The sequence below is a fragment of the Aquimarina sp. Aq107 genome (assembly GCF_943733665.1).
Lineage (GTDB): Bacteria > Bacteroidota > Bacteroidia > Flavobacteriales > Flavobacteriaceae > Aquimarina.
Map to the genome: position 1 here is coordinate 1,913,871 of NZ_OX030782.1, position 57,671 is coordinate 1,971,541.

The 57,671-nt window shown below is 31.3% G+C and carries 61 protein-coding genes (2 of these 61 cut by a window edge); 23 read left to right on the top strand and 38 right to left on the bottom strand.

All coding sequences use genetic code 11. The features are described from left to right. Positions 1–712, bottom strand: partial view of a bifunctional aspartate kinase/homoserine dehydrogenase I gene (gene thrA / locus NMK29_RS07935; RefSeq protein ID WP_108804397.1) — the 5' end (the start) only. It extends 1,733 nt beyond the left edge of the window; 712 of the gene's 2,445 nt are visible here — the first part of the coding sequence; the start codon lies at positions 710–712; its stop codon lies beyond the left edge, outside the window. Between the two features lie 404 nt (positions 713–1,116). Here thrA and NMK29_RS07940 point away from each other — a divergent pair, with 404 nt between their 5' ends. Together NMK29_RS07940 and NMK29_RS07945 are read left to right on the top strand one after the other, a co-directional pair. Beyond that, positions 1,117–2,652, top strand: coding sequence for an NAD(P)H-hydrate dehydratase (locus tag NMK29_RS07940; protein ID WP_108804396.1), 1,536 nt, complete (start codon positions 1,117–1,119; stop codon positions 2,650–2,652). Between the two features lie 116 nt (positions 2,653–2,768). Then, positions 2,769–3,638 carry an anti-sigma factor gene (locus tag NMK29_RS07945; protein WP_159092289.1) on the top strand — a complete coding sequence of 290 codons (870 nt, stop codon included), beginning with the start codon at positions 2,769–2,771 and terminating at the stop codon, positions 3,636–3,638. A gap of 59 nt (positions 3,639–3,697) precedes the next feature. Here NMK29_RS07945 and NMK29_RS07950 read toward each other — a convergent pair whose 3' ends face one another. The 5 genes from NMK29_RS07950 to NMK29_RS07970 all read right to left on the bottom strand — a co-directional run bounded on the left by NMK29_RS07950 (position 3,698) and on the right by NMK29_RS07970 (position 7,869). Further along, positions 3,698–4,645, bottom strand: coding sequence for a leucine-rich repeat domain-containing protein (locus NMK29_RS07950; protein ID WP_159092288.1), 948 nt, complete (start codon positions 4,643–4,645; stop codon positions 3,698–3,700). Beyond that, positions 4,638–5,594, bottom strand: coding sequence for a hypothetical protein (locus tag NMK29_RS07955; protein ID WP_108804393.1), 957 nt, complete (start codon positions 5,592–5,594; stop codon positions 4,638–4,640). Before NMK29_RS07955 ends, NMK29_RS07950 begins: the two co-directional genes overlap by 8 nt. 1 nt (position 5,595) lies before the next feature. Further along, on the bottom strand, positions 5,596–6,492 hold the full coding sequence (xerD, locus tag NMK29_RS07960; protein ID WP_108804392.1) for a site-specific tyrosine recombinase XerD: 897 nt from the start codon (positions 6,490–6,492) through the stop codon (positions 5,596–5,598). 71 nt (positions 6,493–6,563) lie between these two features. Continuing rightward, positions 6,564–7,097, bottom strand: a complete 534-nt coding sequence (locus NMK29_RS07965; RefSeq protein ID WP_027391302.1) for a hypothetical protein — start codon at positions 7,095–7,097, stop codon at positions 6,564–6,566. Positions 7,098–7,287: 190 nt separating this feature from the next. Beyond that, on the bottom strand, positions 7,288–7,869 hold the full coding sequence (locus NMK29_RS07970; RefSeq protein WP_108804391.1) for an outer membrane beta-barrel protein: 582 nt from the start codon (positions 7,867–7,869) through the stop codon (positions 7,288–7,290). A 265-nt stretch (positions 7,870–8,134) separates the two neighbouring features. Here NMK29_RS07970 and NMK29_RS07975 point away from each other — a divergent pair, with 265 nt between their 5' ends. From NMK29_RS07975 to NMK29_RS07990, 4 genes are all read left to right on the top strand, one after another. After that, positions 8,135–8,767 carry a porin family protein gene (locus tag NMK29_RS07975; protein ID WP_108804390.1) on the top strand — a complete coding sequence of 211 codons (633 nt, stop codon included), beginning with the start codon at positions 8,135–8,137 and terminating at the stop codon, positions 8,765–8,767. Positions 8,768–8,769: 2 nt separating this feature from the next. Then, entirely contained in the window at positions 8,770–9,183 is a 414-nt protein-coding gene (aroQ, locus tag NMK29_RS07980; protein ID WP_027391304.1) for a type II 3-dehydroquinate dehydratase, read from the top strand. Position 9,184: 1 nt separating this feature from the next. After that, entirely contained in the window at positions 9,185–9,907 is a 723-nt protein-coding gene (locus tag NMK29_RS07985; protein WP_108804389.1) for a diphthine--ammonia ligase, read from the top strand. Positions 9,908–10,042: 135 nt separating this feature from the next. After that, positions 10,043–10,996: a M23 family metallopeptidase gene (locus NMK29_RS07990; protein WP_159092287.1), complete on the top strand. Its 954-nt coding sequence runs from the start codon at positions 10,043–10,045 to the stop codon at positions 10,994–10,996. 81 nt (positions 10,997–11,077) lie between these two features. Here the strand turns inward: NMK29_RS07990 and lpdA are convergent, their stop codons facing one another. The 5 genes from lpdA to NMK29_RS08015 form a co-directional block, all read right to left on the bottom strand. Then, entirely contained in the window at positions 11,078–12,469 is a 1,392-nt protein-coding gene (gene lpdA, locus NMK29_RS07995; protein WP_108804387.1) for a dihydrolipoyl dehydrogenase, read from the bottom strand. Between the two features lie 191 nt (positions 12,470–12,660). Continuing rightward, complete coding sequence (locus tag NMK29_RS08000; RefSeq protein WP_108804386.1) at positions 12,661–13,143, bottom strand: hypothetical protein; 483 nt, start codon at positions 13,141–13,143, stop codon at positions 12,661–12,663. Positions 13,144–13,219: 76 nt separating this feature from the next. Next, the gene (gene msrB / locus NMK29_RS08005) at positions 13,220–13,615 is read right to left on the bottom strand and encodes a peptide-methionine (R)-S-oxide reductase MsrB (protein WP_108804385.1); all 396 of its coding nucleotides are present in this window, start codon (positions 13,613–13,615) and stop codon (positions 13,220–13,222) included. A gap of 4 nt (positions 13,616–13,619) precedes the next feature. Continuing rightward, on the bottom strand, positions 13,620–14,105 hold the full coding sequence (msrB, locus tag NMK29_RS08010; protein ID WP_108804384.1) for a peptide-methionine (R)-S-oxide reductase MsrB: 486 nt from the start codon (positions 14,103–14,105) through the stop codon (positions 13,620–13,622). Positions 14,106–14,169: 64 nt separating this feature from the next. Further along, positions 14,170–15,042, bottom strand: coding sequence for an alpha/beta hydrolase (locus NMK29_RS08015; protein WP_108804383.1), 873 nt, complete (start codon positions 15,040–15,042; stop codon positions 14,170–14,172). A 176-nt stretch (positions 15,043–15,218) separates the two neighbouring features. On the opposite strand from NMK29_RS08015, the gene NMK29_RS08020 reads away from it, so the two are divergent. Beyond that, complete coding sequence (locus tag NMK29_RS08020) at positions 15,219–16,733, top strand: DEAD/DEAH box helicase (protein WP_108804382.1); 1,515 nt, start codon at positions 15,219–15,221, stop codon at positions 16,731–16,733. A gap of 6 nt (positions 16,734–16,739) precedes the next feature. On the opposite strand, the gene NMK29_RS08025 is transcribed toward NMK29_RS08020, so the two are convergent. From NMK29_RS08025 to NMK29_RS08050, 6 genes are all read right to left on the bottom strand, one after another. Beyond that, positions 16,740–17,801, bottom strand: a complete 1,062-nt coding sequence (locus NMK29_RS08025; protein WP_199915053.1) for an NADP-dependent oxidoreductase — start codon at positions 17,799–17,801, stop codon at positions 16,740–16,742. 13 nt (positions 17,802–17,814) lie between these two features. Next, on the bottom strand, positions 17,815–18,507 hold the full coding sequence (locus NMK29_RS08030; RefSeq protein ID WP_108804380.1) for an aspartate/glutamate racemase family protein: 693 nt from the start codon (positions 18,505–18,507) through the stop codon (positions 17,815–17,817). A 13-nt stretch (positions 18,508–18,520) separates the two neighbouring features. Then, on the bottom strand, positions 18,521–19,306 hold the full coding sequence (locus NMK29_RS08035) for a PhzF family phenazine biosynthesis protein (protein WP_108804379.1): 786 nt from the start codon (positions 19,304–19,306) through the stop codon (positions 18,521–18,523). Between the two features lie 86 nt (positions 19,307–19,392). Continuing rightward, positions 19,393–19,989, bottom strand: a complete 597-nt coding sequence (locus NMK29_RS08040; RefSeq protein WP_108804378.1) for a short chain dehydrogenase — start codon at positions 19,987–19,989, stop codon at positions 19,393–19,395. Between the two features lie 41 nt (positions 19,990–20,030). Next, complete coding sequence (locus NMK29_RS08045; protein ID WP_108804377.1) at positions 20,031–20,342, bottom strand: helix-turn-helix transcriptional regulator; 312 nt, start codon at positions 20,340–20,342, stop codon at positions 20,031–20,033. Positions 20,343–20,418: 76 nt separating this feature from the next. Next, entirely contained in the window at positions 20,419–21,453 is a 1,035-nt protein-coding gene (locus tag NMK29_RS08050; protein WP_108804376.1) for a rod shape-determining protein, read from the bottom strand. A 342-nt stretch (positions 21,454–21,795) separates the two neighbouring features. On the opposite strand from NMK29_RS08050, the gene porQ reads away from it, so the two are divergent. Beyond that, a complete protein-coding gene (gene porQ / locus NMK29_RS08055) occupies positions 21,796–22,812 on the top strand; it encodes a type IX secretion system protein PorQ (RefSeq protein WP_027391317.1) in 1,017 nt (338 codons plus the stop codon). Beyond that, positions 22,812–23,513 carry a (d)CMP kinase gene (gene cmk, locus NMK29_RS08060; RefSeq protein ID WP_108804375.1) on the top strand — a complete coding sequence of 234 codons (702 nt, stop codon included), beginning with the start codon at positions 22,812–22,814 and terminating at the stop codon, positions 23,511–23,513. Before porQ ends, cmk begins: the two co-directional genes overlap by 1 nt. 37 nt (positions 23,514–23,550) lie before the next feature. On the opposite strand, the gene NMK29_RS08065 is transcribed toward cmk, so the two are convergent. Both NMK29_RS08065 and NMK29_RS08070 read right to left on the bottom strand, forming a co-directional pair. Next, positions 23,551–23,868: a hypothetical protein gene (locus tag NMK29_RS08065; RefSeq protein WP_108804374.1), complete on the bottom strand. Its 318-nt coding sequence runs from the start codon at positions 23,866–23,868 to the stop codon at positions 23,551–23,553. Between the two features lie 151 nt (positions 23,869–24,019). Continuing rightward, positions 24,020–24,397: a LysM peptidoglycan-binding domain-containing protein gene (locus NMK29_RS08070; protein WP_027391321.1), complete on the bottom strand. Its 378-nt coding sequence runs from the start codon at positions 24,395–24,397 to the stop codon at positions 24,020–24,022. 152 nt (positions 24,398–24,549) lie between these two features. Between NMK29_RS08070 and NMK29_RS08075 the strand changes: the two genes are divergently transcribed. The 4 genes from NMK29_RS08075 to NMK29_RS08090 all read left to right on the top strand — a co-directional run bounded on the left by NMK29_RS08075 (position 24,550) and on the right by NMK29_RS08090 (position 27,847). Continuing rightward, entirely contained in the window at positions 24,550–25,338 is a 789-nt protein-coding gene (locus NMK29_RS08075) for a tRNA pseudouridine(38-40) synthase TruA (protein ID WP_108804373.1), read from the top strand. Positions 25,339–25,342: 4 nt separating this feature from the next. Next, a complete protein-coding gene (locus NMK29_RS08080) occupies positions 25,343–25,990 on the top strand; it encodes an MOSC domain-containing protein (RefSeq protein ID WP_108804372.1) in 648 nt (215 codons plus the stop codon). Positions 25,991–25,996: 6 nt separating this feature from the next. Further along, a complete protein-coding gene (locus NMK29_RS08085; RefSeq protein WP_108804371.1) occupies positions 25,997–27,130 on the top strand; it encodes an NAD(P)/FAD-dependent oxidoreductase in 1,134 nt (377 codons plus the stop codon). Positions 27,131–27,202: 72 nt separating this feature from the next. After that, a complete protein-coding gene (locus tag NMK29_RS08090; protein ID WP_108804370.1) occupies positions 27,203–27,847 on the top strand; it encodes a hypothetical protein in 645 nt (214 codons plus the stop codon). On the opposite strand, the gene recQ is transcribed toward NMK29_RS08090, so the two are convergent. The 4 genes from recQ to epsC form a co-directional block, all read right to left on the bottom strand. After that, complete coding sequence (recQ, locus tag NMK29_RS08095) at positions 27,844–29,958, bottom strand: DNA helicase RecQ (RefSeq protein ID WP_108804369.1); 2,115 nt, start codon at positions 29,956–29,958, stop codon at positions 27,844–27,846. The two genes, NMK29_RS08090 and recQ, sit on opposite strands and share 4 nt — an antisense overlap. Positions 29,959–30,088: 130 nt before the next feature. Next, complete coding sequence (locus NMK29_RS08100; RefSeq protein WP_108804368.1) at positions 30,089–30,460, bottom strand: VOC family protein; 372 nt, start codon at positions 30,458–30,460, stop codon at positions 30,089–30,091. 93 nt (positions 30,461–30,553) lie between these two features. After that, complete coding sequence (gene cysM, locus NMK29_RS08105; RefSeq protein ID WP_108804367.1) at positions 30,554–31,438, bottom strand: cysteine synthase CysM; 885 nt, start codon at positions 31,436–31,438, stop codon at positions 30,554–30,556. Then, on the bottom strand, positions 31,438–32,229 hold the full coding sequence (gene epsC, locus NMK29_RS08110; protein WP_108804366.1) for a serine O-acetyltransferase EpsC: 792 nt from the start codon (positions 32,227–32,229) through the stop codon (positions 31,438–31,440). The genes cysM and epsC overlap by 1 nt, the downstream gene beginning before the upstream one ends. A gap of 293 nt (positions 32,230–32,522) precedes the next feature. Between epsC and NMK29_RS08115 the strand changes: the two genes are divergently transcribed. From NMK29_RS08115 to NMK29_RS08130, 4 genes are all read left to right on the top strand, one after another. Beyond that, positions 32,523–33,407 (top strand): dienelactone hydrolase family protein, encoded by an 885-nt coding sequence (locus tag NMK29_RS08115; protein WP_108804365.1) that lies wholly within the window; start codon positions 32,523–32,525, stop codon positions 33,405–33,407. 43 nt (positions 33,408–33,450) lie between these two features. Continuing rightward, a complete protein-coding gene (locus NMK29_RS08120) occupies positions 33,451–34,134 on the top strand; it encodes a DUF2461 domain-containing protein (protein WP_108804364.1) in 684 nt (227 codons plus the stop codon). Between the two features lie 75 nt (positions 34,135–34,209). Next, a complete protein-coding gene (locus NMK29_RS08125; protein WP_108804363.1) occupies positions 34,210–35,199 on the top strand; it encodes a type I glyceraldehyde-3-phosphate dehydrogenase in 990 nt (329 codons plus the stop codon). A gap of 140 nt (positions 35,200–35,339) precedes the next feature. Further along, a complete protein-coding gene (locus tag NMK29_RS08130; protein WP_108804362.1) occupies positions 35,340–37,568 on the top strand; it encodes a DUF5916 domain-containing protein in 2,229 nt (742 codons plus the stop codon). Positions 37,569–37,595: 27 nt separating this feature from the next. On the opposite strand, the gene NMK29_RS08135 is transcribed toward NMK29_RS08130, so the two are convergent. Both NMK29_RS08135 and NMK29_RS08140 read right to left on the bottom strand, forming a co-directional pair. Further along, positions 37,596–38,675 carry a sensor histidine kinase gene (locus NMK29_RS08135; RefSeq protein ID WP_108804361.1) on the bottom strand — a complete coding sequence of 360 codons (1,080 nt, stop codon included), beginning with the start codon at positions 38,673–38,675 and terminating at the stop codon, positions 37,596–37,598. Continuing rightward, positions 38,676–39,437, bottom strand: a complete 762-nt coding sequence (locus NMK29_RS08140; RefSeq protein WP_108804360.1) for a LytTR family DNA-binding domain-containing protein — start codon at positions 39,435–39,437, stop codon at positions 38,676–38,678. A gap of 225 nt (positions 39,438–39,662) precedes the next feature. On the opposite strand from NMK29_RS08140, the gene NMK29_RS08145 reads away from it, so the two are divergent. After that, positions 39,663–40,793: a T9SS type A sorting domain-containing protein gene (locus NMK29_RS08145; protein WP_108804359.1), complete on the top strand. Its 1,131-nt coding sequence runs from the start codon at positions 39,663–39,665 to the stop codon at positions 40,791–40,793. Positions 40,794–40,873: 80 nt separating this feature from the next. On the opposite strand, the gene NMK29_RS08150 is transcribed toward NMK29_RS08145, so the two are convergent. From NMK29_RS08150 to NMK29_RS08170, 5 genes are all read right to left on the bottom strand, one after another. After that, complete coding sequence (locus NMK29_RS08150; RefSeq protein ID WP_027391337.1) at positions 40,874–41,623, bottom strand: SDR family NAD(P)-dependent oxidoreductase; 750 nt, start codon at positions 41,621–41,623, stop codon at positions 40,874–40,876. 53 nt (positions 41,624–41,676) lie between these two features. Then, positions 41,677–42,258: a TetR/AcrR family transcriptional regulator gene (locus tag NMK29_RS08155; RefSeq protein WP_108804358.1), complete on the bottom strand. Its 582-nt coding sequence runs from the start codon at positions 42,256–42,258 to the stop codon at positions 41,677–41,679. A gap of 80 nt (positions 42,259–42,338) precedes the next feature. Beyond that, positions 42,339–42,866: a GNAT family N-acetyltransferase gene (locus NMK29_RS08160; RefSeq protein ID WP_108804357.1), complete on the bottom strand. Its 528-nt coding sequence runs from the start codon at positions 42,864–42,866 to the stop codon at positions 42,339–42,341. A gap of 11 nt (positions 42,867–42,877) precedes the next feature. Then, a complete protein-coding gene (locus tag NMK29_RS08165; RefSeq protein WP_108804356.1) occupies positions 42,878–43,627 on the bottom strand; it encodes a C40 family peptidase in 750 nt (249 codons plus the stop codon). A 66-nt stretch (positions 43,628–43,693) separates the two neighbouring features. Then, entirely contained in the window at positions 43,694–44,872 is a 1,179-nt protein-coding gene (locus tag NMK29_RS08170; protein WP_108804355.1) for an acetyl-CoA C-acyltransferase, read from the bottom strand. A 179-nt stretch (positions 44,873–45,051) separates the two neighbouring features. On the opposite strand from NMK29_RS08170, the gene NMK29_RS08175 reads away from it, so the two are divergent. The 3 genes from NMK29_RS08175 to NMK29_RS08185 all read left to right on the top strand — a co-directional run bounded on the left by NMK29_RS08175 (position 45,052) and on the right by NMK29_RS08185 (position 48,183). Next, entirely contained in the window at positions 45,052–47,097 is a 2,046-nt protein-coding gene (locus NMK29_RS08175; protein ID WP_108804354.1) for an HD family phosphohydrolase, read from the top strand. A 65-nt stretch (positions 47,098–47,162) separates the two neighbouring features. Beyond that, positions 47,163–47,744 (top strand): hypothetical protein, encoded by a 582-nt coding sequence (locus NMK29_RS08180; RefSeq protein ID WP_108804353.1) that lies wholly within the window; start codon positions 47,163–47,165, stop codon positions 47,742–47,744. Positions 47,745–47,943: 199 nt separating this feature from the next. After that, positions 47,944–48,183 (top strand): hypothetical protein, encoded by a 240-nt coding sequence (locus tag NMK29_RS08185; protein ID WP_027391344.1) that lies wholly within the window; start codon positions 47,944–47,946, stop codon positions 48,181–48,183. 65 nt (positions 48,184–48,248) lie between these two features. Here NMK29_RS08185 and NMK29_RS08190 read toward each other — a convergent pair whose 3' ends face one another. The 8 genes from NMK29_RS08190 to NMK29_RS08225 all read right to left on the bottom strand — a co-directional run bounded on the left by NMK29_RS08190 (position 48,249) and on the right by NMK29_RS08225 (position 56,074). Continuing rightward, a complete protein-coding gene (locus NMK29_RS08190) occupies positions 48,249–48,527 on the bottom strand; it encodes a DUF3817 domain-containing protein (protein ID WP_027391345.1) in 279 nt (92 codons plus the stop codon). Positions 48,528–48,589: 62 nt separating this feature from the next. Then, positions 48,590–49,828 carry a mechanosensitive ion channel family protein gene (locus NMK29_RS08195; RefSeq protein ID WP_108804352.1) on the bottom strand — a complete coding sequence of 413 codons (1,239 nt, stop codon included), beginning with the start codon at positions 49,826–49,828 and terminating at the stop codon, positions 48,590–48,592. A 62-nt stretch (positions 49,829–49,890) separates the two neighbouring features. Next, a complete protein-coding gene (locus NMK29_RS08200) occupies positions 49,891–50,508 on the bottom strand; it encodes a YqaA family protein (RefSeq protein WP_108804351.1) in 618 nt (205 codons plus the stop codon). Between the two features lie 234 nt (positions 50,509–50,742). Then, positions 50,743–51,105: a hypothetical protein gene (locus NMK29_RS08205; protein ID WP_027391348.1), complete on the bottom strand. Its 363-nt coding sequence runs from the start codon at positions 51,103–51,105 to the stop codon at positions 50,743–50,745. 368 nt (positions 51,106–51,473) lie between these two features. Next, positions 51,474–52,355, bottom strand: a complete 882-nt coding sequence (locus NMK29_RS08210; protein WP_108804350.1) for a GIN domain-containing protein — start codon at positions 52,353–52,355, stop codon at positions 51,474–51,476. An 11-nt stretch (positions 52,356–52,366) separates the two neighbouring features. Further along, positions 52,367–52,891, bottom strand: a complete 525-nt coding sequence (locus NMK29_RS08215; protein ID WP_108804349.1) for a DoxX family protein — start codon at positions 52,889–52,891, stop codon at positions 52,367–52,369. A gap of 135 nt (positions 52,892–53,026) precedes the next feature. Continuing rightward, positions 53,027–54,730 carry an alpha-amylase family glycosyl hydrolase gene (locus NMK29_RS08220; RefSeq protein ID WP_108804348.1) on the bottom strand — a complete coding sequence of 568 codons (1,704 nt, stop codon included), beginning with the start codon at positions 54,728–54,730 and terminating at the stop codon, positions 53,027–53,029. Positions 54,731–54,886: 156 nt separating this feature from the next. Next, positions 54,887–56,074: an AraC family transcriptional regulator gene (locus tag NMK29_RS08225; RefSeq protein WP_108804347.1), complete on the bottom strand. Its 1,188-nt coding sequence runs from the start codon at positions 56,072–56,074 to the stop codon at positions 54,887–54,889. 86 nt (positions 56,075–56,160) lie between these two features. Here NMK29_RS08225 and menA point away from each other — a divergent pair, with 86 nt between their 5' ends. Together menA and NMK29_RS08235 are read left to right on the top strand one after the other, a co-directional pair. Beyond that, positions 56,161–57,057 carry a 1,4-dihydroxy-2-naphthoate octaprenyltransferase gene (gene menA / locus NMK29_RS08230; protein WP_108804346.1) on the top strand — a complete coding sequence of 299 codons (897 nt, stop codon included), beginning with the start codon at positions 56,161–56,163 and terminating at the stop codon, positions 57,055–57,057. A 30-nt stretch (positions 57,058–57,087) separates the two neighbouring features. Next, on the top strand, positions 57,088–57,671 hold the 5' portion of the coding sequence (locus tag NMK29_RS08235) for a metal-dependent hydrolase (protein WP_108804345.1). 97 nt of this gene lie beyond the right edge of the window; 584 of the gene's 681 nt are visible here — the first part of the coding sequence; the start codon lies at positions 57,088–57,090; its stop codon lies off the right edge, out of view.

Here is a 57,671-nt window from a genome sequence, read left to right on the forward strand (position 1 = left end):
CTAATTTAGGGTTGGCAGTGTACATTCCACTTACATCTGTCCAAATTTGTAATTTGTCAGCTTGTATACCAGATGCTAAAATTGCTGCTGTAAAATCTGATCCGCCTCTTCCTAAAGTTGTAGGTTCTCCAGCTGATGTTCTTGCTACAAAACCTGGAAATAGACTGATCTGATGTTTGTTATCCTCGGCGTATCGTTTTATTCTAAAATTAGTTTCTTCATAATCAATAGTAACTTTCGAAGCTTCTGTTGTAATAATATAATCTCTAGAATCTTTTAAAACGATGTCTAATCCTTTTACTTTGGCAGCTTCAGAAATTATAAAAGAGGATAACATTTCTCCAAAACTAGCAATTACAGATTCGGTTTTAGGAGATAACTCACTTAGAAGATATACTCCTTCACAAAGGGATTCTAGTTTATTTAACTCTGATTTGACTTTGCTGATTATAGAGCTTTGCGAAACCACCGGGATTAATTCCTTGATAGCTTCGAGATGCCTACTTTCTATAATTGTTAGCGTATTTTTATATTTTTCGTTGTTAGAAGAAGCTTCTTTACCAGCCTGTATTAATAGATCTGTAATTCCGCCAAGGGCAGAAACAACCACATAAAGAGGTTTGTTTACAGACTGTTTTTCGATGATTTCTATTACTTTTTCTATAGTAGCTGCATTTGCAACTGAGGAACCTCCAAATTTTAGAACGTTCATAATATATTTTTTATAATGATGTATTTGATAAAGCTTTTCGTTCGTTTATTTACTTAAAATAAACTAACTACTTAATTTCTATGATATATAAATGATTAACCCCTAAGGGTAATAATAATAGTAGAAGTACGTGTAAATGAAGTGTAGGCGAAAGCCGCTGTTGTTCCTAACGCGAAAAGTAAAACCGAGATTGAAACCGTACTAAACATTAGTTTGATTTATATTTAAGTTCAAATGTATAATTTTTTACTTTTGAACAAAATAAAAACGTTAGTAATCATAAACTTTTATTGATACTTTAATTTAAGGCTATATTCGTTAAAGCATTCTTAAAAAAATCAAATCAAAAAGGATTATCAATGTTTATAACATGTATTAACAAATAATCACTAAAATTTAAACTTGTGAAGATATTTTCCGCTGATCAAATGCGTAAGGCAGACGAAGTAACTATTCAATCTCAAAAGATTACTTCTTTAGAGTTGATGGAAAGAGCTGCTACTCAAATATTCAATGTTTTACATCAACGATTGCAAGGAGCTCCGATTCCGATTCATGTATTTTGCGGTATTGGAAATAATGGAGGAGATGGTTTAGTGATTTCACGTTTGTTAGTGGAACATGGATATCACGTAAAGACATATATCGTAAATTTTAGTGATAAAAGATCTGATGGTTTCTTAGTAAATTATGATCGTTTAAAGGGAATAGGAGTAGAATGGCCTGTGCAACTAAAGTCCGATGAAGATTTTCCAGAGATCAAGCAACAGGATATGGTAATCGATGCAATTTTTGGGATAGGTTTAAATAGGCCGGTAGTACCTTGGGTTATTAATTTAATTAAGCATATTAATGCGTCCAGATGTTTTACGTTATCTATAGATGTACCTTCAGGTTTATATGCAGATAAAGGACCAGATGATCCAGAAGGTGTTATATATGCTTCTACAACCGTTACTTTTCAATTACCTAAGCTAATATTTTTCTTACCAGAAACTGGACAGTATTCTCAAGACATGGAGGTTATTGATATAGGCCTAAGTAGAGAGTTTATATCCCAAACTCCGGGCTTTGCAGAATTAATAGGTAAGAACGAAGTACTTTCTCTATACAGGCCTCGTCATAAATTTGCTCATAAAGGAGATTATGGACATTGTTTACTTATTGGAGGAAGTTATGGTAAAATAGGTAGTACAGTTTTAGCAACAGAAGCTGCTTTAAGAATAGGAGCGGGCCTTGCTACTGCATATATTCCAGAATGTGGATATGATATTTTACAGTCTACGGTTCCCGAAGCAATGGTTATTACGGATGAAGAAGATGATTATATCTCTAAAATAAAGTTTGATATTAAACCATCCGTTATTGGAGTAGGAGTTGGTTTAGGAACTAATGATAAAACGATTGAGGCATTTGGCGAATTCTTAAAAGAAAATAAAACTCAATTAGTGATTGATGCTGATGGGATTAATATATTAGCTCATAAAACAGATCTATTACAGTATATACCAGCAAAAACGGTATTAACTCCACATCCTGGAGAATTAAAACGTTTGATAGGGGATTGGAAAGATGATTTTGATAAGATTAGTAAAGTAAAAGAGTTTACTAAAAAGAATGATTGTATTATTGTAGTGAAAGGAGCAAATAGTTTGGTTATTTATCAAGATGATATTTATGTAAATACTTCTGGTAATCCAGGAATGGCTACTGCTGGTAGCGGAGATGTGTTAACTGGAATTATAACAGGTTTAATTTCTCAAGGATATGATTCGCTGCACGCAGCAGTATTTGGAGTTTATTTACACGGTAGTGCTGGAGATATAGCAATTCAACAAACTGGTTATCAGGGTTTACTAGCAAGAGATATTATTTCCCACATAGGAAAATCTTATATAGAATTATTCAAAAAACCACAACAAGCACCGCCAGAAGCATAAAATTCTTTAATTCACGTTGAAAAATAACGTTTAAAACGTACAATTTTATCAGCTTTTTGTAGTTAATTTGAATATTGATATCCATACTATCAAGAATTAAATTAAAAAAGCAAAAAATGATGAAAAACAAGATGATGGCGATGGCAGCAATCGCCTTAGGATTATTAGGTGTTTCCTGTTCTAGTGATGACGGACCACCTGTAGCTAATGTTGCTATAGAAACAATTGGATTAGAAAACTTAACAGGAGGTTCTACCTACCAAGGATGGTTGATAGTAGATGGTCAAGCAGTGCCAACAAGTAGATTTACAAACCCTGCGGGAACTATAAATCTTACAGTATTAGCTTCTGACTTAGCTGATGCTACCGAATTTGTTCTTACTGTAGAACCAGTAGGTGATACTGATAATGTTCCTTCGGATGCTAAAATTTTGACAGGAAGTTTTAATGGATCTAATACCGCGACACTTAATTTTGCACCAGTGGTTGCGGATTTATCTAGTACAGCGGGACAGTTTTTTCTAGCTACTCCAACTGATGACGTAGCTGATAATGATGAATTTGGTGTTTGGTTTATGGATGGAACATCTGCAGGATTAACATTGCCTACTTTAGCGAGTGGTTGGAAATATGAAGGTTGGGTAGATTTTGGTAATGTAACTGTTTCAACTGGAACATTTTCTGATGTAGAAGGAAGAGATGACGCTAATTTCTTTAGTGGTTCAGGAGGAATGATTCCAGATTTTCCTGGTGAAGACTTTCTTGTACTTCCAAGTCAAATCCCTTTAACTGGTGTAACATTTCCTGCTTCAATAACAAGTAGAAGAGTTTTTATTACTGTAGAGCCTTTTGGAGATAATGATCCAGCACCTTTCTACATTGAACCATTAAGTGGAACTGCGGGTATTACAACAGGTCCTGCAAATCCTGTTACAATGATTTCGGATACTTCTATGCCTTCAGGTAGAGCAACAAGACCTAATTAAATCTTATTTTAAGATATAACAAGAATACTAAAAAGACTCTCGTTTTTTCGAGAGTCTTTTTATTTATAATTCTTTTGTTTGAACGATAGTAAGAAGAATCCCTTGAAAGTTTCTTTAGCTTTTGTGATCTCTTCTTGAGATAATGGGTTGTTATCCAAAATTAATCCCGCTAATGGATATTTTTCAGTTTCATAGGTAGTAGGGATTGATACAATCTCATTATTATTAATGTGTACCATAAGTAAAGATTTCATACTGGAAAAAACACTTGGGAGCTCTTTAAATTTGTTAAACCCTGCATGTATTACCCACACATTTTTCATTTCTTTTAATTGATCAGGAAGCGTTTTTAAATCATTATGATCTATATAGAAAAATCGTATTTGATTAAGTTTACTAATGGTGTTTGGTAGCTTCTTTAGGTTATTATGATCTATCCATAAAGAATACAGATCAGGTAATTTTCCTAAATAAGAATAACTTTCTGCATCGTCTATTTCATTATATGATAAATTTAGATCTCTTAGTGTATTAATAGCTGTTATATTCTCAGGAATTTTAGTAAGCTGGTTATTTTTTAGGTTTAAAAACTCAATGGGTAATTCAGAAATTTGCTGTAGTATTTGCGAGAGATCAATGCCTGGATTATTTATTAATGAAATCTGCTTTAGTTTAGGGAATAGTTTAATGGATTCAGGAATAGTTTTAATGCCTAAGCTATCTAAAATTAAAACTTCGAGGTTTTTATGAACAGAAAGCAGACGAAGACTACTGTCAATATCTAAGTTCTTGTTATTACTTAGATTAATCATTCTAAGATCTTTTAATTTGGTAATTGAGTTAGGTAATTCTTTAAGTTTTTGATTGCTTAGGTCTAAACGATGGATTTTTGAGAACTTCTCTGAATCGATTTCTATATGAGTTTTACTATAAAATGTGGTGTAAGTATTACAGCTACTGCATAGCAATAGAAAACACAGGTGATATAAGAGTTGTTTTTTAATCATCTGTAGTCGTTTTATAAAATACATTTCCGCTTACTTCTATATAGATTTTATCTTTGGTTTCTACTAACCAAGGGAATCTAGGATTTAGCCCTAAACCATCATGCAGTATGTTTTGTATATATGCTCCTGCTTTTTGGCTATTAATTCCTAGTTTAGAATGTATCGAAAAATCATTTTCTTGATGCGTTACATATCCGTATAAGTTTCCATAAAAAAGCTCTTTAAATGGAGGTAGTGTAAACCATACGTTTTTACGCCCATCATCAGAGTTTATTTGATTTCTAGGTGATTGACTATAATCAGGTCTTGGTGTAAATAAATCAATACCAATCCCAAATTTTTGTATTGTTTGCGGATCAATGATTTTAGTAAAACCAATGTCCAAAGAACCTGTGACACCATAATCGGTCCCTGCTCCCTTAAATAGTCCAATACTAAAATCATTCTGAAAGGCGAAATGGATATTATGATTTGCATTACTAAATCGCATAAGAAATGCTCCACGTCTTAGCCCATATGATTTCAAAGATTTAGGAAGATAATCTTTACTAAAACCAAAGCCTAAACCATTAAAACCACCTTTTCCATTAGGGTTAAATATAAGGGTAGTGTTTAGGTTAGAAATAGATGATCCCAGTAAATTACTGTTTTTACCAATACCAGCTAATGCAAAAAATTCATAAGAATATGCGAGTCCAGAATCATTAACAGTGTGTCGTTTTAAGAATTGATAAGAAGCAAAAGATAATCCACTTTCCATAGAAATATCTCCATAGTTTAAAATTCCAAAACCATAAGCTCCTAGTTTTAACCATTGATTTTGACTGCCAATAGTAATTTCTGCCTTAAGCATGATACCCCCATCTGCACTGAAGCGTTGCGAATAGATTAAAGAGCAACTTAAAAATAGGATATAGGTAATGTGTTTTCTTAAGGTATTCAAAATCATACTATCTTCTTGGATGAAACGTATTAATTACCTCACTAAGATGGCTTCTGTCCATATGCATATATATTTCTGTAGTCGTAATACTTTCATGACCTAACATTAATTGAATAGCTCTAAGGTCTGCTCCGTTTTCTAATAAATGAGTAGCAAAAGAATGTCTGAAGGTATGTGGACTTATATTTTTATGAATTCCAGCTCTTTCAACAAGTCTTTTTACAATGGTAAAAATCATCGCTCGTGTAAGTTGTTTTCCTCTTCTGTTTAAAAACAAAGTATCTTCATGTCCATTCTGAATGTTTAGATGAGTTCTTATTTCATCCTTGTAAATATTGATGTATTTATGTGTTACATCTCCAATAGGAACAAATCTTTGTTTATCACCTTTACCAGTGATACTAATAAAACCTTCATCAAAGAAAAGATCCGAGAGTTTTATATTGATCAATTCGCTAACTCTTAATCCACAACCATAAAGTGTTTCGATAATGGCTCGATTACGCTCTCCTTCAGCTTTGCTTAAATCTACCTTAGAAATAATTAAATCTATTTCTTCTAATGATAAAGTATCGGGTAGTTTTCTTCCAATTTTAGGAGCTTCTATAAGTTCCATTGGATTTGTATCTCTATAATCTTCAAAAACTAAATAATTAAAAAAACTTTTTAATCCAGATATGATTCGGGCCTGTGATCTAGCATTTACTAGTTTTGCGGTTTCATATATAAATTGTTGTAGTATATCTTTTTTTATGGATAATGGAGTCTTTTGTATATCGTGTGCTTCTAGATATTTGATTAGTCTTTGAATATCAAGATTATAGTTAATGATGGAATTATCAGAAAGTCCTCTTTCTATTTTTAGATAATGTTCATAGTCTTTTATGGCGTGACTCCATTTCATTTTTCTAATATAAAAAGAAAAACCATCCTGATCTAATCAGGATGGTTTAATAAATTTTTAAAAGTTAGTTTTTATAAGTGAATAGCAAATCCAATATTAAGTTGGAATGCATCCGTATAGAAATCATCATTTAAACTTAAATTATATCTTACTCCAGGCTCAATGCTAACATTGTCTCCAATGAAAAAAGCATACCCACCTTGAATACCAAAGTAAGAAGGATCTTCATCGGCATCGCTACTGATACCACTGTAATCTATTTGTACAGGTATAGACCCTATAACGTAATATTTAGCACCAATTTTATAACTAAACCTATCAACTGCATCAGCATCAGAATTAGCTTTAATTGATCCATATCCTAATCCAGCTTTTAAGGCTAAATTGTCGATAATAAAATATCCACCTTCTAATCCAATATTAAAAATGGATCCTGCATCGTCAGAAAAAGTAGTGAATTGTATACCAGTGTTGGCTGTGTGAGCAGCGCCAAAATTAGTATTGGCTTCAATTAGCCATTTTCCTTTAGAAGTTTGCTCCCCATCCTGAGCATTGGCAAATGTTAAACTGCATACTGCAAGAGCAGTTAGAATTAATTTTTTCATGATCATTGTTTGTTTAAAGTTGAAACAAATGTATATCAGCTATTCATGAAAAAAATCACTGTTTTCAGGTAGATTTTAAATAAGATTATTCCTGAAAATAGGGGATGAAAAAAGAGTTATTTATTGTTAAAAAATAAACTCCATCATAATTTCACATATGATGGAGTTTAAAATTTATATATGTTCTATATTAAAACTTGTATACTAAACCTAAGTTGATATCATCTAGATCTAAACCTACACTTACTGCATTAGTAGAATCAGCACCATCAATATCTGGTTTTGCAGTTGCATATGCTAATGCTCCCCAGAAAGCTTCAAGTGCAAAGTTGTCACTTAAGAAATAGCTTACACCAGGACCTACATTAAGTCCAAACCCATTTATTTTAAGTTCACCAGTTCCTTGCTCTTGTTTCGAACTAGCATATTCAAAAGCTACTTCACCGAACACAGAAAATTTACTAGAAGGTGTAAAATAGTAACGTCCAAAGGCTCCCGCATTGAAAGAATTATTTTTTATGTCTTCAGTAAAAGGAGCTTCTTGTTTACTAGTAGTAAAACCTAGTCTAGCACCAACAGCTATATTTTCTGACACAAAGAAACCTACTCTCGGAGTAAATTCGAATGAGTTATTTTTAATGTCTCCTGTAGATGTAGAGTTATAACCAAAAGATCCAGAAACAAAAATATCTCCTTTAGCGAAACCTCCATCTTGTGCGTTGACAAAAGTTAGTGTGAATACTGCAATTGCAGTTAAAATCAATTTTTTCATAATGTTTGTTTATTTGTTAATACTCCCATTAGTTACATTGATGATGATTTTGTTACTCAATTTTTCTGTTTTTTTTTAATATTTTTTCCTTGTAAAATCTAATATTCTAGCGCTCAGTAATTAATAGATTGTTAAATTTTGAATATTAATTTACTTTCATCTTCTATAATAGGTTTTATCTAGTTATTGATTGTAGTTTTTTTAGTTACTTACATATGGTTATAAAAAATAAAGCTACTTTTGAGTATCAACTTATTATTAGATTATGAAAAGAAATGTTTTTATTCTCATTGTAATTATTTTTAGTTTCATTTCTGTAAATGCTCAGAAAATTTCTGATGAAGACCCATTATATGCTCGTGCAGGTTTTAAAGGAGGTGTAAATTATAGTAGTATTCTTGGTGATGCCGATGATACTAGTGGGAGAGTGAGGATACATCTTGGGGCATTGGTTGAATATCCCATTTCTAGTACATTTTATATTCAAGGAGAATTGTTATATTCGGCACAAGGATATAAGGCAGAAGTAGCTGGACAGGAACAGAAGATTAGCTTAAATTATATTTCATTACCTATTGTAACCAAATTCTACGTTACAGAAAAAATTAGTCTAGAAACAGGACCACAATTTTCAATTTTAACGACAGTAGGAAATGATGATGTAGCTGATAATGACCCGTTTTTTGATGCTTTCAATGATTTTGATTTTAGCTGGGCAGTGGGCGCAGGTTATAAGCTAGAGAGTGGTTTGTTTTTTCAACTTAGATATAATTTAGGATTAACAAACATCAATGATACTGGAGTTATAGATATTACCAATAGAAATTCAGTTGCACAATTATCCGTGGGATATTTGTTTAAAACTAAAGATAATCGAAGAATCATACGAGAACAATAAGAATGAAACTTTTACTATTAAACGGCCCTAATCTAAATCTTTTAGGCAAAAGAGAACCCGGTATATACGGAAGTCAGACTTTTGAAGATTTTTTTTCAGAATTACAAATGAGATTTAAAGATGTTGAATTAGGATATTTTCAATCCAATATTGAAGGAGAGTTAATTACTAAAATTCAAGAAGCAAATGATACTTTTGATGGTGTTATTCTAAATGCAGGAGCCTATACACATACTTCCATTGGTATTGGTGATGCAATTAAAGCAGTAGATGTTCCTGTTATTGAGGTACATATTTCCAACACTTTTAGCAGAGAGGAGTTTAGACATCAATCATATATTTCTCCAAATGCAAAAGGTGTTATTCTTGGTTTTGGTCTACAGAGTTATGCATTAGCGATCCAAAGTTTTCTATAAGATGTGTAAAGCGTATTTTAATTGGAGTAGTGGAAAGGATTCTTCACTGGCATTATATTATACGTTACAACAAAAAGAGTATAATATAACGAAATTAGTTACTACAATTAATGATGATTTTAAAAGAGTATCCATGCATGGATTGAGAGAGTCTCTTCTCGATGCCCAAGCAGTAAGCCTAAATTTGCCTTTGCATAAAATAAAACTTTCTGCGAATGTTTCTATGGCTTCATACAATGAGGTAATGAAAGATAATGTGATGAATTTAAAATCAGAAGGATATACACATTGTGTTTTTGGAGATATTTTTTTAGAGGATTTACGGATTTATAGAGAAGATCAACTAAGGAGTATTGGAATTCAAGGGGTTTTTCCACTTTGGAAAAAAAATACAAAAGAGCTATTATTAGAATTCATTAATCTAGGATTTAAAGCAATCACTGTTTGTGTAAATGCTAAATATCTTGATGATTCTTTTTGCGGAAGGATACTTGATGAATCATTTTTAAATGATTTACCAGAAAATGTGGATCCTTGTGGGGAAAATGGAGAGTTCCATACCTTTGTTTTTGATGGCCCAATTTTTAATAACCCAATACACTTTGAAATAGGAGAGAAGGTATTAAGAAATTATACTCCATCGGTTGATGATGATGATAATTGTTTTACTAACGAAGATGATAAAAGCTGGGATACTTCCTTCTGGTATTGTGATTTGATATGATTTTAGTCTAAGTAACTAAATATATTTTTCTGTTAATTTTTTTAAGTTGAAATGTTAAAATTCATTAATTTTGTTCAAAATAAACTGGTTAACCAATTTGTAATTGAATATTAAATGAAAGTAAAAAATACTATGATGTCGTATATACTCTTTATTGCGGCAATTTTGGGAATACAAGGACAATCCAAAGTTATCAATATAGAGTCAAGAAGAAATAACGACAAAAGTATAGATATCATTTATGAGAAATCAAAACCTGGTAGTTATACAGTCATGATTGAATTTACAAAACTTGAAAATGCTGATATCACTTCATATGGAGGTAGATCTTTTAATCAAAAATTTATAGGAACAGTTGATAGTAATAGGGGAATAGTACTAAAATTACGTCGACGAAATCCAGAAGAAGGAATAGCTTATGGGTATACCACAAGTTATATTAGAGGTAAATATAATCCTAAAGTAAAGAAAGATTTTGTTTATACATTACCCTTTAAAAAAGGAAGTAAGATAAAAGTTAAAGAAGCTAGTAATCTTTCTACGAAATATTTTGATTCTGAACTTCCTGATAATTGGAAATCCTTTGTTTTTAAAGCAAAAGATAGCGATACTATAGTTGCTGTACGAAAAGGGTTAGTAATTGAAGTAAAAGATCAATTTAAATTAGATACATTATCTCATTTTACTTCCAAGAAAAATCAAGTATTAATTGAACATAAAGATGGCACTATAGCAATTTATAAAGGTTTTTCAAAAAATGGGGTGTTTGTTAAAGTTGGACAAACGGTATATCCACAAACTACTTTAGGAGTTTTTGATGCAAAAGGAAATAGAAGTAATAATAATGTTTTACATTTTAATATTTCTTATCTATCCGATATTAAGATTGATAATCAGACTAAGAAAAAATTGAAAGACAAAAAAAGTAGAAGCACTTACTTAAATCCAAATTTCTTAACTGATGATGGTGTTATGAAATTAGGTGATAAAGAGATGTATACTGTTCAAGTTAATGAAGATGTAATGTTCTTTGAATTTACAAGAAGAGAAAAAAAGAAATATAAAAAAGGAGATCTTTTGATCAAATAAATAGTAAATAAGAATAATTAAAAAGCCTTATGAATTTGTATTCATAAGGCTTTTTAATTTAATAGTTATATCTCTTATTTATTATAAGTGTATCACTTCGTCATAAGCATCAGCAACTGCTTCCATAACAGCTTCACTCATCGTTGGATGCGGATGTATTGCTTTTAGTACTTCGTGTCCAGTAGTTTCTAGTTTTCTACCTAATACAGCTTCTGCGATCATATCAGTAACTCCGGCACCAATCATATGACACCCTAACCACTCACCGTATTTAGCATCAAAAATCACTTTCACAAAACCATCCTTAGTTCCAGCAGCACTTGCTTTACCAGAAGCAGAGAAAGGAAATTTACCTACTTTGATTTCGTATCCAGCTTCTTTTGCTTGATTTTCAGTCATTCCGACACTAGCGATTTCTGGAGAAGCATACGTACATCCTGGGATATTACCATAATCAATTGCTTCTACATGCATTCCTGCTATTTTTTCTACACAAGTAATACCTTCTGCAGAAGCTACGTGAGCTAGTGCAGGGCCAGGAACAACATCCCCAATTGCATAAATACCAGGAATATTTGTTTGATACCAGTCATTCACTACAATTTTATCTCTATCTGTAGCAACTCCTATTTCTTCTAAACCGATATTCTCAATATTGGTTTTGATACCAACAGCTGATAATACGATATCAGCTTCAAGAATTTCTTCTCCTTTTTTAGTTTTTACAGTAGCTTTTACTCCGTCGCCACTTGTGTCAACACTTTCTACAGAAGAATTTGTCATAACCTTAATGCCAGCTTTTTTAAAGCTTCTTCCAAATTGTTTTGATACTTCTTCGTCTTCTAATGGTACCAGATTTGGTAAATATTCTACAATGGTTACTTCTGTTCCCATTGCGTTATAAAAATGAGCAAATTCTACACCAATAGCTCCAGAACCAACTACGATCATTTTCTTTGGTTGAGATTCTAAGGTCATAGCTTCTCTATATCCAATTACTTTTTTACCGTCTTGTGGTAAATTAGGTAACTCTCTTGATCTTGCACCTGTAGCTACTATAATATGTTTTCCTTCATAATCAGATGCATTTCCATCTTTATCAGTAACGGTTACTTTATTGTTAGCTTTTAATTTACCAAAACCTTCAATAACATCAATTTTGTTCTTTTTCATTAGAAACTGAACACCTTTACTCATTCCATCAGCAACACCACGACTTCTTTTTACCACTGCATCAAAATCTTTATCGAATTTTTCAACTGTTAAGCCATAATCAGAAGCATGTTTTAGGTAATCAAATACCTGTGCACTTTTTAATAATGCTTTTGTTGGGATACATCCCCAATTTAAACATACACCTCCAAGGCTCTCTTTTTCAATAATAGCAGTTTTAAACCCTAATTGAGAAGCTCTAATAGCGGTAACATAACCACCAGGTCCACTTCCTAATACGATAATATCATATGCGCTCATAAATGTGAATTTTTTGAAGACACGAATTTACGGATAATTCGGTTAATCAAAAAGGGTTTTGCAGATTCCGTTTTCACAATTATACCCTAATAAAATTCATAAAAAAACACTATCATAATGATAGTGTTAATTTTTTTTCAATTTCCTTATCTTTTTAGAATAATAAGGAATAATATTTATTTCTTAATTACCTAGAATTCTAGGTTCAATGCTGATTGTACTTCATCTAGATTTGATAAATCAATATCTGTGTTTTCTGCAAAAGATGCAGGTACCACAACAACTCTAAATGTTTGATTATTCGTTAAGTCTGCTGGTACCAGTTCTGGTGCATTACTCTCTAATAATACATCTACATCACCAGAAGTGAAATTAAATCGATATAAAACAGTAATGTCGCCGCCATTACCATCATCTAAGAATATAGTGGCTGTTGGTAAAGGTTCCCAAACATCTAAATTGTTGTCTACAGCTTCTAATCTATACACTAGTACAACATCTGAATCAAAAATATTTTCATTAAAAAAGAAACGATGCCCGAAATCGTTAGCTTGATTAAAATTTGTGGTAAATTCAAAAGTTGTTCCAATGGTATCGAAATCTACGTCATCGTCATTTACGCAAGAAGTGAATACAAGTGTTGATAAAAATAAAAGTGCAAAAATCTTTTTCATAATGTGTAATTATTTGTTGTTTCTGATATGAGAATTATCTATCAATAAGTGTTCCAAAGTGTAAAATTGATAGTCTTTATGATTTATTGAAATCGATACTTACCGAATTTACACAATATCGCTGACCAGTTTCAGTTGGTCCATCATTAAAAATATGACCTAAATGACTCCCGCAGTTTGCGCATAAAATTTCCGTTCTAATCATTCCATGAGATGTATCTTTTATATATTCAACACTTCCTTCTATAGATTGATCAAAACTAGGCCATCCACATCCAGAATCAAATTTTGATGTACTTATAAATAAAGGAGTATGGCAGGCCATACACTTATAAGTTCCATTTTCAGAATGAATATTGTATTCTCCAGTAAAAGGACGTTCTGTACCTTTTTGTCTTAGTACCCTATATTGTTCGTCCGTGAGTTCTTTTTTCCATTCTTCTTCTGTCTTATGAAAAGGATATTTACTCATTTATTTATCTTTTTTTTGGTTCAAATACTAAAGCATCTCCATTAATGCAGTGTCTTTTTCCGGTTGTTTCTCTTGGTCCATCATTAAAAACGTGTCCTAAATGTCCACCACAAGTTGAGCATACTAGTTCAGTTCTTGCATATCCAAGTTTATAATCCGTATCTACATCTACATTTCCTTTTACAGCTCTATCAAAACTAGGCCAACCTGTCCCACTATCAAATTTATGTTCACTCTCATACAAAGGTGTTTTGCAGGCCGCGCAATAAAATGTTCCAGCAGCATATACCTTATTTAATGGGCTAGAGAAAGGTCTTTCTGTTCCAGCTTGTCTAAGAATATAATATTGATCGTTAGTTAAGATTTCTTTCCATTCTTTATTGGTCTTACTTACAGCATATTCTTTCTTTTCTTTTTTATTGTCTTTTTGAGCAGTACCTGTACAACTTATTGTTAAAATACTGATGCACAGTATTAGAATTTTTTTCATTTTATTCAAATTAAAGTTCTTGTATCTATATAGTCGTTTATAAGGTTAATCAATAACAAAAGATTTATGATTCTGAGATAAATGTCACAATTTCCTTTATTATCGATTTATCTCCAAGAATTTTCCTATGACCTAATTTTTCGGTTAATATTATTTTTCCATTTTTTAATTTACTTTCAATTTCAATTGCGGAGCTATAATGAACATCTACATCGTTTTTATCATGGACTAATAATGTTGGTGTTTCTATACCTTCGGCAGAAATTGCCCCAGAGTAGTTATCCAAGTTCTCACCATAATGTTGATCAAAATATTGTTTCATTAATTTGCCGGTTTTATCTCCTAATTGCAAATTTTTGGCAAAATCCTTAGTGATTTTCGTTATACTGTTTGCAGTTCCAATAATAACTAGTTTTTGTAACCCTAAACCAAATTTAGTTGCTCTTAATAAAGACATTCCTCCCAAAGAATGACCTATAGCAGCATGAAATGGTCCATGAGTTTTTTCTAATTGATAAATAGTTTCAATGAAGTGAATCATGTTGCTTCTTTTTCCAGGAGATTGTCCATGCGCAGGAGCATCAAAACTTACTGTGCTGTACCCAGTTTTTAGCAGTTGATCGGCTATCATTGAAAGCTGAGTTCCACTGCCAGACCACCCATGAACCAATAAAATCTTTTTGTCGGATTCTCCATAATTATAAACTATGATTTCTCTGTTTATTTTTTTTATTGACACATTTTCTTTAATGCTTTGAATGGCCATTGTTTCCTCTCTTTTAGGTCTTTTGTATTTAAAAGGAGTTAGAAATAACCGAGCAGCAAACCTTGATGCTAAAAAAGGAGAAATCCAGTTTAATATTTTTCCAGTATATAGAATGGGTTTAGGAATAAGTAAAGCTTGTACTGGTATTAGGTCTTTGTCAATCTTGGCCATGAACTAATTGTGGATTATATTTTAAAATTATAAAGAACAAAGCAAGTGGTAAGGAATATTATGAATAATTAACATTTTTGAAACTATTGTGAGACAAAACAAAATATATTTTATAAAATCTTTTATATAAGTATAGAAAGTGTTTAATTTTGTAGCTTATTTTTAATCGAGAGCAAATGCGGGTAAATCCCTCTGAAATAGAAAAAAAAGAACAAAAAGTTCTATATGATTATCAGGCCAGAGATATCGATAAGATTTTTGGGCGTTTGCAGGAATTTTCTGGAAATTATAATTTACTTTATCAATTACCGACCGGTGGAGGTAAAACGGTAATATTTTCTGAAATTGTTCGGAGATATATTGAAACTACTAAGAAAAAAGTAGTTGTGCTTACACACCGCATAGAACTGTGTGATCAGACATCTAATATGCTTACAGAATTTAATGTAAAGAATAAAATCATTAATAGTAATGTAAAAAAATTAGAAGATCAGCACGAATATATGTGTTTTGTAGCGATGGTTGAAACACTCAACAATCGTCTTAATGATGATCAACTGGAGATTGATAATGTGGGTATGGTTATTATTGATGAAGCGCATTATAATTCTTTTAGAAAGTTATTTCGCTTTTTTGATACTTGTTTTATTCTAGGTGTTACCGCTACTCCTTTAAGTTCTAATATGAAACTCCCAATGAAAGATAATTACAGGGAGTTAATAGTAGGGGATACTATCAATTCTCTAATAGGCAAAGGTTTTTTAGCTAAACCAGTTACTTATACTTATGATGTTGGTCTTGGTTCATTAAAAATAGGAATGAATGGTGATTATACGGTCAAATCTTCAGAGGATTTGTATACAAATGCCCTGATGCAAGATAAGTTGCTAAAAGCATATGAGGAACGAGCAAAAGGTCAAAAAACACTTATTTTTAATAACGGAATCAATACATCCATTCAGGTTCATGATGTTTTTAATAGAGCAGGATATCCGATACGACACTTAGATAACACCAATAGTAAGCAAGAAAGAGCAGATATTTTAAGATGGTTTAAATATACGGATGATGCAATCCTTACTTCAGTAAGTATTTTAACTACTGGTTTTGATGAACCTACGGTAAAAACTATTATTTTAAACCGTGCTACTAAGTCATTAACATTATATTTTCAAATGATAGGTAGAGGATCTAGAATATTGCCTAAAAAACCAGAATTCTCTATTATTGACATGGGTAATAATACTGCCCGTTTTGGTTTATGGAATGGAGAGATTGATTGGCAAACGATATTTAGGTCTCCTGATTTCTATTATGATAGCCTTGTTAGTGATGATGAAATAGAGCGTAATTTTAAGTACGTTATGCCAGAAGAAATAAGAAAAGAATTTAATAATTCTGTAGACATAGATTTTGATATTGAAGCTGAATATGCAAATACGAAAAAATATGGTCTACGTAGTAAGAGTGTTTTAGAAAAATCAATAGAACAACATGCTAAGATGTGTGCAGAAAATAGCGAAGATGTATTTGATGCCAGAATTCTTAGTAAATTGTTAGAACACGATATTGAATATCGCGTACGAAGATATTCTTACTGTATTAGTAAAAGCACAAAAAATTATAGAGATTGGTTGCAGGAGGATTATGGAAGGAAATTAAGGTCCAAAATCAATCAGATGTTTTTATAATAGTATTTAAATTTTTACAATCAGTTTTCCTTTATTTTTACCAAGAAATAGCATATTTAATGCTTCAGGTAGTTTTTCAAACCCTTGTATAATAGTTTCCTGATATTGTATTAAACCATTTTGTACCCAAGGTGTCATTTCTAGGAGTAATTCTTCCATTCTATTATTATAATCTCTTGCAAGCACTCCTGTAATAGTTGCTCTTTTGTATAATATTTTATGCAGAAATCTTGGGCCCATTTCTGGTGTATCTAATCCACCTGAGTATTGGGATATTTGTCCACAAATAACTATTCGAGCATTGATATTAATATGTTCAAAAACAGCATCGGTGATATAACCACCTACATTGTCATAGTATATATCTATTCCTTCAGGTGATACCCGCTTTAATTCTTGGGACATTTCTTTTGCTGATGAATGATTCTTGTAATTTATTACTTCGTCTACGCCAATCGTTTTTTTGAGAAATTTTGTTTTTTCATCAGATCCTGCGATACCGATAACTTTACAACCTTTTATTTTGGCAATTTGTACTACAATTTGTCCGACCGCTCCAGAAGCACCAGAGACAACAATAGTTTCGCCTTTCTTCGGTAAACCAGCTTCAAGAAGACCAAAATAAGCAATACGAGCAGGCATACCTAAAACACCTAAAGCTGTTGTAACAGAAACATCAATAGGATCTAATAAACGAAGACTACTAATTTCGGTAATAGCATATTCCTGCCAACCAGTATACGATAATACCCAATCTCCCTTTTTTAAAGAGGAACTATTATCATTAATGGCCACTATTTGAGCAACAACCGCTCCGCCTTGAACAGTATTTAATGGATATGGCTCTTCCCAGGTATTATGTTTAGATTGTTGGATCCGCATATATGGATCTATGCTAAAATATACAGACTTTAGTAAGGCTTTTCCTAGTTTTACATCTGAAATAGAGATTACATTTTCTTCTAATGTATAATGACGTTGATCAACCAGTTTTTCAGGTCTTTTGGTATAAACCCACTGTTTATTTCGAAATTCGTTCACTTTCTTAAAAGGTGATTTTTTTGACAATTTTTGTTGTTGATTAATTCTTTAATGCAATTTCTACAGCTCTTTCTGCATGAATCTTTGTAGTATTGAATATTGGAATATCTACGTCTTCTTGTTTTATTAATAAAGGTATTTCGGTGCAGCCAAGAATAACACCTTCTGCTCCTTTGTTTTCTAGATCTTTTATGATACGCTTATATACTTCTCTTGAATTACTTTGAATATTTCCAAGGACTAATTCCTCATAAATAACCTTATGTATAAGTTCTCTATCATCGACATCTGGAATTATAACATCAATTCCATATTTTTTATGAATTGTTCTATAAAAATCTCTTTCCATGGTGAACTTAGTACCTAAAAGTGCAAGTTTTTGCAATCCTTTGGATTTAATTTTTTTTCCTGTAGCATCCGCAATATGTAGAAAGGGAATCGTTATGTTTTTAACAATTTCTTCACTACACAAGTGCATTGTATTAGTACAAAGAATTATTAAATCTGCTCCGGCATTTTCTAGTTGTTTTGCAGATTTGATCATGTATTTAGTTAAGCCATTCCAGTCATCTTTTCTTTGTAATTTTTCAATTTCTGCAAAATCAACAGAAACCATAATAGATTTTGCAGAATGAAAACCGCCTAGTTCATCCTTTATTTTTTTGTTTATCAATTCATAATAAACCGCAGAGGATTCCCAACTCATACCTCCAATTAATCCAATAGTTTTCATAGTTTATCTGTTTTTATATTTTTATTTCACCAACTAAATAAGGAACTGAATATCCGCTAAGAAAAACACGATCTCCCTCTAATTTACAATCTAACTCACCACCTCTTTTTGATAATTGTTTGGCTAGTAGTTTTGTTTTACCTAGTTTTTCTGCCCAAAAAGGTACTAAAGCAGAATGTGCGGATCCAGTCACGGGATCTTCTAGAGGGATTTCAGGATTGGCATCGAATACTCTAGATACAAAATCCGAATTTTTACCTTCAGTAGTGATTATGGTACATAAATAGGGGAGTCCTTTCAGAAGCTCTAACTTGGGTTCTTCTGCTAATACTTCATCTTCAGAACCAACAGTGATAATTAGATCTCGTCCCGCAAAAGCTTTTAACGGTTTGGATTGGAAAGCTTCAAATACTTCTTTCGGAATATCAATAGGTTGTGGAGGTCGAGAAGGAAAATCTAATGTAATAGACCCGTTATCTTCTCTTTTAGCTTTTAGGATACCACTTTTAGAAGAAAATGCTACTTCACTAATTGCAGTGTCAATATAATTAAAAATGACATATGCAGAAGCTAAAGTTGCATGACCACATAAATCGATTTCTGCATAGGGCATAAACCATCTAATTTCATAGATATCCTCTTTTTTTACGAAATAACCCGTTTCTGCTAAATTATTTTCAACCGCAATGTTTAACAAAGTTTGGTCATCTAACCAATGAGGTAAATGACATATAGCCGCTGGATTTCCTCCGAACAGTTTTTGGGTAAAGGCATCAATCTGATATATTGGAATTTTCATGGATAGTAGTTTTTAATGGTTTGTGGAGATCTTATTATAACCGATATAATGTTTTTAATGAGTATGATGTTTATTTTTTTTTACGCTTAATATATTTTTAGAATTTGTCCACTATTAGTTGTATTCAAAGAGTATTCATATATTTTCACGACATCTTCAATTTCTACGGGAAAATAGCCTGCAAATTTCTTGTCTTTAGGAAAGTCACCTGATATAGCTCCTGGTGCTACTGTATTTAAACGAATGCCTCTGTTTAATTCTTTTGAAGCTGCATTAACAAAACTATGAATAGCACCATTTACTAAAGATAATGCTACCGCGTTAGGTTCGTAATGTTCTGCTAAAATACCTGTAGTTAGGGTGATTGAGCCGTGATCATTCATATAGTCTTTTGCTATGTGTACTAAGTTTACTTGTCCCATTAATTTACTTTTTATTCCGAGATAATAATCCTCTTCTTTAAGATCATATAGTGATTTCCAGGATGCTGTACCAGCTGCATTTATAACGGCATCTAGTTTAGGTAATTTTTCGAATAGTTGTCTGATTGATTCTTGATTGGTAATGTCAATGGGATAGGAGGGACTGTTTCTATGTGCACCATATACCTGGTGATGTTCTTGTAGGGATTCGTAGATAGATTTGCCGATTGTCCCTGTAGATCCTATTATTAATATCTTCATAATTATATATTTAATTTTATAAATATGTTGTTCTAAATTTTTTATAAATTATCTTTTATTTCATCAATGTATTGTTGTATAATTTTTTCATTTCTTTTGAAATAAGTCCATTTCCCATGTCTAGTTGGAGTTAATAAACCTGCTTTATTCATAATAGCCAAGTAGTGAGAAATAGTAGGTTGTGATAAACCTGATTTTTCTTTAATAAATTGACCACATACGCCAAAATCAAAATGACCGAGTTCTGAATGGGGAGGAAAATTAGATTCAGGATCTTTTAACCAATTCAAAATTTCTAATCTCGTTAAATTAGCTAATGCTTTATTTATTTCTAGTACTTGTTCCTTATTCACGAATCAAATATACATATTTAATTTTATAAATATGTTTTACTTTGTTAAATAATTATCATTTTACAAAGTAATCTATTTATATATTCCTAATTAATACATTAGTATATCGTTCTAGATTTTTTAATACAATATCACTTCCTTTTACAACTACTTCTAATGGATTATCTCCTTTGTATACTGGGAGTTCTGTAGTTCCCGAAAACCGTTTGTCTAGACCACGAAGCAAAGAACCACCACCTGTTAAAAATATACCTGTATTATAGATGTCAGCAGATATTTCTGGAGGTATATTAGATAAAGTATCTAGTATGTGATTTTCTATCTGTGTTATTGATTTGTCAAGACTTTTAGATATTTCTTTATATGTTATGTACGCTTGCTTAGGTTTACCAGTTAAGATATCTCTTCCTTGTATTGGTGTATTTTTAGGAGGTACTTCTAAAGTATCTACAGCAGATCCGATATTAATTTTTATACTTTCAGCAGTATTTTCGCCTATATGCAAGTTGTGTTTCTCTCTTATGTACTGTATGATATCATTGTTAAATACATTACCAGCAATTTTTACAGATTTACCGGCAATTATTCCTCCTAGAGTTATAACAGCTATTTCTGTGGTACCACCTCCAATATCAATTACCATATGACCTTTTGGTTGTAATACATCAATACCAGCTCCTATAGCCGCTGCCATAGGTTCCGAAATTAGATATATTTTTTTTGCATTTAATCGTCTTGCAGATTCTTTTACTGCTCGCATTTCTACTTTGGTAATCCCACAAGGTATTGCAATAATCATATTATATGATTTGATAAAAATAGCGCTACTTATATCAGATAATTTCTTTATCAGAATCTTAAGCATTTTTTCTGATAGATCGAAATTAGCAATAACTCCATTTCTTAAAGGATAACAAGTCTTTATATTTTTATGAATTTTGCCTCGCATTGAACTCGCTTCTTTTCCAACAGCGATTATTTTTCCTGTAATTTTATTTACTGCTATTACTGAGGGTGCATCTATTGCTATTTTACCTTTATGAGTTATTAATGTGTTAGTTGTACCAAGATCTACGGCTATCTTATTGGTTAAGAAATCAAAAAAGCCCATGTTTGTGTGTTAAGTTAGTATCGATTAGCATTGTATAAATAAATCATTCGCTACAATGATGTTATACATTTGGGTTGCTAATTCATTATAACTCTGATATACATATTATATTGTTAGATGTATTTTAAAACACTGATATTCAACCACATGTGTTTTATTGTATTTTGACCTGTACTATTAATCAAATAATTTAATATATGATGTACTATGTATATATCTGTACTTATAAAGTTAATATTTGGTTCATTCTTGATGGTCTTATCCGTTTTATTTGATGTCTTATAAAATTTTTGTCGCTAACTATCGTTTTCCAGATAGTTTCTTTTATTTTTGCTGCTAATGATGCGTAGATATATATTTTTGGTAATCATTTTTTTTACCACATTAACCTATTCACAGATAGGAGGTAGGTATACTTATCAATTCTTGAATTTGGTTTCTTCGCCAAAACAGGCTGCGCTTGGTGGTAAGTATGTTACTGGTTATAATATGGACCCTACTTCGGCGATGCTTAATCCAGCTACGATTAATATCGAAATGGATAATCAATTATCTATAAATTATGTGAATTATATTGCTGATGTTAATTATGGATCAGTATCATACGCAAAAGCATTCGGAGAAAAACAAAGAGTATTTCATGCTGGAATTACTTATATCAATTATGGTAAGTTTGATGGATTTGATGAGTTTGGAAATGAAACTGGTGATTTTGGTGCTGGAGAAGTAGCAATTTCAGTTGGATACGGATATACAATTCCTAATTCAAATTTTCATGTTGGTGCGAGTGGTAAATTTATCTCTTCCAAATTAGAAGAATACACTTCTTTAGGAGGCGCGCTGGATTTAGGTTTGATTTATCATAATCCAGAATCAAAGTTTGATTTTGGTTTTGCGGTTCGTAATCTTGGAACCCAATTTACTACATATGACAATACTAGAGAGGACTTACCTTTATCTGTAGATATGGGAATTGCTCAAACTCTAAAAAATGTACCTATTAGATGGAATTTTACATTAGAAAATCTTCAGGTTTGGGATGTTGCTTTTAGAAATCCAGCTAGAGATATTACAGATCTCGAGGGAAATGTAGAGGCCGATGATCCTAGTTTTGTAAATAATGCGTTACGCCACGTTGTAGTAGGGTTAGAGTTTTTTCCTGAAAGTGGTTTCAATATTCGTTTAGGATATAATTTTAGAAGATCAGAAGAATTGAGAATAGAAGATCAAAGGTCTTTTGCTGGACTAAGTGGTGGTTTTTCTTTAAAATTAGGGAAGTTTAGGTTTGCCTATTCATATGCCCGTTATAATTCGGCGGCTTCGTCCAGTACTTTTGGTGTTAATGTAAATCTTCAATAGTGAATCACAAAATAATAATAGCAATAGACGGGTATTCTTCAACTGGTAAAAGTACAGTTGCAAGACAATTAGCAAGGGAATTAGGATATATATATGTTGACACAGGTGCGATGTATCGCGCTGTTACATTGTATGCTATGAATCAAGGTTATATTGATGAAAATACTTTTGATAAAGATGCCTTGATTCAAAACCTTCATTTGATTAATATCAGGTTCGAAGTTAGTGCTATTACTGGTTTAGCTGAAGTGTTTTTGAATGATGTTAATGTCGAAAAAGAAATTAGAACACTTAAGGTTTCTAGACAAGTGAGTCCTGTAGCTGCAATATCTTCTGTTCGAAGAAAGTTAGTTGAGCAACAACAACTAATGGGGAAAAATAGAGGTATTGTAATGGATGGAAGAGATATTGGTACTGTCGTTTTTCCTAATGCAGAATTAAAGTTATTTATGACTGCTACCTCCAAAGATAGGGCAGAAAGAAGATATAAAGAGCTTATAGAACGCGGAGAAGATGTTACTTATGAGGATGTTTTGAAAAATGTAGTTAATAGAGATCATATTGATAGTACAAGAAAAGACTCTCCATTGCGTAAAGCTGAAGATGCAATAGAAATTGATAACTCAAATCTTACACTTGTTGAACAGTTTGAGCAAATCCTTACTATTGCTAAAAAAGCAATTGCTAAAGAGAAAAAATAATATCCTTTTCTATGTAACTATAAATAAAAAGTAACAATTAGTAAGCGTTAACTTCTCTTAGTTCGTAGAATAACATTTTTCCTTTAGTCCATTCTATCAATTCCTTTGATGTATCTGCTTTCTTTACTAAAATAACTCTGTTTAAAATAAGAATTTTATCCTTGATCTTATATCTTAACGGTATTGTAGTATCAGAAACTGCATATAAGGGAGTTTCTTTTATTATTTGATATTCCTTTCCATTATTCAATACAACAGTTTTTTTAGACTCATAAATTATATTAGTTTTGGATAAAACTTGCCCATAGCCAGATATAGCAACTGCTAGAAAAAATAAAAATAAAATCGACTTCATAATTATTCGATAGTTTTAGCGGGGCATTTTTACGGTAAAACCTCAAATTTACACATTTTTTTATTCTATGAAAGTATTTTCTTATAAAGACAAAAAAAAGACCGCTTCAAAAGCGATCTTTTTAATATATGTGTTATAACGTTTATCTAATCTATAGATTTGGGATAATTAATTCTTGATCTGGGTGAATTACATCGGGATTCTTTAGAATATGTGTGTTCGCAGCAAAAATTTCTTTGTACTTCATAGGATCCTTGTAGTAATGCTTTGCAATTTTACTTAATGATTCACCACTTTTTACAGTATGTCTATGATATACCGAACCATCTGCTACGTCAATGTCAGCTACAATATCAGATGGAGCTTCGCCACCGATTTCTTTTATTTTATCCCAAAGTTGATTTTTCTCATATTGAGTATTAGCAGTTCCCTTTACTTTAAGAACCCCATTTTCTTCGGATACATCACCATTTTGGATATTTAATTCTTGTCCTAAATCCAAAACGTCTTGATATTTTGCTTTAACCATAACTGAGTTGATTTTTTAAATTATTAATTAGATTTACTCAAATATAATAATTTATAAAGTTGATTTTATACTATTTACTCATTAAAAAACATCTTATTATCGATGAAATACATAATTTATCTATATTCGAATACTTTTAAATAATTATCAATATGTTTAGAAAACGATACTATTACCTTATTCAACTACAATATTTAGGTTTTAGATATCATGGGTGGCAAAAGCAGCCTAATGTGAATACGCTACAAAGAATGGTAGAACGAACCATTAATTATGTCTTAGAGACAAAGGATTTCAAAGTATTAGCGGCTGGACGAACGGATGCAAAGGTATCTGCAAATGAAGCTTATGTAGAATTATTTGTTGATCATAAACCGTTGGTGCTAAAGGATTTTTTTGAGCTATTTAATCAAAACCTACCGCAAGATATCAGAGGTATAAGTGTACAGGAAACAGATGAGCATTTTAATATTATACAACATCCAAAAATTAAAGAGTATATATACTTGTTTTCCCACGGGAAAAAATTTCATCCGTTTAGTGCTCCTTTTATGTATAATATTATAGGAGATTTGGATATTAATAGTATGATGGAGGCAGCAAAACTATTTGAAGGGAGACATAATTTTAGATCTTATTGTCATAGACCTAATGCAAATACGATTTTACACGGAGAAATAATACAATGTGAAATTGTAAAAAATGATTTATATACAGCAAATTTTTTTCCAGATTCGAGTTATTTGTTTAGAGTAAAAGGAGAGGGTTTTAAAAGAAACCAAATAAGATTAATGATGGGGGTGTTATTAGATTTAGGCAAAGGTAAAGTGGATATAAATTTTATTAAGAAAACATTGAATCCTATGGAAGAAGAAATTACTTTAGAGCACATTGTTCCTGGTTCCGGGTTGATTTTAAATACTGTAAAGCTAAAAGAATAACTAAATGAAAGTAGTATCTACTAATATTGGAGAAACAAAAACGATTTCTTGGAGAGGAAAAGAAGTTAAAACGGGTATTTATAAATATCCAGTTGATGAACCTATTTATCTAGATAAAGAAGATGTAAAAGGTGATCACGTGGTAGATCGGCGTGTTCATGGAGGTGTAGATAAGGCTTGTTATTTATATGCTGCTGAACATTATCCATATTGGAAAGAAAAATACCCTGATCTAGATTGGGATTATGGTATGTTTGGAGAAAACCTTACGATTCTTGGGCTTGATGAACGATTGATTAATATTGGAAGTGTTTATACGTTAGGAGAAGCAATGGTACAAGTTTCGCAACCCAGACAACCTTGTTATAAATTGGGTGTGCGTTTCGGGACTCAAACGGTTTTAAAACAGTTTGTTGCAGCATTGATACCTGGTGTGTATCTTAGAGTTTTAACTCCAGGGATAGTACAAACTGGTGATGTACTTACTCCGCATGAAATACATACCGATGGGATATCAATCCAAGATATGTATAAGTTATTTTATGATCAAAATTCGCACGAAACTTTAGCTAAAAAAGCAATAAATGACCCTTTTGTTACTACTAACAATAAAAAGAATATCCTAAATAGATACGGTAGCTCAATTTCTTAACTGATTATGAATGTAAGAGTAATTGAAAACTTGATTATTGGTGCCGGGCCTGCTGGATTAGCAGTTGCGGGTCGTTTTATTAAACAAAATGTTCCTTTTGAAATAATAGAAAAAACAGATAAAATTGCTTATAGTTGGCATCATCACTACGATAGACTTTTATTGCATACAGTAAAAGAACTTTCGTGTTTACCTCATTTAGAGTTCCCTGATGAGTATCCTAGATACGTTCCTAGGGCTAGGTTAGTGGCATACTATGAGAATTATGCAGAACATTTCAATATAAAACCTCAGTTTAATATAGAAGTACAATCCGTAAAGAAAGAAGATGGATTGTGGCATATCACAACTGATGAACAAAATTATCAAGCAAAAAATGTCATTGTCGCTACAGGAATAAATAGAGTTCCTTTTTTACCTGTTTGGCTAGGTCAGGAAAAATTTAAAGGTGATATTATCCATAGTAGAAATTATAAAAATGCAATCCCTTTTTTAGGAAAGAAGGTGTTAATCATTGGTATGGGTAATACAGGTGCGGAATTAGCACTAGACTTAAGTGAACATAATATTGATGTTAGTATTTCTGTCAGGAGTTCTCTTCTTATTGTACCAAGAGATATTAATGGTCGTTCGGTGCAGCTAACTGCAAAGAAATTAGAGAGATTACCCTTTGGTTTAGGAAGATGGATTGGAAAACAAGTACGCAAGATTGTTATTGGAGATCTTTCTAAATATGGAATTTTATCTTCTAAAAAAGATCCAATTGATCATTTAAAACAAACAGGAAGGACACCTGTTATAGATTTAGGTACTGTTAAACAAATTAAGTCTAAGAAAATCAAAGTAGTAGGAGATATTGCATCATTTTACCCAAATGGGGTACAATTAATAAATGATACCAAATTAGATTTTGATATTGTTGTGTTAGCGACAGGATATAGAGCCAAAGTAAAAGATTTTATAGAAAACACTGATGGGCTATTAGATGAATATAATATTCCTAAACAAGTTGTCGCCGATGGTAAGCATAAGGGATTGTTTTTTGTGGGTTTTGATAATTATAAATTAGGAGGGATATTAGGAACGATTGTAAATGACTCTAAGACGATTGTAGATGATATTCTTTTAAATATTACCTGATTTCACTGTTTATGGTGTTTTATATTTTAGATTACAGTAAGAAATTTGCTGTATGCTATTAATCACTAAAATATGAAACTGAAGTTTTTATTTACAATACTATTTTTTATTGGTAAAATGTCTAAAGCTCAAGAAACATTAAAACCGATTATAGATTTTTATGGAGATATTTTAGTATTGGATAATTTTCCAGCAATTTCTGACGATGGATCGCATTATTTAGTAAAATATAGCCAGTATTCTTGTTGTATATCCACCGAGGAAAAACTACAAAAGATAAGAATAAAGGATGGAAAGATTTTGGATGAAGTTATTTTATCCCCGGGAAGTGAAACGACTCAATATACGGTTGAAGAACAAAAAAATGTTTATGAAAAGCTCCTAAAAATCTTGAGTAATGGGGGTTATACAACTTTAAATAGAATTCCGACGTTTAATCAGATTTATGATGAAGATAAGAACACTTTTATTGGATTTAAAATAAAAAAAGAAACTTATAAAAGTCAAAAAATAGATATCCCAAGACTTTCATCACATGGTTTTTGTTGTAATGGGGGTATCGATATGAAGGAAAACTGTTTGCTATATCAAGCAATAATCAATGTTTCATTTTCGGATAAACATAATATTCTTTTAATAGAAACAGGTTTAGATCACCTTGCAGATGGCTGTGATCAAGGACCTTTTTATCAAGTGATTCCTATCTTAAAAAATTAATCGTTTTCTAAAACAGCTAGTGCTAGTTTAATAGTGTTATAATCCATTGCTTGTTCAAAATGCTCAAAATATGGTTTTAAAGTATCGGGATTATCCAATGTTTCTTTGGCTTCTTTTACAGATTTAATATCAGCGTTACTAACAAATTGTTTTAAATCAATGTCTTCTCCATCATTAAATAATTTCATGATATGAGAAAAAATAGTTGACTGCGCCAATTTTCTTTCTTGAGCGATTTCTTCTATTGATAACCCTTGTTTATATAAATTAAAGGTTTCTTTATGAGAGTTACCTTTATTTTTGTTTGATTTTTTCTTCTTCTTTGTTTTTTCTGTAGAAAAGTTAATGATCGTCTTAATGAATTGATATCCATAGTTTTGCATTTTCATTTTTCCTACTCCATTTATTTGCATAAACTCATCATCACTCATTGGTCTTACTTTTTCCATTTCTTTTAAAGTCGCATCATTGAATATTTGATAAGCGGGAATACCAGCTTCTTTGGCAAGACTTAAACGTAATTCGCGTAATTTATCAAATAGCGTATTAGATGAAGCTTTTTTAGTCTGCTCAACATTCTTTTCTTTGATTTTTTCTAGTTCGATAAGATTCGCAAGACGTACTTTTTCATTTTCAAAAAGAACTTTTTTAGAAAGTTCAGTAAGTTTTAATTTGTTATTTAAGTGAAAAGCAATTTCCAAATATCCTTGATTTATTAATTGAATGATGTATTGTTGCCAATCTCGCCAAGAAATATCATTTGCTATCCCGTAAGTTTTAAGTTGCTGATATCCTTTATCCAGTACCACGGCATTCTGGGCACCTCTTAATACATCTATTACAGTTCCTATAGGCTCTTCTTCTTTAATTCTAGCAACAGTAGATAAAGCTTTCTGAGCAATGATAGTACCATCAATAAAACTAGGAGGATTATTACATACATCACAATTACCACAATCTTCTTCTATTAATTCTCCAAAATAACTAAGTAATATTTTTCTCCTGCAACTTAGCGAATCCGCATATTGCTTCATTCTATCTAATTTTGCCATTTGGACTTCTTGATTCCCAGAAGTAGTTGCAAATTTTTGTAATTGCACAACATCCGCATAACTATGAAAGAGTAGTGTAGAAGAAGGTAGTCCATCTCTTCCTGCCCGACCAATTTCTTGATAATAACCTTCAATGTTTTTGGGTAAATTATAATGAATAACCCATCGTACATTGGATTTGTCAATTCCCATCCCAAATGCAATGGTGGCACATACAATTTGGACATTATCGTTTATAAAACCTTCTTGTACATTGGCTCTTTTTTCGTGCGGAATACCAGCGTGATATGCCTCTGCAATAAACCCTTGACTCTGTAGTTTTTCTGCTAACATTTCTGTGGTTTTTCTACTTAAACAGTAGATAATACCAGAATCAATAGGTTTGTCTTCTAAGAAATTAAGTATCTGTTCAATTCTTTTATTTCCAGGACGAACTTCTAGACTTAAATTTTTACGATCAAAAGAAGCTAAGAATTGTTTAGCATTTTTAATATTAAGTTGTTGACAAATATCTTGTCTGGTTGCTTTATCAGCCGTAGCGGTTAATGCAATCAATGGTGTTTCAGGAAATCGACTTTTTAGATATCCTAATTGCGTATATGCTGGTCTAAAATCATGGCCCCAAGAGGATATACAATGAGCTTCATCAATTGCTATTAAACCTATTTCTATTTGCGATAATAATGAATCCAAGAAATTTAAACTCTCAGGAGCGACATAAAGTAGTTTAATCTCCTTATTAAGAATCTTTTGATAAATTTCTTGTTGTTCATTTTCGTTTTGACTACTATTTACAAATACAGCTTCTATTCCATTAGACTTTAGTCCATCTACCTGATCTTTCATAAGAGCAATCAATGGAGAAATAACTAATGTAATACCAGAAAGAAGTAAAGCAGGTAATTGATAGCAGATAGATTTTCCACCACCAGTAGGCATAATAACAATGTTATCATGACCATTAAATATAGAATTTACAATGTCTTCTTGTAATGGTCTAAAACTATCATATCCAAAATATTCTTTTAGTGTACTTAAAATTTGTTTTTGATCTGGCATAAATGCAAAGAAAGGAAAAAAGCTGTCAAAAAATAAATGATATTGTAGAGCTTATTAAAATGTTTATAGTTGTTGCCTTTTTTTCAAAAGCCAGATGAATAAACATAAAGCTTGACTGCTTTTTGATCCCTTAGATATGTTGGTCAATTAAGATTGTATTTCCATCAGGATCTGTTAATACGATACTTTCTGGACCACTGGTATTTTCGTTTGCTTCTTTTTGTAATTGTATATTTTTGGTTTTGAGATGTTTTTGAATTTCTCTTACGTCTTCAAAGTTTTCAATTTTACTAGCTTGGTGATCCCATCCTGGATTGAAAGTAATAATATTATTTTCAAACATTCCTTGAAAAAGCCCAATAAGAGTTTTTTCATTTTTCATTATCAAATAATTATTTTTTATATCACCTGCAAATACTTCGAACCCCAAATTTTCATAAAACTCTTTTGAGACGTTAATATCTTTTACATTTAGACTTATAGAAAATGTACCTAGTTTCATTTTTATGTTTTTTGTTATGAATCATAAAATTAATGAAATTTCTATATATTAAATTTCATATAATTGAAGCCATAATATTCGATGTGAGACGAATTATAAAAATAAATCAGAACTTAGATAACGATCTCCACGATCACAGATGATTGCAACAAGAACTCCACTATCTATTGTTTTTGCTAATTTTAGTGCTGCGGTAACAGATCCACCACTACTCATACCAGAAAAAACACCTTCTTCTTTAGCGAGTCTTTTAGCCATTTCTGTAGCTTCTTCCTGACTAACTTCAATGACTTGATCTACTTTTGAAGGGTTAAATATTTTTGGTAAATATTCTTTGGGCCATTTTCTTATTCCAGGAATTCTGGATTCATCTGTGGGTTGTACACCTACTATCTGAACTTCTTTAGATTGTTCTTTTAGATATGTGGATGTCCCCATAATGGTACCCGTAGTTCCCATAGAAGAAACAAAATGTGTAATCTTTCCATCAGTATCTTTCCAAATTTCGGGACCAGTAGTTTTATAATGGGCTTTCCAGTTGTCATCATTGGCAAATTGATTTAACATAACGTATCCGTCATTGTTTACCTTTGCTTCTGCATAATCACGTGCTCCTTCGATACCAACATCTGTTGATGTTAAGGTCACTTTTGCACCATACGCTTTCATGGTTTGAACACGTTCTTTGGTAGAATTTTCTGGCATCACAAGTTCAATATCTAAATCAAAAATACCTGCAATCATTGCTAGTGCTATCCCAGTATTTCCGCTCGTCGCTTCTATTAATTTTGTGTTTTTATCAATATCTCCTCGATCTAAAGCAGACTTTATCATGTTATAAGCTGCACGATCTTTTACACTTCCTCCAGGATTATGCCCTTCTAGTTTTAAGTATAATGTTATGTTTGGGTTATCAATTAGGGAAGTAGCTTTTACTAAAGGTGTATTTCCGATGAGATCTAAAATGGTATGGGACATTAAATTACTTTTTTTATCTTGATTTCTGATGTGTTTGATATAATCGAATTTTCTGGGACTGAAGAAGTTATCCAAGCATTACCGCCAATAGTGCTGTTTGCTCCAATAACAGTAGTGCCACCAAGTATCGTTGCATTCGCATAAATGGTAACATTATCTTCTACTGTTGGATGTCTTTTTACATTGCGAAGCTTTCTATCCACGTATAAGCCACCTAACGTTACACCTTGATATATTTTTACATTATTCTTTATAATTGCAGTTTCTCCAATAACAATTCCTGTAGCATGATCAATAAAAAATGATTCTCCAATTTCTGCTCCAGGATTAATGTCTGTACCAGTTAATCTATGAGAATACTCCGTCATAAGTCTTGGTATAAGTGGTAATCCGAATTTTAATAATTCGTGGCTTAATCTGTAGATTGCAATCGCATAAAATCCAGGGTACGCAAGATATACTTCTTCTATAGAATTAGCTGCAGGATCACTTTTTATAAAAGAATCTGCATCTTTATTAAGTTTTTGTAATATTTCAGGGAGCTTTTCTAAATAAGATTGCCATATTTTACAACAAGGTCTTTCAGTTTCCCAACAGGCAAGATCTACCAACTCTTCAAAGGTTTGTTCCAGTATAGCGATGTTTTTCTCTACTTCTGTATCAGAATCGAATAAAGTATAAAAAAGAAGATTAGTGAAATACTCTGTTCTCTCCTTAAGTTTTAGCTTTAGATTAGGATTCTTTTTCTGTTTTTCAATCTTAGCTATAATTTGTTCTCTTTCTTTAGTCATAGTGCCTGTTTTGAAAAGTCTAGTAAATATATAGAATAAAGAAATAGAGAGGTCTTATTTAAATGCAAATACTTACATTTTTACAATAATAATAACAAAGAATAGCTAGAATTGATAGTAATACATAAAATTTGGTTAAAAAGATAAGACGGTTTGGTATTCTTTGAAGATGAATTACCTTTATAAAGGTTTACTAAAACGCTATCTATATTTATTGATTTGTGTAGTCATAGTTAGTGATGCAATGCGTACAGAAAAAAAACTTAATTTATCAAATAACAATAACACAGATTATGAAAAAACTCAAAAAGGAAGATATTAAACAAGAGGTGTTCAACTTATATGATGAGTACGCACATAGTAAGATTCAGAGAAGAGAATTTATTGAAAAGTTAGGTATCTATGCAGTAGGAGGAATTACCGTTCCATCTTTGATGAGTTTTTTGATGCCTAATTACTCGGATAATTTGATAGTTGATAAAAACAACATTCAATTAGATTCTAATTACATTACATACGATTCGGAAAAAGGTGGAGGAGAAATAAAAGCATTGTTTTCTAAACCTAAGAATGTAAAACAAAAATTAGGAGGAATTGTAGTAGTGCATGAGAACAGAGGATTAAACCCTTATATAGAAGATACTGCAAGGAGAGCAGCATTGGATGGTTTTATTACCATTGCGCCTGATGCGTTATCTCCGTTAGGAGGATATCCAGGTAATGATGATGAAGGGAGAAAATTGCAAAGAAAAAGAGATCGAAATGAAATGCTAGAAGATTTTATAGCAGCATATAAATACCTAAAACAACATGAAGAATGTAATGGTAAAATTGGCGTGGTAGGATTTTGTTTTGGAGGATGGATTTCTAATATGATGGCAGTAAAAATAGCAGATCTATCTGCTGCTGTACCTTTTTATGGAAGTCAACCTAAAGAGGATATTGATAAAATAGAAGCTCCGTTGATGCTTCAATTTGCCGGCCTCGACAAGCGTGTTAATGAAGGTTGGCCTGAATATGAAAAAGCTCTTAAAAAAGAAAATAAAGAATATGAGGCTTTTACTTATCCGGAAGTAAATCATGGTTTTCACAATACAAGTACGCCAAGATATGACAAAGAAGCTGCAGAGTTGGCTTGGAGTCGCACGATACAATTTTTTAAGGAAAAGTTAGTATAGCGTACCTCAATACAATAAAAATATAATCATTAAATCAAAATATATGGAGATTAGAATTCCTGAATTGGCATTCGAGTTTTTAAAAGACCTAAAAAAGAACAATCATAGGGATTGGATGCAAGAACATAAAAAACGTTATCAATCTAATGAGAAGGATTTGAAAGCATTTTATGCTTCAGTGACGGAAAAGTTAAATGAAGAAGATGAGATAGAGAAAACTAAGGTGTTTAGAATTAATAGGGATGTGCGTTTTAGTAAAGATAAAACTCCATATAATGTGCATAGAAGCGTTAGCTTTAGTCGGGCAGGAGCACATCGAAGAGGAGGATATTATTTAAGATTAGAACCTGGTAATTCTCGCATGGCTGGTGGTTTTTTTAGCCCAGAACCTAAAGATTTATTGCGTATTCGAAAAGAGTTCGAAATGGATGATCAAGAAATTAGAGATATTTTAGATCATTCAGATTTTAAAAAAGCATTTGGAGGTTTTAATACAGGTTATCAAGTAAAAACTGCGCCCAAAGGATTTAGTAAAGATCACCCATCAATTGATTTGATTAAAAACAAATCATTTTTTGTAGAACACGAATTTACCGATAAAGAGGTGTTTGCAGAAGATTTCTTAGAAAAACTTATATATCATTATAGGTTGTTAAGACCATATTTTGATTATATGAGTGATGTGTTAACAACAGATTTAAATGGTGTTCCTTTAATAGATGGATGATGTAATTTTAGTAGTATTTAATCGACTACCTAACCATAGTTTTTACCACATTTTAATACCAACAAAAAATAAGATATGAAAAGAATAGCAATAAATGGATTCGGAAGAATCGGGAGAGCTGCACTTAAAGTAATCATGGAGGAACCAGGTTTAGAAGTAGTAGCAATTAATGATTTAATGTCAATTGATAATGCCCGGTATTTACTAAAATACGATAGTGTATATGGTATTTATGATAAAGAAGTACGTATACACGAGGATCATTTACATGTAGATGATCAGAAGATATTATACTTCAATCAAAGAGACCCTGAACAACTTCCTTGGAAAGAAAACAATATTGATATAGTAATAGAAAGTACAGGTTTCTTTACGAATAGAGAAGATGCAGAAAAACATATTAAAGCTGGAGCTACTAATGTTGTGATTTCTGGACCAACAAAAAGTAAAGATACACCAACAGTAGTTCATGGAGTTAATACAGAGGATGGAAAAACAGCCATATTTTCTTGTGCTAGTTGTACTACTAATAATATTAGCCCAGTTGTAGAAATCTTAGGACGTACCATTGGAATTAAGAAAGCAATATTAAATACAATTCATGCATATACGGCTTCTCAAACTTTGGTTGATTCGCCATCAAAGAAAAACCCCAGGATGGGTAGAGCAGGTGCAGTTAATCTTACACCAACTTCGACAGGAGCAGCAATTGCAACAACAAAAGCGTTGCCACAATTCGAAGGTAAATTCGATGGTATAGCTGTTAGAACTCCTGTACCTGTTGGTTCCGTAAGCGATGTGACATTTATATCCGAAAGAAACACTACTGCTGAAGAAATTAATGAAATACTTTTAAAAGAAGCTAAAACCGATAGATATCTTAAAGTTTTGGATGTTACCTATGAACCTATCGTTTCTTCTGATATACAAATGAATCCTTTTGCTTCTACTGTGGATGCATCTATGACAAGAGTAGTAGATGGTGATTTGGTTAAAATTATGATCTGGTATGATAATGAGTGGGGTTTTACCAATCAAATGATTAGACAAATTTTAGAACTATAATACGTTATGGAACAAAGTATATCCAAAATCTTATGGTTTTGTTTGTAATAATTTTAACATAAACTAAGCTTTCGTATTATATTTTTGAGAATTCAATATCAAAAACTACTGATTATTAAGAATAAATACGAAGCTTTAGCATGAGATTTTGGATTACTGTACTTTTATTTAGTTTAGGACATCAAGTTTTTTCCCAAAAAAATACTACCGAAAAAAGGTCTTTTATTGTTGGTACCACTTCAGAAAGTATAACAATTGATGGTAAGTTAGATGAAGCTATCTGGACAAAGTTAGAGCCTGCTAAAAATTTTACACAGTATTTCCCAAATGATTCTTTACCAGCTGCTGCGCAAACAGAAATATACATGTGTACAGACAAGAAAAATTTGTACATAGGAATTAAATGTTATGCTGCAGGAAATGATTGGGTAATAGAATCCTTGCGTAGGGACTATCGTGCAGGAGGAAATGATAATATCACTTTACTATTCGATACTTTTGATGATCAAACCAATGCATTCTATTTTGGAATTAATCCAGAAGGTGTTCTAAGAGAAGGAACTATAAGTAATGGAGGAAATGTTTTTCAGGATTTTTCTACTTCTTGGGACAATAAGTGGAGAGGGAATGCCAAAAAGTATGATGGCTATTACACGGCAGAACTAGAGATTCCTTTTAGCACTTTTAGATATCCAACGCCGTCTAAGAAATGGGGATTTACTTCTTATCGATTTGACACACAGTCTAATGAAATAAGTACGTACCCAGGAACACCGCGAAATCAAGTTGTTTTCACGTTAGCATATCCCGCAGAGATGATTTGGGAAGAAGATCTAGTCACTAAAAGTAGTGCGGTTTCTTTGATCCCATTTGTTTCTACAGGGATCAATAAGAACTATGAGGATAATCTACCAACGGATCAAATTTTTGAAGTAGGAGGTGATGCTAAAATTGCATTAACACCTGGTTTGAATTTAGATTTAACCGTAAATCCCGATTTTTCTCAGGTCGAAGTTGATGAACAAATAACCAACCTAGATCGTTTTGAAATTTTTTTTCCAGAACGAAGGCAATTTTTTCTTGAAAATGCTGATCTTTTTGGACAGTTTGGTTTTTCTAATATTAATCCATTTTTCTCTAGACGTATTGGAGCAGGAGAAGATGTAGTTAATGAAGAATTGGTTCAGAATAGAATTTATGGAGGTCTTCGTATAAGTGGGAAGTTAGATCCGAAGACCAGAGTCGGTTTGCTAAACATGCAAACAGCTTCTAGTAAGTCGCAAGGAATTCCAGGAACAAATTTTGGTGTTGGAGTTATACAAAGAAAGATCGGAGTACGTTCTAATATTGGAATTATTGGTGTAAACAAACAAACTGTAAATTTTGACGAAAATCTAGATACCTTAGATATAAATCGGTATAATAGAATGATAGGACTGGACTATAACTATTCTACTAAAAGTAATACTTGGTTTGGAAAAAGTTTTATTCACTCAACTTTCTCTCCTGATACCGATATGGCGATAGCACAAGGCACAACGTTGAATTATAATACTAGGAAATTTGGAGCATTATGGAAGCATGAATATGTCCACGAAGATTATAATGCAGAAGTTGGATTTACGCCTAGAACCAATTATGTAAGAATTAGTCCTTCTGCAGAACTTAGGTATTATCCTCAAAATGATTTTTTAAATAACTATAGTTATGGCGCTGAGGCAGATGTCTTTTGGAGACCTGAATTTGGAAAAACGGATCATTTTTTTTCAGTTGGGTTAGGAGGGGAATTGACGCAAAGATCAAATTTCGGGTTTAATCTAAATCATAGTTATGTATATCTTTTTGATCCATTTGATCCAACAGGTACTGATTCAATCGAGTTAGAAGCAGACCAAGATTTTTCTTGGGTAAGTTTTACTGGTAACTATCGTAGTGATAGAAGAAAAGTATTTAGTTGGAACATAAGTCCTTATATCGGAGAATATTTTAATGGTTGGAGATATGGTACTAGAGGTGGTTTTAATCTACGATTTCAGCCCAAAGGATTTTTCTCTTTAAATTATGCGGTTAATGTGTTTGATTTACCTCACTTAGATGGTACACGAGAAACTTATTTAATTAGTCCTAGGATAGATTACACGTTTTCTAAAAGTCTATTTACATCCGTTTTTGTGCAATATAATTCACAAGATAATAATACTAATATTAATGCCCGAATTCAATGGAGATTTGCCCCAGTGTCGGATTTAATTCTGGTTTATACAGATAATTATTTAACAGGAAATGTAGATGATCAGATGAACCGTTTTGCTTTTGATGTAAGAACTCGTTCCATAGTCTTAAAAATCACGTATTGGTTGAACTTGTGAAATAAATGATTATAAATCCTTGAACTTTTAATATTCCACAGGTATTCTAATAACAGTTTCTACACCAGTATTGTTTTTTAGGTTTTTGAATGTGAAGTCAAAATTCTTATTATAAAGGGTAAATAATCTATCTTTTATATTTTTAATACCCATTCCTGAAGCTTCAATATCTTTTATGGCCTCTCCATCATTGGTAATGTTAATTAATAATTGATCATTCTTTTTCGAAATACTTAGTTTGACTCTAAGGTTTTCTACAGTATAAGAATATCCATGCTTAAATGAATTTTCAATAATAGGTTGAATAATCATACTGGGAATTAAGGCATCTTCGATATCTTCTTCTATTTGAATATTCATTATTAAATGATCAGAAAATCGTATTCTCATAATGTCTATATATTTATTTAATAATGATATCTCTTGATGTAAAGGGATTAAATTTTCATTTTTAATGATTAAAACTTCTCGTAATAAATCTCCTAAAAAAACAATCATATCCTGTGCTTTTTTTTGATCTTCTATGATTAAAGCGGAAATACTGTTTAGCGTATTAAAAAGAAAATGAGGGTTTAGTTGAGATTTTAACGCCTCCATTTTAAAATTAATAAGCTGTTCTGATAATTGTGCTTTTTGCACCTCCATTTTACTGGTTCTATTGATGTAATAATAAGAATAGATGATACTTACGAAACCTACATAACCTAGAAAATCACGCCCTGAAGAATGCACTAGTTCAGATATGATTTCATTTTTAGATAAGGGAGTAGTAGTATTTTCAGTAATTATTAAATAGATGACTCCTGATAAAGTAACAAGTAATCCATAAATCCACGATAATACGAAATGGATGGCAATGATAAATATCCACCTATAGTTTCGATTAATCATAATTTTAGTTACTATAAGAATAATGAAAACGATAGGAGTAATGATAATTGTTGTAGGGATTAATTGTTCAATGATTATGCGGAACCATTCGGTATTTTCAATAGCTCTACCTTCAAGATAATTTAAAAAAAATTCCTGTAGTATTGTCACTGTTTTGTATCCACTGACGTACCCCATAAGGATTAAGAATAGTTTTCTATCTATTATTTTTTTCAATTATACTCCCATTTTGGTTAAAAACTCTTTCTTATAACTTTTACTAATTCTAAACTGATTACTGTCTTTCATTTTTACATGAATCGCTCCGTAGCTTGAGTTTATAAGTTCCTTCATAAAATCAATATTGATAATTGTAGATCGATGAATTCTTATAAAATGTTCTGGATTTAATATATTAAGTAGGTTTTGTAGAGATTCTCTAAGAAGATACTTCTTACTTTCTGTATATATTTCTGCATAATAGTTAGACGCAGTTATATATATAATTTCATTTAGAGGAATAAATATAGTTCTGTTCCTTAATGGAATAGGAAGTTTTTTGATAGGGTTTTTATCTGCAATACGAACATGACTCATTAGGTTATTTACTTTTTTTTGGAGCTGAGAAGTGTCTTTTTTATGAAAAGCTTCAATAGCTTTATTGACAGATACATAAAACCGGTCTTCATTAAAGGGTTTTAATAAATAATCAAAAGCAAAAAAATTAAAAGCTTTTAGTGCATAAGCGTCAAAGGCAGTTACAAATATTATCATAGGAGCTTTTACTGAAATTCTCTCTAGAATATCAAAACCGGTCATATCTTTTAGTTTTATATCTAAAAAAATAAGATTAGGTTTTAATTTGTCGATCATTAAAATAGCTTCCTTTCCAGTTTTACATATACCAATGACATTAATCATGGGTTCTGTTCTAAGTAAGTTATTAATTAAATTCCTTGCTAAAGGTTCATCATCAATTATTAAAGCTGAAATTTTCATTTCTCAGGTATATCTTCATTTTTGTTATGCGCTTATGGAACAATTTAAACAAAAAATGTATGTTAATCGCTTATTAATTGCATTCACATCAAAATATGAGGTATTCACTTCAAAAAAAAGGCAATCTACTTCAAAGTGATATAGAGATATCACAAAAACAAATAATTTTAAATTGAAATAACGAAAACACATCATCTATTTATTTAATTTAAAAAGAACAAAAAAATGAGAAAACTATATGTTTTAATATTAGTTATAGTATCATCGGTAGTCTATTGTCAAGAGGTGACTACAGTTTTAGATTCTCCGGATGCGGTTGTAGATGATGCTTTGGCTTTAGATTTCAGAGGTAATTTATATGGTTCTAATTTTTTTGGAGATTCAGTCTATAAAATTTCACGATCAGGAGAAGTAAGTGTATTTGTTTCTGGATTGGCTAATCCTAATGGATTGGCTTTTGATCGTCAGGGCAATCTTTTCATAGCAGAATTTAGTGCATCCGTTATTCATAAATATGATAAGGAAGGGAATTTGCTAAAAAGCTTTCCTGTAGATGGTATACCTTCTGGAATGATTCAATCAAGGTTAAGAAATTCGATTATTTTTACTGATGTACGTAATAATGGAATCAAAGAGTTATTGCCTGATGGAACAGTTAAGGTATTATATACAGGAGAACCACTTAATGCTCCAGTAGGTTTAGCTTTTGATCGAAGAGGAGTGCTATATATTGGTAACTTTAATGATCGAAAAATATATAAATTAAATACTAGAAGTGAAGAATTAGAATATATTGCCACAGTTCCTGATTCTGGAACAGATTTTCCTTTCTTAGGGTTTATCGCTTATGCAAATGGTTCACTTTTTGGTACCAATTATGGAGAGCACAAAATTTATAAAATCAATCCTAGAAAAATTGATGATGTTTCCGTTTTCGCAGGAAGTGTTAACGGAGATATGGATGGAGATATTTCCGAGGCTACCTTTTCTTATCCAGCAGGGATTATAGCTAATAGAACAGGGACTGCATTATATGTTTCTGAACTTAGTGGATTAGGGAATATAAGAAAGATATCAAGCAGACCCTATTTTCCTCGACGTAATTTTAGTGTAGAAATATTACAAAATCCTGTAAAAGATATACTTGATCTGAAATTCAATTCAAAAAACGAAGGAATTATAAATATTCGAATTTATAGTCTGTTAAAAGGTGATTTGATTTTGGAAAGCCAGCAATTTATGGAAAAAGAAGTGTTTAAAATTCAAATTAATATAGAAGATTTTAGAAGAGGAGGATATATTTTAAAGGCAGAAAAGAACGGGAATATTAGAAGTGAAATTTTCATAAAAAATTAAAAATAAGACGAGTAGTTTATAAAATTGAAATAGGAATATGTCATAAAATAAAACATATTCCTATTTTTAATTTCAATATTCTAAATCTGACTTAACCCTCCATCAACTTCTAATTCTACACCGTTAATGTAAGAAGCATCGTCAGAAGCTAAAAATAGTGCAGACTTGGCAATTTCATCAGAGCTTCCGAAACGTCCTAAAGGAACTTGTTCAGCGAATCCTTTTCCCATTTCTTCTACAACATCTTCTGGTAATCCCATCTTGCCATAAAGAGGTGTTTCAATAGGTCCAGGAGCTATTGCATTTACTCTAATACCTCTTGATTTCACTTCGGATGTCAAAACTCTCTGATATGCACGTAATGCACCTTTTGATGCTGAATATATGCCTAATCCATCAAATCCTTTTTGATGAACAACAGAATTTGTAAATAGAATTGTCCCTCCATCATTGATATGGGGTAAAGCTTCTTTAGTAGCGATGATCGGACCTTTTACGTTTATATCAAAAATGTTGTTATAATGTTCTTCTGTAACATCAGTGGTTGGAGTAGGAGTTGCAATTCCAGCATTTAAAAATAATATGTCAATTTTTCCATATTTGTTGGTTGCTTCTTCTATAAGCCTTTTATTATCTGCAGCGATACTAACATCCGCTTTGACCGTTATAAAGTCTCCTTTTAGTTCTTTCGCTACTTCATCAAGAGCTTCTTGTCTTCTTCCAGAGACTACTACTTTGGCACCTTCTTGAAGATATAACTTAGCAGTTGCTAAGCCAATTCCACTATTAGCTCCTGTAATTACTGCTACTTTGTTGTTTAATTTACTCATTTTATATGTGTTTTTATTTGAAATAATCGTTTCAAATTAAGTTAAAAAAAATATTAATATAGTACCGTTAGTACCGTTTTGATTAAATTTCTAAGTTCACTTTCATTCGAATTTAGGATTCCTGTCATTCTTAAACCTTGGATGGATGAATATAAATATAAAGCATATTGTCCAGCAGTTTGTTTTTCGTTAAAAACTTTTTCCATTTGACCGTTATGCACAACATCTTCTAAAAGCGCAATCATTTGTTCCTGATTTTGCTCCATAAAAGACTGTATTAATGGTTCTTGATTGGACATTTCTGATTTACAGTTTACGATTAAACAACCTTTACGATCTTTGTCTTTTATGATATCTTTTAAATACCATTCGAAAATTGAGAGTATTGTATCAGAAGCGTTGTGAGTATTTACAATTTCTTTACTCATATTCTTGTTACCTGCATTTTGGTAAAAAGAAAGTACTTGCATAAACATTCCTAATTTACTTCCAAAAGAATTATAGATACTTGATCGATTAAGATTAGTAGCATCTACCAAATCTTGCATAGAAGTCCCGTTGTATCCCTTTTTATGGAATATTTCGGTTGCTTTTTGCAGTACATTGGTTCTATCGAAAGTTTCTACTTTTGGCATATTTTAATGAAATGATCGTTTCAAAATTAATTATAACCTAATTATAATACTGTTATAAAAATACTAAATTTTAAAATTATTTATAAAACGAGCTTCATCATTATGTCGGTTTGTTTGTCAGTACCTAGCATAAAACTATGTTTGTCAAAGGTTTCAAATCCATTTCGTTCATAAAACCTTATCGCATCTGTGTTCTCGTCCCAAACTCCCAACCATATAAAATCTTTCTTCTGACGTTTTGCAATTAGGATAATAGTATCAAACAATTGCTGTCCAATACCTTTACCTTGATACTCCTTTACAACATAAATACGTTCTATTTCTATTGATTCTCCTTTTATGAGTTCAGTTTGAGCTTTACCAGTGTTTAACTTAAAATAGCCGATAATTTCTCCTTTGTGCAGTGCAAAGAAGAATTGAGATTCTGGATTGAGAATTTCACTTGTGATTTTTTCTAAAGTAAAACTTTGATTTAAGTAATAATCTATGTTTTCGGGAGTATTATGAGGAGGGCCAAAGGCATCATAAAAGGTTTGGCGACCAATTTCTAGAAGTTTACGACTATCCTTAGGGAGAACATTTATTATTTTTAGTTCTAGAGGTGTCATTATTATAGATTTTAAACTATTCGTTTAATAACTCTTAATTTATGAGTATATAGTCGTTTTTCTCCATTAAAAATTCCAGTGTGATCTATACGATCCACGCGCACTTTGCCGTGTGCGTGGATAATATAGTTATCTTTCATAATAATACCTACATGAGTAATTGCTCCTTCTTCATTATCAAAAAAGGCCAAATCACCAGGCTCACTTTCTTCTATAAAGCTTAAAGGATCTCCTTGTGTTGCTTGCAAAGAAGCATCACGTAATAATTTGTATCCATTTAATTTATAGACCATTTGTGTAAAACCACTACAGTCAATACCAAAATTGGTCTTACCACCCCATAGATAAGGTGCATTAAGGAATAGATAAGCAGTTTCTACCAGTTTTTCTTTAGATTGTATTTCTGTAATCCTATTACCATCATATTGATGTTTAAAAAAATCTAGCGCTCCTAAAGAGGATCCCAAAGCAATTGGCATCAATTGATTGTCTTCACAACTAACAAAATCAATTAAGTCTGCACTGACATCCAACGATTTGGTGTTAAACTCTTTGTATCGGTCCTCAGTGATTTCTATATATTGTTTATTATCGATCCAGCCTTCATATGTGTCAAATGCTAAACGGATTCGACTCCATTTTTTTCGTTTTTCTAAAACTTTAAAGTGTTCACCATACAGAACTTGTGATACCATTTCACTTGGATCATTGGGTTCAAAACGTAATGGCACAATACTAAGATTGCAAATACCGTATAGCATGAATATTTATAGCTACTATATATTAGACATTTAATAAATTTGGATTGCTAATCCTTTTAATTTGTGTTACACACGTTCGATTACCATTGCAGAAGCTCCACCACCTCCGTTACATATAGCTGCAGCTCCGGTTTTTGCATTATTTTGCTCCAGCACATTCATCAAAGTAATCAGGATACGAACACCTGAGCATCCTAGAGGATGTCCTAATGATACAGCACCACCGTTAACGTTTGTATTAGAATCATTTAATCCAAGTATTTTCATATTTGCCAGCCCAACTACAGAAAATGCTTCATTGAATTCGAAAAAGTCTACATCATCTAAAGAAATACCTGCTTTATCAATTGCTTTTGGTAAAGCTTTTGCGGGTGCTGTAGTAAACCATTTTGGTTCCTGCGCAGCATCTGCATAACTTTTAATTTTCACCAATGGTTTTAATCCTAGTTCAGCTGCTTTTTCTTCGCTCATTACTACGACAGCACCAGCACCATCATTTATAGTAGAAGCATTCGCTGCTGTCACTGTTCCTTCTTTTGTAAAAGCAGGACGTAATGCAGGAATTTTTTCCATTTTTACATTCTTGTATTCTTCATCTTCAGTAATCATAATAGGCTCACCACGACGCTGAGGAACAGGTACTGGAACTATTTCATTCTCAAATTTACCTTCTGACCAAGCTTTAGCAGAACGTTCATAAGATTGAATGGCAAATGCATCTTGATCTTCTCTACTAAAGTTATGTTCAGTAGCACATAAATCTGCACAAACTCCCATAGCATTTTGATCATATACATCAACTAAACCATCTCTTTGCATTCCATCTTCTAATGTTTGCGAACCAAATTTATGACCCGATCTAAGTCTTACATAGTGCGGAATTAAACTCATATTTTCCATTCCACCAGCAACGACTATATCAGCATCTCCTAATGCAATAGTTTGCGCAGCGTGCATTACAGCTTTCATTCCACTAGCACATACTTTATTTACAGTAGTACAAGGAACAGTATCATTAAGTCCGGCACCTAAAGCAGCTTGTCTTGCCGGAGCTTGACCATTTCCTGCTTGTACTACATTTCCCATAAATACCTCTTGAACCAATGAAGGATCTAAGTTAATTTTATCTAATGCACCTTTAATTGCTATTGATCCCAATTGAGTAGCAGGAACAGTGGATAAACTGCCTAAAAAACTACCTATTGGTGTACGTGCTGCCGATACTATTACAACGTCTTTGCTCATTATACTATATTTAATATGTGTGTTTGTTATTCTGCGAATTTAAGGATTTTTAGAGGATATACATAGCTAAGTTTTTGATTGAATTATTGATTATTAAATAGTATTGAAGTAGTATTTTTTAGACTTCTTTATACTGACTTATTTTTTAGTACTTTTGAGTTATATATACGAATATCCTTGTGAAGAATTTTTTAAATAATTTTTATAAAAATCAGTCCTTTTTATATAAGGTTTTTCTTTTTGTAATTACATTAATACTTATTGTTTACCTATTTCCAAAGGGAGGTGTTTTTAAGTATGAATTTACCAAAGGTAAACCTTGGCAGTATGAAAATTTATATGCTCCTTTTGATTTTGCTATAGCAAAGACGGAAGACGAGATTATTGCCGAGAAAAAAAGAATTGAAGATAATATTATTCCTTATTTTGAATATGATACTATCGTATCAAACTTGGCTAAAGATAGATATGAAGCAGCTTTTAAAAGTAATCTAGAAGTATTAGATCAAAGTAGTTCTGGAAAGCAAGCAAAACTTTTTGGTAGAATTATTCTTAATGATATTTATCGATATGGTGTATTACAAGAGGCATATAGTTATGAAAATAAACGACAAATATTTCTTAATAAAGGTAACAAAGCAGAAGCTATTACTTTTGGACAAATATTAACTCCAAATCAAGTAACAACGCTTATTAACTCAAGAATAGATAAGAGTGAGTATACAAAGTTTAAAAGTGGTTTTGTTGCATTGTTTTATGATCTAATTAAGCCAAACGTTACCCTTAATCAAAAATTAACTGAGAGTACCCTCGAAAATGAATTGTCGCAAGTTCTCACAACAAGAGGTAGTGTTTCTAAAGGTAGTAGAATTATAGCAAAAGGAGAAGTTGTAGAAGGCAATCGATTACAAATATTAACATCGCTAAAAGCTGAATATGAATCTCAGGTTTGGAGTGACAAGAATTTTTATTGGATTGTTTTTGGATATGGTATTTTAGTGGCTTTGGCGCTCTTAATGTTATTACTTTTTATTAGAAAATATCGAAGAGATATCTATGATAATAATACCCAGGTAACATTTATAGCGTTCAATGTTTTATTAATGGTATTGATAACTACATTGGTAGTAAAATATAAATCGGATTATATTTATATAGTACCATTATGTATTTTGCCATTAATTCTAAAAGCATTTTTTGACTCGAGACTTGGGTTATTTACACATGTTGTAACTGTATTGATTTTAGGTTTTGTTGTACCCAATAGTTATGAGTATACTTTTTTGCAGATTATTGCTGGAATCGTTACTATACTAACTATTTCGGAGTCTTATAAAAGGGCAAATTTGTTTATTACCGTTGGACAAATTACCGCTATTTATATTGTAGCATATATCGCCTTTCATATTATTCATGAAGGGAGTATTAGTGATATTGATTGGACAACTATAGGATTGTTTGTTATAAGTGGTTTTGCAACGTTAATTGTACATCCATTAATTTACGCTTATGAGAAAATGTTTGGTTTGATCTCTGATGTTTCTCTTTTAGAACTGAGTGATACCAATTCATCTCTATTAAAAGAATTATCGGATAAAGCTCCTGGAACATTTCATCATTCGCTTAATGTTGCAAATATTGCCGAGGCTGCTGCTAATGAGATAGGAGCAAATGTAATGCTTGTTAGGGTAGGAGCTCTTTATCACGATATAGGTAAAATGGCCAATCCTACTTTTTTTACGGAAAACCAAACAGCATCAGGAAATGCACACGACGTTTTATCTCCTAAAGAAAGTGCTAAGATTATTATAAATCATGTAATTCGTGGTATCGAAATAGCAAAGAAAAACAAGCTTCCTGATCGAGTGATTGATTTTATAAGAACACATCACGGAACAAGTACTGTTTACTATTTTTATATGAAAGCTAAGGAGACTAATGAAAATGTTAATATAGAAGATTTTCAATATCCTGGTCCAAAACCATTTTCTAAAGAAACGGCTATTTTAATGATGAGCGATAGTGTTGAAGCAGCTTCTAAAAGTTTAAAAAACCCTACCAGTAGTTTAATAGATTCTTTTGTAGAAAAAATCGTTAATAAGCAAATGGAAGATGGGCAATTTCTTAATGCAAATATTACTTTTAAAGAAATTCAACAGGTAAAAAAAGTATTCAAACGTAAGCTTACTAATATTTATCATCTCCGAATCGAATATCCCGAATAATATTTTAAGATTGGTATGTTATTTGATAAGATAGCTAGTAACATAAACCATCTTAAAAATTTACTATGAAATCTTTCAGAAACTTTGTCATTCTAGTATGTTTACTACTAGGTCTTAAATCACATGGTCAAGTTAGGATAGGAGGAGATGTTTCTATTGACATAAGTATAAATATTCCAGTTCCTGATATTGTAATAGAACAAAGAAAAAATACAAGAGTTGATACAAAACCCTCTGCTCCTGTTATACATAACTGTGATCACTTATGTACGCATAATGAAAATGTAAGTTATGGAGAAATTCAAAATCAAAACGGTCCTTTTGGTCGTCAAATATATCAAGTAACTCGTGCAAGATTAGAATCTAATCCTGTTGGTTCAGAAAGTGTTATTTATTTTTTAGATTCTGGAGATGTATTAGAATTAATAATTGTAGCTGCTAATCTTCAAGATTTCAATTACCATAGCTATGAAGATAATTGTGATTGTTCACAGCAAAATAGAATATTGGAAGTACTATTAAATAATCAACAAATACAGTTAAGAGATGGAAGTTTATCATTACAACCAAAAAGAAATGGTTTTCACTCTGTTATAAATTTGCATACTGAATTTGAAGGAGATTTTAACGGAACAGTTAATTTTTAGACTAGTATTTTTCATCCATCCAGAAAGTTATAAGGAGTAGTGCTAAAAGAAATATTGGCTTTTATTATTTTTAACAAAATATATAGTAACATACTTTAAAGTTTTGATATTAATTATAGAGGAGCGCAAAATTTTGCACTTATACAAGGGTAGAAGTTATTGTGCTATTAATATTTTTAAAACCTAAAATTTTATTATTATGTTACACAAATTTTTGAAATTAGATTTTGCTGAAAAGATTTCTAAGAACGAACAAAAAGCTATTAATGGAGGAATGCGTACATTAACCAGTATATGTTTTGGTACAGGAACTGGAGGAGGCTCTAGTGTAGGGTTTTCTCAAGCCTGTGTTGGTAGAACAGAAGATACTGATTGTATTATTAACGGATATCAGGCTTCTTGTGCAGGCAATGGAAGTGGAGATTTTTGGTATTTGTAATCAATATCAAATGTAAGTGTAAGAGTTTTTCAGTGATGAAAAGCTCTTTTTTTATTAAAAGCGTTTTACTTCTTTGATAAATATTTACCATCCATCCAGAAAGTACCAAAAGGAATTATAGAACATAAGAGTACAATTGCCAAAGTCTTAATATTCCATTTTCTTTCTGCTTTAATTAAAAAAGCAAAAACGATATAAATCAAAAACAGAAAACCATGAGCCATACCGATTACCTTATTTGGTTCTGGAGACGCAAATAAATATTTTAAAGGCATTGTAATAAATAAGATGAGTAGATATGAAATTCCTTCTAAGTAACTGATTATTCTGAAAGCACCAACCATATGTATTATTTAAAATTGAATGCAAATTTAACGCTCAAAAGGCATTAAATCTTACTTATTATCTATTTTTTATGATTAAAATCTAATTCGAATATTTCTAAATCAAAATAGGAGATAGTAGATAGTAAGTGATCAAAAATATCTGCCACTATTTTTTCATAGTTTTTCCAGATTTTATCATTACTAAATGCATAGATTTCTAAAGGAATACCCTGTGAAGTAGGAGCTAGTTGTCTACTCATTATAGTCATATTGTTATTTACATAAGGGTGATTTTCTAGATATGATTCTACATAGCGTCTAAAAACTCCCATATTAGATAGATTCCTACCATTTACAAGAACTTCTTTATTGATATTATTTTCTGCGTTATAAGATTCTATTTTGCTTTGTGAATCTTCTAGGTAGTCTTTAATAAGTTCTATTTTTTTTAAACGATTCACGTCATTTTCAGATAGAAATTTAATACTCGAAGCTTTTATAAGTAGCGCTCTTTTAATTCTTCTTCCTCCAGAATCCATCATTCCTCTCCAATTTCTAAATGATTCCGAAGTTAGATGATATGTTGGTATTGTAGTAATCGTTTTATCAAAATTTTGCACCTTAACAGAAGATAAATTAATTTCTACTACATCGCCATCGGCTCCATATTTATCCATAGTAATCCAGTCTCCAATTCTAACGGTATCATTAACTGCTACTTGTATACTAGCTACAAAACCTAAAATAGTATCTTTAAAAATCAATAGAATTACTGCTGACATAGCGCCAAGAGCAGTAAGAAAAGTCCAGATAGATTTTCCTGTGACTGACGAAAAGATAAAAATACCACCAATGGACCAAACTATGATCATGAATACTTGAACATAACTATCTATGGGTTTATCCTTAAAGGATTCTAAAGATTTTAAAAAATCTCTAAATGTTCTAAGTATGCTTCTTACAATCCATATAGTTAAAGCAATGACCAAAATATCAAAAAGTATCTCTAAGTAACTTTCTGTAGTAGGAAAAGCAATAAATAATTGTGGAAATACCCAGATACTAATGGATAACGGTATTATATGAGATAAATAATCAAAAGTCTTATTTTTTACTAAATAATCATCAAAAGTGTTTCGTGATTTAGAAGCATAACTTTTAAAAAGATTAAGTGCTACTTTTCTTATAATTCGATCTATAACAAAGAGTACCACTAGTAAAACAAATGTTCCTATAAGAACATTTAAATATTCTGCTGTGTTTTCTGAAATACCATAAGAAACTAATAGTTTATAAAAGTACCTGATTAATTCTTCCATAAAAAAGTTACGAAATGATTTTTCGATTTATATAATCAATAAAAGGAATTATTGATTGGTTATTATACCAGATTAAAAATTGCAGCTGCGTACAAATAAAATCTAACAAACCTTAATAATCCGAACAGTAAATAACTTGTAAACGAATATCTAATCATTCCCGCAGCAATACTTGTTATAGAAAAGGGTATAGGCAATAATGCACCTACAACAATTAAAAAACCTCCCCATTTACGGGTGTTTTTTATGTGTTTTGCCATTTTTACTTCTAGATATTCATGAACCGAAGGAATCTTAGTAATTGATTTTCCAATAAAATATGAAATAACACCACCTAGATATGATAATAGAGCTAATATGGATAAGTATAATATTGGACTACTCGTCTTATCACTCCATGCAATAAAAATTTCTGGTGGTATAAGACCTAAAAGAGATTCTGAAGCGAAAAACACACTAAAAACTATATAATCAGAGTAGTTTTTCGTTACATATAATAAAAGATCGTTAATGTTTATAACAAAGTAATTAACGATTAATAATCCAGCAATAAATAATAGAATAGGAGGTAATGCCTTTTTAAGACTAGTACCTAAAAACTTATAAAAACCAGTATAACTATAATACTGATGCAATAACTGCAATCTTGTTTTTTTAACAGATCGGGGATTCATTTTCATAACAATTTTTCCTCAAGGGGACAAAAATAATATTTAATTGATTTTTTGACGTTTATAAAATCATAAAATTTGTCGATAAAATGTTATTATCATTACAACTTTCTATTTTTTGTCTAAATGATTGGTTGCTAACGTAAAAAGTATTTAGTTTAGTATGTGTTTTCGAACAAAAAAGACCTTGATTTTTCAAGGTCTTTCTTTATTTAGATATAAATACTTTAATGGATATCTATTTTAGGCATTTAAGGCATCTCTATAATCAGCCAAATCCATTACATTCATTTTGTTTTTCAGATCTTTCAATAATGAAATAAGATACATAAGACTTTCTACTGGATTTACGTCTTTATCTGTTTCTACTGGAGTTTCATTTTCTTCAATAGGTTCATCATCAGGAATTGGGATTAAGAAACTATCATTTTCTTCTATATGTTCGTAGGTAAGTCTTAAAACCTTAACCACTAAAGGTACTTGTTGTTCTAAAGCAAAAGTTCTTAGGGTTTTAAGATCTTCAATTAGTGTGTCTGTGTTGATACCAGATTGTCCTAGATCAGTCAGAATTTTGTCTATTAATTTGAGTGCCTTTTTATTTTCCAAGGATGATAAAATTAGTATGGTTTAAAAAAATGATTCTGGCAAATTTAACCCTTTATATAAATCTTTAAAATCTTTTAAAACAAATAAATTTATTTTTTAGTGTTAAAAAATAAATCTCCAATTTTTATAACAAAAAAAAGAGAGGAATATTCCCCTTAATGTATTGATAGGTAACTGTTTATTCTTCAAAAAAGCCTTGTATGCTTGTATTCCGGCTAAAGTTTGAGGTTTAACCGTAACCAAAATTCCTTAATCCTCTTTATCTTTGAAAAGTATTCCAATTACAATTTTTCCCTTACTTTTTTTGTTTTCCCCAACACTTACCTCCTTGAATACAGGAGGTAAGTTCTTCTTGGGGTATTTCGTAATTAAAACAGTGTTACAATTTTATCTTTATCTTCTTTTTTTATTGTTATTAATAATTTTCTTTTTCCAAGCTTATTCACCTTATATACTTTAGTTCCAGTTGTCCAATTTTCTTTTCTTATTGCTTGCGGCATCATGGGAAATCCATAACTAAATTTAGATCCATCAGGTTTCGGTCCTATTACTAAAAAATGATTTCTGCTTAGAGAGTTGTTTTTGATTTTGAACTTAATATATTCCGTAAGATTGTTTTTTGTTTTATTATTTCTATTTCTAGTTTTTTTCGCGTCTCCTTTAACCTTTTTGGGTGTATTCAGGATTTTTAGTGTAGCATCTTTAGATAGTTTGGCATCGATTTCATTGAGTACCCGAACATTTGCAGAACCCCAACTCCATATATCTATTCTAGCATTTTCTGCAGTTAAATTTGACGCATCTATCGAAGCAACTTCTGCTGCAATACGTAATTCCTTTGTTTTTCCTTCTAAAACTATTTTACCTATAGGCGCAACAACCTTAATATAATCATTGTCTAGGTTAATAATTTTTGTAGAATCGTGAGTTCCGCTTTCTACTTTTTTTATGTTAGGTGCTCCAATGATAATCTTTACATTTTTAGAGGGTTGTATCCATTTTTTTTGATCTAAGTATAAAGTTCCACCTACTACTTCTTTATCAATGTATTCAAAAAGGTTTGTATCTGTGGTGATAATAAGGGTCTCTTTTTTAGAATTGTCTATGATTACTTGTGCATAAAAATTAATTTTTATGGATTCTATATTTTCTACATTAAAGGTTTTGGTTTCTATTTTTTTGTTTCCTTTTATTTGTCCAATCGTTGTTAAACTGAATAATAATAGTATAGTATTTATAAATGCTTTCATGGTTTTGTGTTTTAAATTGATTTTTGGATTACATTTTCGTTTGATATTAAATGTTTCGTTTTTGATAATAAATAATCAATTCCGAACCTTCCTGAACCTAGTATTAGATTATAGATGGATATCCATAAGAAACCCATCGCTGGTAACATACCCCAAATCCCATTATCCCATTTTTGAAAAAATATTGCGACCAACATTGTACACATTATAAAGAAAGAAGCAATTCTAGTTTTTAAACCTAATGCAAGAAATACACCACCAATGGCCTCGCTAGCTGCTCCCATCCAAGCAAAGAATGTTGGAAATAAAGCAAAAACGCCTCCGTATTCTGCAATATCTTGGGGGAACCAATCTACTACTTCTAGAAAACCTAAATCTGGTGAACCTTTAGGACTCCAGGGTACTCCAAATTTACTCCCACCAAAATTTACTGCTAGAAAGTATCCACATAATATTCTTGGAAGCGCAAATAGTAAATCAAAAAACCAATACGTCATTGTTATTGGAGTTATTATCATTTTAATTACATTTTTCATGATTGAATTTGTTTTAGATGTTTGATAATCCAAATGTCTAAATTCAATGTGATTCCGGCGCCTCAAAAAGAAATAGGACGGCTCAAATCAAAATTTGAGCCGTCCTATTTAACGTGAGTCGATATGTAATTTCGATTATTTTTTCGCCTCTAGTAATATAATTTCATAATCAGATTTTATCGTAACATTTCCATCTTTTACAGTAGCTTCTATTCCTGAATACGTATCCGTTAAAGCTGTACCATCTTTAAAAATTGAATTAACTTTTATTGTTTTTGTTCCTTTTCGTTGATTTAATCCAATTATAACTCCATCAACGTTACCATCTTTAGTATATTTTCTCGAAAAAACATAAGGCGTTTCTTGTATCATTTTATGTTTTCCTGCACCAATAGACGGATGATCTTTTCTGAACTTACCAAGTTTTTGCCAGTGTAGTAATAATGATTTTGTTTCTTCTTTTTCCAAATCTTCCCAATTCATATTTGATCTTAAAGTAGCATCACCTTCGGTTCCTTCTACGATTAAAGATCTACCAGTTTCGTCACCGTAATAAACTTGAGAAATTCCTGGAGTTAATAATAACTTAGTAGCAGATTCAAAAGTTTTCTTTCTTTCTTTATCAAATGGGTCTCCGTCATCGTGAGAACTGATATAGTTCATAACACTTTTTCCTATCAGACCTGTTTGTAGTGCAGTACTATATTTACTATACAGTTTCTCGTAATTTAGTCGTTTAGCATCGTATTTGAATTGAAAATTGATAAGATTATCAAACCCATTTGCAAAATAATCTACTTTACGATCTCCGAAATCATAAAATCGTTTTCCATCAATACCATACCCATATAATTCTCCTAAAACATAAAATTCATTATTATCTAGTACTTTATCGGGATTGTTTTTTTTCCATTCTGCAAATGCTATTTTGGCTTGTTCCGCTAGAACACCCCAAACACCTTCTTCTACATGTTTAACTGTATCCACACGATATCCGTCAATTCCAAGTTCCCTTACATAATCCGTTAACCATTTAATAATATAGTTTTTGGGAGATTTTTTTAAACCTGTTTTTGCAAAAAAGATTTCTAATTCATCCATTTCTGCTTCTAATCTTCCTTCTTCTTTCCATTTATTACTTAATGCTTCTGGTAATTTTACCTCATCATCATTTTCGGTTTTTACATCAGGAAGATTTTTTACCAATGTACATTTTACAGCTGTTTCATAATCTTTATAAGAACATTGAGGTTCTGTACGAACCCAATCATCCGACCATTTAGGATCTTTATCTGTTACAGGTCCCGTATGGTTTATAACCACATCCATCAGGATTCTAATTCCATTTTGATGAGCTACATCTACCAATTTCTTAAGATCATCATAAGTTCCAAAATTTGGATCTATGGAGGTCCAATCTTTTGCCCAATATCCGTGAAAAGCATAAGTATTACCTGTTCCTTCATCTACACTATCATGAATTTGTTCTACTAAAGGGTTTACCCAAAGAGCATTAATTCCAAGTTTTTCGAAATAACCATCTTCAATCTTCTGAATTATTCCTTTTATATCTCCACCTTCAAAACCTCGTAGAATACCTGTTTCTTTTGATCGATCTAAAACCTCGTCATTAGAAGTGTCTCCATTTTTAAATCTGTCGGCTAGTAAAAAATATACATTGGCACCTTCCCAAATGAAAGGGATATTCTCTGTTGTAACAGTTGTTGTGGTTTCTGATTCTAAATTTGCTTTTTCTTCTGAATTTGGTTTAGTTTCATTTTTACAAGAAATAAGAATACTAAATAAAAGCAAAATGCTAGTTGTTAATAAATGTTTCATGTGTTTGTTTTTGTGTTTCAAAACAATGATTCTCTCAATAAAGAGCACCAATTAAGTGTCGAAACGGTAATAAATACTGGTTGAAGTTGCTAATCTATAAAATTGTGTATAAAAAATACAGTTTGATTAATTGAGAAATTCATAAAAATGATATAGTTACGCTTTATTTTGGGAAGCAGAATATTGCGAAGGAGATGTATTTGTTAATTTCTTGAATACTCTATTAAAGGTTGCTTTGCTATTAAACCCACACTCATAAGCGATTCCTAACAACGATAATTGTTGTTGCTTACCTTCTTTAAGCATTTTTTGTACTTCTTTTACTCGATATGAATTTACAAAATCATTAAAGTTTTTATCAAAACCAGAATTAATAGTCTCAGAAATAATAGATGCTGGTATTTTGAGCATCTGTGATAGTTGAGTAAGGTTAAGATCTGGGTTAAGAAACGGTTTTTCTTCTGACATAAATTCCTTTATTTTTTTCTTATTTCTAATAACATCACTACTTAATTCAGTTGATAACGTAGAAGTTGTTTCTTTTACCGATACGGAAAAATTTAAATTATTCAACTTACTAGTATCTGTAAAATATCCTTTTATACCAATATATATAATTGCTACAGCTGTAAAAAAATGATACCACCAACGTTGCGTCCAATGAAGTTCAGTAATAACGGATCCGATAACTCCCTGAAATAAACTATATAAAAAAAGAAAGGAGTAAATAAAAAGAAAGTTCCTAATCCAGTTCAATTCTAGACTATACGTGTTAGAAAAAAAATGTTGAATTTTTTTTCGGTATACATAATATAACTGAATAGTAAATGCTAGATACAGAAGCATCTGAAGGTTTTCTACAACCCCAATAAGAGGTCCAACATATTTTTCGTCCAAAAAAACTTTGAGATAACCATTCTGTGTATCCTCAAAACCTGGTTGCGCAGCATCATAAATGAAAATAGATATTTTGTATACTATATATAAACAAACAGGAATGAAATGTAAAAAGTCTTTTTTTCTAAATTTGAAATTAGAAGTGGTAATTGATTTTATGTAAAAGTATAATAAAGGACCAATTGCTAATGATAATGCTATGAGCCAATAATTAATCTTGGTATTTTGAAATGTGTCATACCAGTCCATAAAACCAATAGTATAAGAAGTTCTATGATAGCCAGTAATAAAAATTAATAAAGAAAGTATTAAAGCGGATATATGTTTTTTTTTGAAATATCTTACCAATAAAAGAAAAGCAAAAATAAACGCTTGGAGAACTAATAGTAGCAAAGGTGTACTATATAGATTAAATGAAGGGAACTCTAACGGTAAAGGAATTGACATAATGCTAATTTAAATATTTCGCAGAATTATTTTTTATTTTTTTTTTAATTAAAATACTGTTCCTTTGACTATCAATTAAGATTACAATGACCAAATTTAAAGCTTGGATCTCTGCCGCAAGGCTTCGTACATTACCATTATCGGTATCAGGAATTATAGTTGGATCAGCACTAGCTGGTGGTTTTGGTGTTTCTATTATTTTTTGGTTAGCTATTGCAACTACCTTAGGATTACAAATCCTTTCTAATTTTGCAAATGATTATGGAGATGGTGTTAAAGGAACTGATAACGAGGATAGAGTAGGACCTAAGCGAGCTTTGCAAAGTGGTGCTATATCAGATAAAGAAATGTTTGTAGGTATTGTACTCACTTCGATTATAACCATGTTTCTAGCCATATTTCTTATTTATGTGTCTTTTGGAAAGGAATATTTCTTTTATTCTGTATTCTTTTTTCTTTTAGGTATAGCAGCAATAGCAGCAGCAATAAAATATACTATGGGAAATTCTGCATATGGATATCGTGGATTAGGAGATGTTTTTGTATTTATTTTTTTTGGATTGGTTAGTGTTGTTGGGTGTTATTTCTTATTTACAAAAGATTTAAATGGATTAATATTTCTTCCGGCTACTGCAATTGGGTTATTAAGTTCTGCAGTGCTAAATCTCAATAATATGAGAGATCACGATAGTGATAAAAAATCTAAAAAGAATACCCTAGTGGTTAAATTAGGTATTGCCAAAGCTAAAATGTATCATTACTTTTTAATTCTTGGGGCAATTTTCAGTATGATAGTTTATCTTATTTATACCTATAGGAATTATTTTAATTTACTGTTTTTAATAGTTTTAATACCCTTATTAATTCATTTAAATAAAGTTATAAAAACAAAGGATACCAAAAACTTAGATCCAGAATTAAAAAAAGTGGCACTATCCACATTTTTTCTGGCTATATTATTTAGTTTAGGGCAGATTTTATAACTTTCCATTACCATTTTAAAACCTTACACAATGAAAATTACTTTTTTTGGGCAGAATACGTTATTGCTGGAAATCAATGAAGTTAAAGTTTTAGTTGACCCCTTTATTTCTGGTAATCCTATGGCTAAAGACAAAATAAAAATTACAGATTTCAAAGTTGATTATATATTACTGACACATGCACATCAAGATCATACATTAGATGCAGAAGCCATTGCAAAGCATAGTAATGCGATTATAGTATCTAATTATGAAATTGCAATGTATTATCAGGATAAAGGAATAGAAGTACACCCAATGAATCACGGAGGTAACTGGGAATTTAGTTTTGGAAAAGTAAAATATGTAAATGCATTACATACGAGTAGTTTTCCGGATGGAACTTATGGTGGTCAACCTGGAGGTTTTGTAATACAAGCAGAGTCTGCGAATGTTTACATCGCTGGAGATACTGCTTTAACCATGGATATGAAGTTAATTCCGTTAACAACAAAATTAGATTTAGCTATTTTACCTATAGGTGATAATTTTACTATGGGAATTGATGATGCTATTATTGCTAGTGATTTTGTAGAATGTGATAAGGTTCTTGGAGTTCATTATGATACTTTTGG

Excerpts from the sequence above, each read along its gene's own strand:
- NMK29_RS07945 (WP_159092289.1), top strand. The coding sequence starts at position 2,769 with ATGATGAAAAACAAGATGATGGCGATGGCAGCAATCGCCTTAGGATTA.
- NMK29_RS07950 (WP_159092288.1), bottom strand. The coding sequence starts at position 4,645 with ATGATTAAAAAACAACTCTTATATCACCTGTGTTTTCTATTGCTATGC.
- NMK29_RS07955 (WP_108804393.1), bottom strand. The coding sequence starts at position 5,594 with ATGATTTTGAATACCTTAAGAAAACACATTACCTATATCCTATTTTTA.
- xerD (WP_108804392.1), bottom strand. The coding sequence starts at position 6,492 with ATGAAATGGAGTCACGCCATAAAAGACTATGAACATTATCTAAAAATA.
- NMK29_RS07965 (WP_027391302.1), bottom strand. The coding sequence starts at position 7,097 with ATGAAAAAATTAATTCTAACTGCTCTTGCAGTATGCAGTTTAACATTT.
- NMK29_RS07970 (WP_108804391.1), bottom strand. The coding sequence starts at position 7,869 with ATGAAAAAATTGATTTTAACTGCAATTGCAGTATTCACACTAACTTTT.
- NMK29_RS07975 (WP_108804390.1), top strand. The coding sequence starts at position 8,135 with ATGAAAAGAAATGTTTTTATTCTCATTGTAATTATTTTTAGTTTCATT.
- aroQ (WP_027391304.1), top strand. The coding sequence starts at position 8,770 with ATGAAACTTTTACTATTAAACGGCCCTAATCTAAATCTTTTAGGCAAA.
- NMK29_RS07985 (WP_108804389.1), top strand. The coding sequence starts at position 9,185 with ATGTGTAAAGCGTATTTTAATTGGAGTAGTGGAAAGGATTCTTCACTG.
- NMK29_RS07990 (WP_159092287.1), top strand. The coding sequence starts at position 10,043 with ATGTCGTATATACTCTTTATTGCGGCAATTTTGGGAATACAAGGACAA.
- lpdA (WP_108804387.1), bottom strand. The coding sequence starts at position 12,469 with ATGAGCGCATATGATATTATCGTATTAGGAAGTGGACCTGGTGGTTAT.
- NMK29_RS08000 (WP_108804386.1), bottom strand. The coding sequence starts at position 13,143 with ATGAAAAAGATTTTTGCACTTTTATTTTTATCAACACTTGTATTCACT.
- msrB (WP_108804385.1), bottom strand. The coding sequence starts at position 13,615 with ATGAGTAAATATCCTTTTCATAAGACAGAAGAAGAATGGAAAAAAGAA.
- msrB (WP_108804384.1), bottom strand. The coding sequence starts at position 14,105 with ATGAAAAAAATTCTAATACTGTGCATCAGTATTTTAACAATAAGTTGT.
- NMK29_RS08015 (WP_108804383.1), bottom strand. The coding sequence starts at position 15,042 with ATGGCCAAGATTGACAAAGACCTAATACCAGTACAAGCTTTACTTATT.
- NMK29_RS08020 (WP_108804382.1), top strand. The coding sequence starts at position 15,219 with ATGCGGGTAAATCCCTCTGAAATAGAAAAAAAAGAACAAAAAGTTCTA.
- NMK29_RS08030 (WP_108804380.1), bottom strand. The coding sequence starts at position 18,507 with ATGAAAACTATTGGATTAATTGGAGGTATGAGTTGGGAATCCTCTGCG.
- NMK29_RS08035 (WP_108804379.1), bottom strand. The coding sequence starts at position 19,306 with ATGAAAATTCCAATATATCAGATTGATGCCTTTACCCAAAAACTGTTC.
- NMK29_RS08040 (WP_108804378.1), bottom strand. The coding sequence starts at position 19,989 with ATGAAGATATTAATAATAGGATCTACAGGGACAATCGGCAAATCTATC.
- NMK29_RS08050 (WP_108804376.1), bottom strand. The coding sequence starts at position 21,453 with ATGGGCTTTTTTGATTTCTTAACCAATAAGATAGCCGTAGATCTTGGT.
- porQ (WP_027391317.1), top strand. The coding sequence starts at position 21,796 with ATGCGTAGATATATATTTTTGGTAATCATTTTTTTTACCACATTAACC.
- NMK29_RS08065 (WP_108804374.1), bottom strand. The coding sequence starts at position 23,868 with ATGAAGTCGATTTTATTTTTATTTTTTCTAGCAGTTGCTATATCTGGC.
- NMK29_RS08070 (WP_027391321.1), bottom strand. The coding sequence starts at position 24,397 with ATGGTTAAAGCAAAATATCAAGACGTTTTGGATTTAGGACAAGAATTA.
- NMK29_RS08075 (WP_108804373.1), top strand. The coding sequence starts at position 24,550 with ATGTTTAGAAAACGATACTATTACCTTATTCAACTACAATATTTAGGT.
- NMK29_RS08080 (WP_108804372.1), top strand. The coding sequence starts at position 25,343 with ATGAAAGTAGTATCTACTAATATTGGAGAAACAAAAACGATTTCTTGG.
- NMK29_RS08085 (WP_108804371.1), top strand. The coding sequence starts at position 25,997 with ATGAATGTAAGAGTAATTGAAAACTTGATTATTGGTGCCGGGCCTGCT.
- NMK29_RS08090 (WP_108804370.1), top strand. The coding sequence starts at position 27,203 with ATGAAACTGAAGTTTTTATTTACAATACTATTTTTTATTGGTAAAATG.
- recQ (WP_108804369.1), bottom strand. The coding sequence starts at position 29,958 with ATGCCAGATCAAAAACAAATTTTAAGTACACTAAAAGAATATTTTGGA.
- NMK29_RS08100 (WP_108804368.1), bottom strand. The coding sequence starts at position 30,460 with ATGAAACTAGGTACATTTTCTATAAGTCTAAATGTAAAAGATATTAAC.
- cysM (WP_108804367.1), bottom strand. The coding sequence starts at position 31,438 with ATGTCCCATACCATTTTAGATCTCATCGGAAATACACCTTTAGTAAAA.
- epsC (WP_108804366.1), bottom strand. The coding sequence starts at position 32,229 with ATGACTAAAGAAAGAGAACAAATTATAGCTAAGATTGAAAAACAGAAA.
- NMK29_RS08115 (WP_108804365.1), top strand. The coding sequence starts at position 32,523 with ATGAAAAAACTCAAAAAGGAAGATATTAAACAAGAGGTGTTCAACTTA.
- NMK29_RS08120 (WP_108804364.1), top strand. The coding sequence starts at position 33,451 with ATGGAGATTAGAATTCCTGAATTGGCATTCGAGTTTTTAAAAGACCTA.
- NMK29_RS08125 (WP_108804363.1), top strand. The coding sequence starts at position 34,210 with ATGAAAAGAATAGCAATAAATGGATTCGGAAGAATCGGGAGAGCTGCA.
- NMK29_RS08130 (WP_108804362.1), top strand. The coding sequence starts at position 35,340 with ATGAGATTTTGGATTACTGTACTTTTATTTAGTTTAGGACATCAAGTT.
- NMK29_RS08140 (WP_108804360.1), bottom strand. The coding sequence starts at position 39,437 with ATGAAAATTTCAGCTTTAATAATTGATGATGAACCTTTAGCAAGGAAT.
- NMK29_RS08145 (WP_108804359.1), top strand. The coding sequence starts at position 39,663 with ATGAGAAAACTATATGTTTTAATATTAGTTATAGTATCATCGGTAGTC.
- NMK29_RS08150 (WP_027391337.1), bottom strand. The coding sequence starts at position 41,623 with ATGAGTAAATTAAACAACAAAGTAGCAGTAATTACAGGAGCTAATAGT.
- NMK29_RS08155 (WP_108804358.1), bottom strand. The coding sequence starts at position 42,258 with ATGCCAAAAGTAGAAACTTTCGATAGAACCAATGTACTGCAAAAAGCA.
- NMK29_RS08160 (WP_108804357.1), bottom strand. The coding sequence starts at position 42,866 with ATGACACCTCTAGAACTAAAAATAATAAATGTTCTCCCTAAGGATAGT.
- NMK29_RS08165 (WP_108804356.1), bottom strand. The coding sequence starts at position 43,627 with ATGCTATACGGTATTTGCAATCTTAGTATTGTGCCATTACGTTTTGAA.
- NMK29_RS08170 (WP_108804355.1), bottom strand. The coding sequence starts at position 44,872 with ATGAGCAAAGACGTTGTAATAGTATCGGCAGCACGTACACCAATAGGT.
- NMK29_RS08180 (WP_108804353.1), top strand. The coding sequence starts at position 47,163 with ATGAAATCTTTCAGAAACTTTGTCATTCTAGTATGTTTACTACTAGGT.
- NMK29_RS08185 (WP_027391344.1), top strand. The coding sequence starts at position 47,944 with ATGTTACACAAATTTTTGAAATTAGATTTTGCTGAAAAGATTTCTAAG.
- NMK29_RS08190 (WP_027391345.1), bottom strand. The coding sequence starts at position 48,527 with ATGGTTGGTGCTTTCAGAATAATCAGTTACTTAGAAGGAATTTCATAT.
- NMK29_RS08195 (WP_108804352.1), bottom strand. The coding sequence starts at position 49,828 with ATGGAAGAATTAATCAGGTACTTTTATAAACTATTAGTTTCTTATGGT.
- NMK29_RS08200 (WP_108804351.1), bottom strand. The coding sequence starts at position 50,508 with ATGAAAATGAATCCCCGATCTGTTAAAAAAACAAGATTGCAGTTATTG.
- NMK29_RS08210 (WP_108804350.1), bottom strand. The coding sequence starts at position 52,355 with ATGAAAGCATTTATAAATACTATACTATTATTATTCAGTTTAACAACG.
- NMK29_RS08215 (WP_108804349.1), bottom strand. The coding sequence starts at position 52,891 with ATGAAAAATGTAATTAAAATGATAATAACTCCAATAACAATGACGTAT.
- NMK29_RS08220 (WP_108804348.1), bottom strand. The coding sequence starts at position 54,730 with ATGAAACATTTATTAACAACTAGCATTTTGCTTTTATTTAGTATTCTT.
- NMK29_RS08225 (WP_108804347.1), bottom strand. The coding sequence starts at position 56,074 with ATGTCAATTCCTTTACCGTTAGAGTTCCCTTCATTTAATCTATATAGT.
- menA (WP_108804346.1), top strand. The coding sequence starts at position 56,161 with ATGACCAAATTTAAAGCTTGGATCTCTGCCGCAAGGCTTCGTACATTA.